Origin of the sequence: Kocuria coralli, assembly GCF_008831305.1 — a bacterium.
GTDB classification, from domain to species: domain Bacteria; phylum Actinomycetota; class Actinomycetes; order Actinomycetales; family Micrococcaceae; genus Kocuria; species Kocuria coralli.
On record NZ_ML708627.1, the window covers coordinates 1 to 57671 of the forward strand.

The following is a 57671-nucleotide window of genomic DNA, read 5'->3' on the forward strand; positions in this document are numbered from 1 at the left end:
TTCAGGAACTAACGACACGCGACACTAGGAATGATCTTTCCCAGGACCAAAGTCCATATTCGGCGGCATCTCCAGGCCCCATTCCGGTTGGCTCTCGCTACGGTTGATGCACTGGCCGGGCGCACGGGACCTGAACGGCGCGAAGGTCGTCGTCATCGGAGCGGGAACCATCGGCCTGCTGTCCGCGATCGCGGCACGAGGCACCTCAGGCAAAGTGGTCATCGACCCCAGAAGATGACGCGGGCGCCTCGCCCCGGGTGAGGCCACGGTCGTCCAGGCCGAGCCAGGTGCCGATGCCGAGGCGGGTCAGGAAGACGTCGTCGTGGCTGACCACGAGAAGACCTCCGCGGTAGTCGGACAGGGCGGCCACGAGTTCGTCCATGCTGTGCAGATCGAGGTTGTTGGTCGGCTCGTCCAGCACGATCAGCTGATGCGGTGGGTCGGCCAGCAGCACTGTGGCCAGGGCGACCCGGAACCGTTCGCCACCGGACAGGTCCCCGACCGGGCGGTGGATGAGATCGCCACGGAACAGGAATCGCGCGAGTCCTGCCCGCAGCTCCCCGTCCGGTGTCGAAGGCGCGGCCCGTCGCACGGTGTCGAGGATCGTGGCCTCGTCGTCCAGGTGGTCGAGGCGCTGCGGGAGATAGCCGATACGGTCCGTGTACGCCAGGGCCTCCACCCCGTGGTTCCGGGGTTCGGTGGAATCCGCAGGTGCTGGGGGAACGAGGGCCTCGAGCAGCCGGGTCTTGCCGATGCCGTTGCGACCGGTCAGAGCGATGCGTTCCGGCCCCTGGAACGTGAACGCCCGACCGCGGCCGTCACGCAGTTCCGCCAATCGGCGCCCTGCCGGAACCCGCGGATCCGGCAGGGCGATGGTGATGGTGGGGTCGCGGCGGAGGCGTTTCTCCCGCTCGGCGACGGCCTCCTGTGCGGCGTCGACCTTGTGATCGAGTTGCCCGCGCAGCTTTCCGGCAGAGACCTGGGCCTCCTGCTTGCGGTTGTTCATGATCATCTTCGGCTTGCGCTTGTTCTCGAAGTCCGTGCGGGCGTATCGCTGACGGCGGGCCAGCTTGGTCTGCGCCTCCACGCGCTGCCGCCGCTCGGTCCGCAGCTGCTGCTCGGCCGTGTGCAGCGCCTGCTCGGCCGCCGCCTGTTCGACGGCGAGATGCTCCTGGAACGCGCCGTAGTTGCCGCCGAAGACGGCGAGCGAACCGTACCGCAGCTCCGCGGTGTCGTCCATGAGATCGAGTAGCGCGACATCGTGGCTGACGACGACGAGCGCACCCCTCCAGGAGGTGATCGCCTCGTACAGGAGCTGGCGGGCATGGCGATCGAGGTTGTTCGTCGGCTCGTCCAGCAGGACGACCTCATCGCCCGACAGCTGCAATCCCGCGAGCGCAGCGAGGATCGTCTCTCCCCCGGACAGCGTTCCCGCCGGACGTTCCAGGCCGATGTCCGGCAACCCGATCCTGTCCAGGGCAGCCAGGGTACGGGCTTCCACGTCCCAGTCGTCGCCCAGGGTGTCGAAATGGCGTGGATCGGCGTCGCCGGCCTCTATGGCGTGCAGCGCAGCAACGGTCCTGTCCACCCCGAGCAGCTCGACGACCGTCGCGCCGGTTCGCAGGGTGAGGTGCTGAGGCAGGTAACCGACCCGGCCCGTGACCGTCACGGTTCCCGAGACCGGCGTGAGGTCGCCTGCGATCAGACGCAGCAATGTGCTCTTGCCCGATCCGTTCGAGCCGATCAGCCCGGTACGGCCTGCGTTGAAGGCGGCCGTGAGGTCACGGATCGCCGTGCTGCCGTCCGGCCAGGTGAAGGAGAGGTCCGCCAGCGTGACAGCCGGCTTCTGCGGGAAAGACATGAGGCTCCTGGGGTATCAGCGGTCGCGCTGACAACGGAGCCCGCGATGGGGCGATCGACGACGTCAGCGCGTGGGGAACGCGGCCATACGGTCGTGGATCAGCATGATGACGTGTCCTTACTCAGAGCATCAGGTCGATATCAGGGTACCAAGGGCGCCCAGCCGGCCTCCAGCGTCCCAGGAGCCGCCCGGAGTCACGCGGCCGGACGGCTCAGGATCCGCAGGCCGGTGACGAGACCCTCGGCCAGCCACCGCTCGTAGTCGGCAGGGGTCCAACCGCAGCGGCGGACGAGCCGGTCCGCGTTCTCCGGCGAAGTGAGCGTCCAGACGAGGTCGACGGCTCGTTCCACCGTGACACCGTCGCCGAGTCCGAACCGGTTCGCGATGTGCTCCACCACGCCGGTGTTGCCGATCCGTCGCTCGCGGTCGATCGTCTCCAGGAAAGCACGCAGTTCGGCGTCCTGCCCCGCTCCCTCGGCGAGGACCATCCAGATCAGAGGCCCGGTGCGTTCGATGAAGGTTCGCGCCGCCGCTGCGTACGCGCGCAGCGTGGCGGAACGGTCGGGCTGCGCCGTCACCCGGATGATCTCGGGCCTCTCTCGCATGGGGATCGGTTCGTCGTCACCGGCCAGAAGCACGTCGTACAGCGCCTTGAGCACCTCGGCCTTGCCGCCGAAGGCGTTGTAGATCGTCTGCGGGCTGACCTGCGCGGCGCGCGCGAGGGCAGCGACCGTCGTGCTGTGGTAGCCGGTGTCGAGGAACTGCTCGCGGGCCGCCTCCAGGATCTGTCCGCGGGTCCGGCGAGCGGCCTCGGCACGGCGGGTGTTGTCGTAGCGACGAGGGGTTGACATCGTCCTCCTTTGGATGGAATCTTATTCCACTGGAATTTCATTCCATCGAAATTCTATCAACTCGGGGAGTTGTCATGACCACGACCACCGCAACCACGAACCTCAGCCGCAGCGCGAACGCCGCCCTACCGGCCGCGCATGCCGTCTTCGAGGCGATCAACTCGAAGGATCTCAGCTGTCTGACGGAGGCCGTGACCTCCGATTTCGTCGACCACGGCTCTCCGTTCCCGCTGCCTCCCGGCCCTGAGGGCTACCGGCAGATCCTCACCTACGTGACGCAAGTGCTGTCGATCCGTTACGAGCTCAAGGACCAGATCGTGACCGGGGACAGGATCGTCTTCCGGGCCGTGGCGTATGGCACCTCGGTCGCGGCCGTCCAGGGCGAGGAGTTCGCCGGGCGCCCCTACTCGATGGACACGATCCACATCTACCGCACCGAGGGCGACCGGCTGGCAGAGCACTGGGGCGTCAGGAACGAGCTGGGCGTGCTCCAGCAGATCGGCGCGCTGCCGATGCCGGTACAGCCGGAGTGACACCGGCCCGCAATCGCCTTCATCGAAACCTGGCCGTTACCGGGACGGCAATCCCGTTGCACGCCCCGGCGCGCTCAGCACCAGCTCCGCCGTGGCCTCGTCGGTCACCAGGTGCGATACGAACCCGGCCTCCAGCGCGGTGTGGAGGGCCCTGACCTTGCTGCGCCCGGCGGCCACGCAGATCCGCCGTTCTTTGACCTGCAGTTCCTCGAGCGAGAGGGCGATGGTCCGTTCGGCCAGGCTGGGAAGGCACTCGCGACCCGCATCGTCGTAGAAGCGGGAGAAGATGTCCCCGGCCGCGTGCTTCAGCAGGAACTCGCGGTCCGAGGCCAGCAGATGCTCCGAGCCGAACAGGGTGGAATCGGGCGAGGTGCCGCCGACCGTGAAGATCGCGGTGCCGGCCTGCCGTCCCAGCTCCAGGACGGCCTGGACATGGGACTCCGCCTCGACGGCCCGGCGGGTCTCGGCGTGCTCGAAGAGCACGGGCACCACGAGAGCCCGTGGATAGGCGTCGAACGCCTCGCAGAAATAGGTCATCGTCTCGTACTCGAGCGTCCGTCGGGAGTGAAGGGGGATCCCGCCCTTGAGTTCCACGATCTGGACGCCCCTGCGCGCCGTCGGGACGAGCTGCTGCGCCACGGCATACAGCGTCCTGCCCCAGGAGAGGCCTATGAGATCGCCGTCGTGGACGTTCTCCTCGATGAGCCGCGCCGCCAGCCTTCCGATGGCCTCCGTCAGCAGGTCGCCCTGGGCGGGCCCGGTGGCCAGGCGCACCTCGTCGAGTCCGAACCGCTCCCGCAGGCGGTCCGCCAGCTCGGACGCGGACTCACGCGGATCCCGGATCCGGATCTCGACGTAGCCCCGATCCTTGGCCAGCTGGATCAGCTTCGACACGGTCGGGCGCGAGACTCCCAGCGCGCGGGAGACCTCGTCCTGGGAGCAGCCGAGCCCGTAGTACAGCTTCGCGGCATCCAGGGCCTGGGCCTCCCGGGGTTCCATGGCGATGATCCGCTTCCTGTCTGCTGTGGGAACTGACGCGGCAGCAACTCTACGGCAGCCGTGTTCCGGACCGGTGCGTTCAGCGGGAGGCAACCTCCGAGGACACCATTGACCGGCTCTTCACCCGGTCCTATGATTCACAAATGTTCTCGACTCCGGGAACAAGTGTCACCAGCGGCGGTGGCGGTCCTCGCTCCGCGGCTGTCCGCGAGGTTGCGAAAGGGATGCCATGAACCGGAACGAGGTCGCTGCTCTGATCGACCACACGCTGCTCAAGCCCACGTCGACCGCTGAGGACGTGAGAGCTCTGGTGGCGGAGGCCGCCGAACTCGGTGTCTACTCGGTCTGCGTCTCGCCGAGCCTCCTGCCCGTCGAGACCCCTGAGGGCCTCCACGTTGCCACCGTGTGCGGTTTCCCGTCCGGGGCGCATCACCCCGAGATCAAGGCGGCCGAAGCAGCGGATTCGGTCGGCAGGGGCGCCGACGAGGTCGACATGGTGATCAACCTGGCCAATGCCGTGACCGGGGACTTCGACGCCGTCCAGGCCGAGATCCGCGCGGTCCGCGAAGCATGCCCCTCCCCCGTCGTGCTCAAGGTGATCATCGAGTCCGCGGCGCTCACCGACGACCAGATCGTGGGCTGCTCCCGCGCCGCCGAAGCCGCAGGCGCGGACTTCGTGAAGACCTCCACGGGTTTCCATCCCGCCGGCGGGGCGAGCACCCACGCCGTCGAGCTGATGGCCCGCACCGTCGGCGGCCGGCTGGGGGTCAAGGCCTCCGGCGGCATCCGCGACGCCGAGACGGCACGTGCGATGCTGGAGGCCGGAGCCACCCGCCTCGGCCTGTCCTCCTCCGCGGCGATCCTCGCCGGGCTGGAAGCGTGAGCCCCATGACCGACGCGATCGAGAGAGCCCAGGCCTGGATCGAGCACGATCCGGATCCCGCGACCCGCTCCGAGCTGACCGCGCTGACCCGCGCCGCAGAACAGGGCGACCCCTCGGCGCTCACCGAACTGGAGTCGCGCTTCAGCGGTCCCCTGACCTTCGGCACCGCGGGCCTTCGCGGTGCGGTGGGTGCGGGCGAATCCCGGATGAACGTCGCCGTCGTGACGCGGGCGACCGCCGGCCTGGCCCGGTACCTGCTCGACACCCTGGGCCCGGGTGCCCGCGTGGTGCTGGGCTGCGACGCCCGGCACGGTTCGAGCCCGTTCATGGACGCCGCGGCGGGGGTCCTGGCCGCGAGCGGTGCCACCGTGCTGACCCTGCCGAAACAGCTCCCCACCCCCATGACCGCCTACGCCGTGCGGGCCCTCGACGCCGATGCGGGGATCATGATCACGGCCTCCCACAACCCGCCGGCCGACAACGGCTACAAGGTCTACCTCGGGGGCCGTGCCGCCGACGAGGACGGGCGGGGCGTGCAGATCGTGCCACCGGCCGATGCGGAGATCGCGGCGCGCATCGCCGCATCGCCGCCCGCCGACCAGGTGCCGCTCTCGGCCGAGGGGATCGAGCCGGCAGGCGATGAGGTCGTGCAGGGCTATATCGCCCGCGCGGCCTCGCGCCGCCCGTCCACCGAGCCGTCCGGCACCCGCGTCGTCCTCACCCCCATGCACGGCGTGGGCGGCGAGATCGCGCAGCAGGTCCTGCACCGGGCGGGCTTCGCCGACGTGCATGTCGTCGCTGCGCAGGCGCAGCCCGACCCGGACTTCCCCACGGTCTCGTTCCCGAATCCGGAGGAACCGGGCGCCATCGACCTCGCGCTGGACCTCGCCCGCGAGGTCTCGGCCGACGTGGTCATCGCCCTGGACCCCGACGCCGACCGCTGCTCGGTGGCGATTCCCCTGCACGACGGGTCGTGGCGCCAGCTGACCGGCGACGAGATCGGGGCGGTCCTCGGCGAGCAGGCGGCGACGGACGACACGCGCGAAGGGGACACCCTCGCGTGCTCGATCGTCTCCAGCAGGCTGCTCGGGCGCATCGCCGAAGCCCACGGCCTGAAGCACGCGGCCACCCTGACCGGTTTCAAGTGGATCGCCCGGACCCCGGGCATCCGCTTCGGCTACGAGGAGGCGATCGGCTACTGCACCGACCCGGCCGCGGTCCACGACAAGGACGGCATCGGGGCCATGGTCCGCGCGGCGACGCTCGTGGACGACCTCGCCCAGGAGGGTCGCACCGTCGAGGACCTCCTCGACGACCTGGCGCGTGCTCACGGCCTGCACGCCACCGGCCCGCTGAGCTTCCGGGTACCGGACCTCTCGATGATCTCCGACGGCATGGCACGCCTTCGTGCCCGGGGCATCGCTCAGCTGGCCGGATCGCCGGTCGTGGAGGCGAGGGACCTGGCCGAGGGAAGCGACGAGCTGCCGCCGACCGACGGTCTCCTCTACCTCACCGAGGCGGGCGACCGCGTGATCGTGCGCCCCTCGGGCACCGAGCCCAAGCTCAAGTGCTATCTCGAGGTCGTCCTCCCCTGCGAGGGCGACGAGGTACCGCGGGCCGCGGCCGCCGAGCGCCTCGAGTCCATCCGGGCCGACGTCACCGCCGCCCTCGGCTTCTGAGGCGCCTGCACTGAACCGCCGGCACTGATCCATCTGCGCTGAACCGCCTGCGCTGAACCACCCGGTCGTCCGGCCGGGTGCCTCCTCGATCCCGCTTTACCCGCTGTACCTATCTTCAAGCACCCACATCTTCGAACGACGGAGTCCTGAGATGACGACCACCAGCACACCCCATATCGACCCGCACGGCGTGGAGATCGCGGAGACCATCCTGCTTCCCGGCGATCCCCTGCGCGCGAAGTTCATCGCCGAGACCTACCTCGACGGCGTCCAGTGCTTCAACGAGGTCCGCAACATGCTCGGCTTCACCGGCACCTACCGGGGCAAGCAGGTCTCGGTCATGGGCACCGGCATGGGGATCCCCTCGATCTCGCTCTACACCTACGAGCTGATCCACTTCTTTGGCGTGAAGAACCTGGTTCGGGTCGGCAGCTGCGGGGCGATGCAGGAGGGCATGGACCTCTACGACGTCGTGATCGCCCAGGGCGCCTCGACCGACTCCAACTACCTCCACCAGTTCGGCGTCCCGGGAACGTTCGCGCCGCTGTCCTCCTACCGCCTCCTCGAGCAGGCCAAGCGGGCCGCCGACGAACGCGGGCAGCGCACCCATGTGGGCAACGTGCTCTCCTCCGACGTGTTCTACAACGCCGACCCCGATGCCATGGAGCCGTGGCGCAAGCTCGGCGTGCTCGCCGTCGAGATGGAGTCGGCGGGACTGTTCGTCAACGCGGCCGCCGCCGGCGTCGACGCCCTCGGGATCTTCACGGTCAGCGACAACCTGCTCACCCACGCCCAGACGACGCCGCAGGAACGGCAGACGGCGTTCAAGGACATGATCGAGATCGCATTGGAGCTGGCATGAGCAGCGGGAGCAAAAGCGGGAACAAGGTCGTCACGGAGGCGATGGCCAGGCGGGCGGTGCCCATCCTGCTCGCCGTGTTCGTCTTCTCCCTGGTGATCGACAACGGGTTCAAGTACGTCAGCCAGCCGATCTCGGAGTCGCTGGGGATCACGCTCAACGAGGCGGGGCTGCAGGCTACGATCCCCGGCATCCTGATCGGCATCGGCGCGGTCGTCTACTCGGCGATGGCCGACGCGATCAGCATCCGTAAGCTCATCATCTTCGCGATCCTGCTGATCTGCGCGGGCTCCGTGGTCGGATTCGCCTTCCAGGGGCATCTGGCCGCTGGTGCTCACCGGCCGTATCGTGCAGACAGCGGGGCTCGCGGCGGCCGAGACGCTGTACGTCATCTGGGTGACCAAGCACTTCAAGGGCGACGCGCAGAAGACCTACCTCGGCTTCAGCGCCGCGGCGTTCCAGCTGTCGCTCCTGCTCGGCGTGGTGGGCGGCGGCTTCATCGCCACGTACGTCGCCTGGCCGGTGCTGTTCCTCGTGGCGCTGCTGCCCCTGCTGGCGCTTCCGGTCGTGTTCAAGACCGTGCCCGACGAGGACACCCGGTCCTCGAACCTGGATGTCTTCGGCCTGTTCCTGATCGCCGTGGCGGCCGGCGGGATCATCATGTTCCTGCAGGCCTTCCAGTGGCTCTACCTCGTCGCGGCGATCGCCGCGGTCGTACTGTTCGCCTGGCACATCTCGCGCAATCCCAACGCGCTGATCACCCCGGCCTTCTTCGCCAACAAGCGGTACACGCTCGTCATCCTCATCGTGTTCGTCATGTACTCGGTGCAGCTGGGCTACGTGGTCACCTTCCCGGTGCTGATGAACGGCCTGCACGGCATGGCCGAGGCGCAGTCCTCCCTGCTGCTCGTGGCCGGTTACATCAGCGCGGTGCTCGTCGGCGTCTTCAGCGGGCAGATCGCGAAGGTGCTCAGCTCGCACCAGGCCCTGCTGCTCGCCCTGGCGCTGATCACGGGGGCGCTGCTGCTGCCCGCGTTCTTCGTGGACGCACCGAGCATCCTCTACGTCCTGTCCATGGTGATGTTCCCCTCCGGCTTCGCCCTCATGTACGCGCCGCTGGTCAGCACGGCCGTACGGGGCATCCCGGCGGAGAAGGCCGGCGTGGCGATCGGGTTCTACAACCTCACCATCAACATGGCCGTCCCGATCGGCATCGCCTACACGTTCAGGCTGCTCTCGCTCGACCTGGGCTTCATGGCGCCGTTCGCCTCCGAGGCCGGCACCCCGTTCGCCTCGGTCCTCATGATCCTCGCGCTCGTGGCCGTCCTGGCGGTGCTGATGTACCTGGCGTTCGCGAAGACCCTGCACCGGGAAGACGCCCCCGGGACCGACCTCACCACCCGCTGACGGCGGTTGCCGGGGCCGGGGGCGGCCCCGGCAACCCCATCGGCGTGGCGTCACATCGACGCAATACTCGTCGTCTAGCTTGACTTTCATGTCTCATACCTCTGATGCGACGGGGCGGGATCTCTCCCGCCCCGTCGAACCCTCGACGCTCTACGCGGATCATCTCCAGGCGGCCACGGAGTCCGCTCTCACGACCGCCCGGCATCCCGGTTCCGCCTTCGCCGGTGCCGGCGAGGACCTGCTCGCGCGGCTCGAGGCACATATCGACGGCGTCCGGGAGGAGCTCGTCGAGCTCATGCTCGACCTCGCCGAGCACCCCGAGACGGCCTTCGAGGAGTACCGCTCCAGCAAGGCCATCGTGGACGTCCTCGCCCGCCACGGCATCGAGGCGCAGCTCGGCGCCCACGGCGTGGAGACGGCGATCCGCGCAGAGCTCGCACCGCGCAGCGGCGCCGGTGCGGACGGCCCCACCCTCGCCGTGCTCTCGGAGTACGACGCGCTGCCGGGGATCGGGCACGGATGCGGGCACAACGTCATCGCCGTGATGGGGCTGGGCGCCTTCCTGGGGCTCGCGAAGCTCGCAGAGGAGGACTCCTCGGCAGTGCCCGGGCGCATCGTCTACCTCGGCACCCCGGCCGAGGAGGGGCACAGCGGCAAGGAGGTGATGGCCCGTCACCGAGCCTTCGACGGGCTCGACGCCGCCGTCATGGCCCACGGCTACGGCTACGACCTGGCCGACCAGCTGTGGCTGGGCCGCCGTACGCTGACCGTCGACTTCCACGGCCGGACGGCCCACGCCTCCGCGCAGCCGTTCATGGGCCGCAACGCCCTGGACGCGGCCTCCCTCATGTACCAGGGCATCGGGCTGCTGCGCCAGCAGATCCCACCCACGGACCGCATCCATGCAATCCTGACCTCCGGGGGCGACCGCGCCAGCATCATCCCCGATCTGGCACGGCTCGAGATGTACGTCCGTTCGCCAGCCCCGGCCACCCTCCGGGACCTCTCCAGCCGGATCGAGGACATCGCTCGCGGGGCGGCCCTCATGACCGGCTGCGGAGTGACCGTCAGCTGGGACAACCACCCGCCGTCGCTGCCGGTGCGGACTAACGAGGCCCTTACCGGCCGATGGGTGCAGGCCCAGCGCAGGCGGGGACGCGATCCCCTGCCGCGCGGCGTGGTCTCGGAGACCATCGCGGCCTCCACCGACTTCGGCAACGTGAGCTACCGCCTGCCCGGCCTGCACCCTCTCATCAAGGTCAGCGACGCCGAGGTGGCCCTGCACACCCGCGAGTTCGCACAGGCCGCGGTCTCCGACCGGGCGAAGTCCGCAGCGGCAGACGGCGCCTACGGACTGGCGGCCACGCTGCTCGACGTCCTGCACGACCCCGAACTGGCCGACGCGGTCTCGGCGGAGTTCGAGGCGGCCGGCGGTGCGATCGACGTGGAACGCTACTTCAGCTGACCGCCCTCGCCGCGCCTTCCCTCCTCCACCTCGATCACCCCCGATCAACCCCGCGCACCGTTTCCACCACGGTCGCCCGCACCAGGCCCATAGCCGGATGGAGCACCCATGAACACCCCGTCTCCGGAGAACACGCTTCAGCCGACCCGCATGGACAGGCTCCTGAGCGGCGTCGAACGCGTGGGCAACAAACTGCCCGAACCGTTCATGCTGTTCCTCCTGCTGTTCCTCGTCACGGGCATCGTCTCCACGGCGATGGAATGGGGCGGGGTCATCGTCGAGGTCCCCGGCTCCAGCGAGCCCACCGTCATCAAGGGGCTGTTCACGGCCGAAGGGCTCACCTGGCTGACCACCAGCCTGGGTGAGAACTACATCGGCTTCCCGCCCCTGATGACCGTCATGCCCATCCTGCTCGCGATCGGCATCGCCCAGCATTCGGGCATGCTCTCCGCCGCGGTGCGCAAGCTGTTCGGCTCCTCCCCCGCCCGGCTGCTCCCCTACGTGGTGGGCTTCGTGGGCGTGGTCGCCTCCGTCATGGCGGACTCCGCCTTCGTGGTGATCCCGCCGCTGGCCGCGCTCGTGTTCAAGGCCGCGGGCCGCCACCCCGTCGCGGGGCTCCTGGGAGGCTTCGCCGCCGCAGGCGCCGGCTATTCCACGAATATCTTCCCCACCAGCCTCGACGCGCTCTTCGCCGGGATCACCAACTCCGTCATGGAGTCCCTGCCCGGTATCGAGGCGACCCCGGTGAACCCCGTGTCCAACTGGTGGTTCAACATCGTGTCCTCCATCGTGCTGGGCTTCGTGGCCGGTTTCATCATCGACAAGGTCATCGAGCCGCGGATGGTGCGTCAGGGCGTTCCCGTGGACGAGGTCTTCGACGAGTCCGGCCAGGCGGGCGGCGACGGCACCGACGCAGAGCACATGCGCGCCAAGCTGACCCCCGCGGAGAACAAGGGTCTGCTGGTCGCCGTCGTCAGCGCGGCACTGCTGACCGCCGTCGTGCTGGTGGCGACCCTGGTGCCGACCTCCCCGTGGCGGAACGAGGAGGGTGGTTTCCTCCCCGCCTCACCGCTGCTCCAATCCATCGTCTTCCTGGTCTTCGCCTACTTCGTGGTCGTGGGCGTCGCCTACGGCTGGGTGGTGGGCACGCTGCGCTCGACCAAGGACATGGTGCGGATGATGAGCGACGCGCTCAAGGAGATGCTGCCCTTTATCGTGCTGGCGTTCATCCTCGGGCAGTTCATCGCCCTCTTCAACTGGTCCGGCATCGGCTCGTGGATCGCCGTGACCGGAGCGGGAGCTCTCCAGGGTCTCGGGCTGACCGGCTTCCCGGCGCTGGTCGGCTTCATCCTCCTGGCCAGCTTCCTGAACCTGTTCATCATCTCCGGCTCGGGGATGTGGACCATCATGGCCGCGGTCTTCGTGCCCATGTTCGCGATCCTGGGCTACGAGCCCGCAGCGACGCAGGCCGCCTTCCGGGTCGGCGACTCGGCCACCCAGGTCATCACCCCCATGAACCCGTACATGGTGGTCCTGCTCGGCCTGCTCAGGAAATACGAGCCGGAAGCGGGTCTGGGCTCCCTGATCGCGCGCATGCTGCCGTTCGTCATCCCGTTCTGGATCGTGTGGACGGTCATCCTGGCCGTGTTCTACTTCCTGGATCTGCCGCTGGGACCGGGCACCGACTTCTTCCTGGGCTGACGCGGGACGGCCGGGGCGATAGCCAGAACCTCCGGGCCCGGAAAGGGCCCGGAGGTTCTGCCCGGCCTCCCGGGCCCTGCGCCCTGGTGCCCGGGACACCCGGCGGAGAATCCTGATGGGCACCGGCTCGTCGCCTCCCGATGAGCCCGACCCAGGAGGCTCAGATGTCCACCCAGCACCTCGAATCAACGTTCCCCGCAGGCACCACGGACCCCTCGCGCGCCGCCCGCCGCAGACCACGGACCTGGGCCTGGAGCGGCGTCGCCGCCGGCGTGCTCGGCATGGCCACCATCCAGGCCAGCATGCTCTCGTCCGTGAACTGGGACCTGACCGCAGGCGACGCCGAGGCCATGCTCGCCGACGCGTCCGGCAAACAACCCGCCTACCTCGCCTTCCACCTGCTCGCGGTGCTGACCCTCCTGGCCCTGGTGGTCTTCGGCGCCGGGCTCAAACGGCGTCTCGACGACCGGGGGCCGGAAGGATCCCTGCACGGGCAGATCGCCCTGGGCGGGCTCGTCCTCACCGCCGTGGCCCTCATGCTCGGCAGCGGTCTCGACACCCAGTTCGGCCTCGGGCTCTCGGACCCCTCCGCCTACGTCCCGGAGTCCGCGGCGTTCTATACGGACTGGGTGGCCACGATCCCCTGGGTGTGGGTGGGTTCCGGGCTCTCGGCCATGGCCGTCGCCCACGCCGCCCTGAGGCACCGCGCGGTGCCCCGCTCGCTCGGGATGGTCTCGCTGGTCTTCGGGCTGCTGATCCTGCTCACGGGCGCATCGCCGCTGCAGTACCTGGCCGGCTTCATCGGCCCCGTGTGGGTCCTCATCGTCGCCCTCGGATTCGCGCTCGGCGACCGCCGGTGAGCACCCTCGCGCAGCTGCGCCGGTGTATCCCGCGGCCCCTCCCCCAGGAGGCGCCACGGGATATACCGCTGCCTCCTCCCGCGCTGTACGGTTTGTCCATGACGACCCCGTCTGCCCGGTATCCCGGTCGTCCGCGGACCGCGGTCGCCGTGCTGGTCGTGGCGGCCCTGCCGGCCCTGGGCGGAGCAGTCCTCCAGCTGGCCAGTCGTCTGCCGCTGACCCCCGATGTGCTGTTCCTGGTCGTCGATGTGCTCGTCGGGCTGATCTACGGCTGCGTCGCGTCGGTGATCCTGTGGCGCCGCAGCCATCCCGTGGCATGGCTGATCGCCCTGGCGGGGATCGGGGGCGGGCTGGCGGCGCTCGGCGGCGGCTGGGCCTCGTTCGCGATGACCCATCCGGTCCCGGCCGGTGCGATCGGGATCGGCCTCTTCGGCTCCGCCTGGGTCCCCGGGACCCTGTCGCTGTTCCTGGTGGTCCCCTGGCTCATCCGGGAGTCGCCCCTCACGCCTCTGGCCTGGGCGGGCCTCGCCGCGGGGGTCGTCGTCACCCTGGCGCTCACGGTCCAGCGGGTGGTCTTCCCGATGGCCGACAACGGGATGCTCCTGCTCGCCGTCGTCCTGGTGGGCCTGGTCACCGCGGCCGGCGTCGTGCGGCGTCGCCGCTACGGCCCCGTCGGGGAGCGGCCCGGCCTGGGACTGCTCGCGGCGGGCACCACCCTCATGGCCCTGTCGTTCCTGCCGCTCGTCCTGGTGCCCTACACCTCGGCCGGCCTCGTGCTCCTCGTGCCCGTCTCGCACCTGGCGTGCCAGGCGCTGTTCCCCGGGGCCCTGCTGGTCACGGTGCTGCGCAACCGCCTGTGGGGCATCGACCTCGCCGTGAGCCGCGCCGTCCTGGCCGGCCTGCTCACCCTCGGCATGGCCGCGGTCTACGCGGCCCTCGTCTGGGCGGCGTCGTGGATGGTCGGCAGCTCGGTGGTCGCGCAGGTGATCGCCGCCGTGGGAGTCGTGCTCGCCGTGCAGCCCATCAGGTCGTGGCTCGAGAAGCGCGTCCGCCGTCTCGTCTGGGGCGAGGCGTCCTCCCCCGGCCGCGCCGCGCTGCGCATCGGGGCCTCCCTCTCCACCGTGCACGACGCGCGGGCTCTGGACCAGCTCGCGGCGGCGGTGGGGGACGCCCTGCGGCTCGAGTCGGTCACCCTGTCCCTGATCGACGACCGCAACACGGCCGGCCGGTGGGGCACGGCCACGAGCCCGCCGCTCGAGCTGGCCGTCCACGAGCACGACGACGGCGCACAGACCGTGGCCGGGATGCTCGCCGTGACCCCCAGGCCCGGCGAGCTCCTGGACCGGCGTACCCGGGAGTCCCTGGACCGGCTGCAGCCGATCCTGGCCGCGGGCCTCGGCCTGGTCCGCGCGAGCCGGCAGGTGGCGCGGGCCCGCGACGCCGCGACCAGCGCGCGCCTGGCGGAGCGACGCCTCATCCGCAGGGAGCTGCACGACGGCATGGGCCCGTGGCTGTCCGGTCTGCAGCTCGGCCTGCAGGGAGCACGGAACGTCATGCACGCCGATCCCGACGCCGCGGACGCCGTACTGGTCGCCCTCCAGGAGGAGGCCGCCCAGCGGGTGCAGGACGTGCGTCTGCTCTCGCGCAGCCTGCTCCCCCCGACTCTGGAGGAACAGGGGCTGGGCGTGGCCGTGAGGGAGCTGGCGGCCCGTCATGCCGAAGCGGGTTTCGTCCTCGAGCTGGAAGGCCTTCTCCTGGAGGACCCGGAACTCCTGCGCGCCCTGGACCCCCGGGTGGCCGCCGTCGCCTACGCCGTGCTCTCGGAGTCGGCGCTCAACGCCGCCCGGCATTCGGGGGCCGATCGCTGCCTCCTGGAGGTCACCCACGACCAGGGGACCGGCCTGCTCGGCGACTCCGAGGCACTCGTCGTCACCTGCAGCGATTCGGGCACCGGCCGCGCCGTCGAGGCCCGGGACGGCGTCGGGACCGCCTCGATGAGGGAGCGCGTGCAGGAGCTGGGCGGGACGTTCGAGATCGCACCGGCGCTTGAAGGCTCCGGGGTGCTGGTGCGCGCCCGGCTCCCGCTCCAGCCGATGGCGGTGCTCCCATGAACGAGCGGGACGGCGCGGCGGGGATCCGGGTGACGCTGGTGGACGACCACCCCGTCTTCCGGATCGGCATGACGGCGCTGCTGAACTCCCTGAGCGGCATCGAGGTGGTCGGCCAGGCGGACAGCGCCTCGGCCGCACGCGAGCTCTTCGCGGGGGCCCACGGGACCGACGTCGTGCTCATGGACCTGGACCTCGGGGACGGTTCCGGCATCGATCTCACGCGCGAGGTGCTGCGGGCGCATCCGGAGGTGCGCATCCTGGTGGTCTCCATGCACGAGGACGACGATTCGGTGGCCGCCGCCGTACGCGCCGGCGCCCGAGGGTTCCTGGTGAAGTCGGCCCCTCCCGACGCCGTGGAGCGGGGCCTCCGCGCGGTGGCAGCCGGGGAGATGATCCTGTCCCCGGCGGTCGCCGAACGAGCCATGGCCTACGTCGTCGGTGGTGGGCAGGCCGCACGGGTGCCTTTCCCGCAGCTCACTCCACGCGAGCGCGAGGTGCTCGACCTCGTGGCCCGAGGCCTGGACAACGCCGCGATCGCCCGGCGCCTGTCGCTCAGTGTCAAGACGGTCCGCAACGCAGTCGCCACCGTCCTGGCCAAGCTGTCCCTGAGAGACCGCTCGGCGGCCATCGTCCGGGCCCGCTCCGAAGGGCTCGGCGGTACGGAGTGAGCTTCAGGAGCCCGCAACGACGCCGAGACGGCAGTCCGGTCGCCCATCGGCGGTGATGGGCGACCGGACTGCCGTCTCGGCGGATCTTCAGGTGAGGATCACGAGTTCCCGGGTGGCGCGGGTCATCGCCACGTAACGATCCACCGTGGCCTCGGTCCCGTCGCTGCTCCAGCCGGTGCAGGTCCGCCCGGCGGTGCCCCACTCGCTGCCGTCCCGGCCCGGCTCCACGAGTACCACCAGATCGAACTCGAGGCCCTTCGCCTCGGCCGCCTCCAGCGCTTGCACCCGGCCGGCGCTCTCGAGGCCCGGATCCCCGATCACGCACGCGGTTCCTTCGGCATGCGCGGCGAGCCACGCCGCGATGATCGCGTCCCGTTCGGCCACCCGCCCGCGACGTACCGGGACCCCGCTGCTGCGGATGGACCGGGGGACGTTCGCATCCGGCAGCACCGTGCGGATCACCGGGGCGGCCTCCGCCATGATCTCGGCCGGTGTCCGGTAGTTGATCGTGAGCGACGCCCGGCGCACGTACCGCATGCCGCTCTCGCCGAGCCGGTCCTCCCACGACTGCGCGAAGCCGTGCCGCGCCTGCGCCCGGTCCCCGACGATCGTGAAGCTGCCCGACGGGTTCCTGCGCAGCAGCATGTGCCACTGCGCATCGGTGAGCTCCTGGGCCTCGTCCACGACGATATGGACGAACGGACCGCCGAGCGATCCGGGTCGGTGCACCTCTGCCGCGGTCGAAGCCGCCAGCGCGCCCCGCAGGTCCTGCCCCCGCAGCATGGACATCACCCTCATCTCGGAGTCGTCCGTCCCGATGAGATCGGTGATGACCTCCCCCATGCGCACGCGGTCGGAGGCCTCCTCGGCCCGGTCGCGGCTGCGACGGGCCGCCGCCCCCGGGTCGCCCGCCCGCAGATGCGCCGCGTCCAGCAGCGGCAGGTCCTCCGGCGTCCAGGGGCTGTCACCGGGGCGCTGCAGCGCGTGGACCTCGTCCGCCGTGAGCCAGGGGGCGTGCTGCTGCAGCAGCTCCGGGGACGTCCATAGGCCTCGGACCAGCGCTGCGGGGTCCAGCAGGGGCCAGGCCCGGTCGAAGGCGGCCTGCAGCTCGCTGTTCTCGATCAGCCCCAGCCTCATCGCCTCGGACTCGTCCCCTTCTCGGTCGTCCTCGAGGTCATAGGCATCGAACTCCGCCTCGTCGTCGAATCCTCTCTGGGGGCTTGCTCCGGCGCCGCCCGCGTCGCCCCAGCCCTCCCCCGCCCACGGATCCTGGTCCCATCGGACCTCGCCCCAGGCAGCCGCATCGCCCTCTCGGTCGATGGTCCGCGCCCGAAGCCGGTCGGTCAGGACGGCCAGGAGCGCCTCCCCGATCTCCTCGCGGGCCTCGTTGTGCGTGGAGTCCGTGGCCGCCGCGCCGAACGCCTCCTCCCAGTGGGCCGGCGTGAGCAGGACATCGCCCCAGGCCGTCTCGATGGTCACGGGGCGGCGTGGGATGCGCTCCCGGGAGCGCACCACGGCCTCGACCACCCCCGGCATCCGCCCGTCGCCTTTGAGCCGGGCGACTCGCCGATCCGCTTCCACGGAGGTCTCCGCGCCTTCGGGCACCAGGTCGGCCAGCGTGCAGGTGCGGACGCCCTCCTCTCCCAGGCCCGGCAGGATGTCGGCCACATAGGCCGTATAGGCGCGGGACGGGCCCACGAACAGGATGCCGCCGTGCCCGCTCCGGAACCTGGGCTCGGCATACAGCAGGTAGGCGGCGCGGTGCAGGGCGACGACGGTCTTGCCCGTCCCCGGTCCGCCGTCCACCACCAGTGCTCCCCGGGGATCGGCGCGGATGATCGCGTCCTGGTCGGCCTGGATCGTGCCGAGCACGTCCCGCATGGTCGTCGAGCGGCTCGCGCCGAGGCTGGCGATGAACGCGGACTGCTCATCGAGCGCTGCCGTGCTCGTCATGGCCGCGTCCGTGAAGGCCTCGTCCCAGTAGTCGGTGATGCGCCGGTCCGTCCAGCGGTAGCGACGGCGTCCGCGCAGTCCCATCGGATGGGCGCGGGTGGCGGCGAAGAACGGCTCGGCCGCCGGGGCGCGCCAGTCCACCAGCAGCCGGGCGCCGTCGTCGTCGGTGAGGGAGAGACGCCCGATGTACAAGGTCCCCCGCTCCCCCTCCACGCGTCCGAGGCACAGGTCGAGGCCGTAGCGCAGCAGCAGTCTCTGCCGCTCGGTGAGCCGGTGGATCTCCAGGTCGCGGTCGAAGGCCGCCTGCCCGCCTCGGGTCGGGGTCCGGCGGAGCTCGCCGAGCCGCGCTCCGAGATCGGCGAGCTGCCGTTCGAGGCTGGCCTCGATCCTGGTGAAGTGGCGGATGTCGGCCGCGATCAGGATCGGATCGGCTTTCGCCGGGTGATCGTCGAGGGTGAACGGGTACAGGTCGAACTCAGGCATCGGAAGCCCCCCGGTCGTGGATGAAAGCGCCTCATGCTGCCTCACGACCCGGGGCTTGCGGCAAGAGGGGCCCGCCCGGATATCCTGAAGATGCAACGGGATACGGGGCGGGCTGAGGCGGGCGGAATGGGGTCCGCGCAGGCTCGGAGCGGCCCTCACGACGACGGGATTCGTCAGGGGCTTTCGGGGCGAAGGGGGCGTACTCTGAGGCCGATGCCCAAGAACGATCTCCCGCCGCGTCATGTGCGACGCGGGCCCAGTTCCGTGGACCCCGACCGGATCCACGCGCTCCCGCCCGAGAAGTCGGCCTACCGCACGTGGTTCTCGTCCCTGAACCCCTCGCTCCAGCTGGTTCTCCTCCAGCTGTGGATGCCGATGTTCATGGCGGTCATGTTCATCCTCTGCTACGTGGGCGCCTTCCAGAACACGGCACCGCGAGAGGTTCCCGTCGGGGTGGTGGGCGGGACGAGCGTCGTCGAGAGCTACCAGGCGACGGCGGACGAGGCCGCTCCCGGAGCCTGGTCGTTCGTCGCCCTCGCGGACGAGGGCTCCGCCCGCCAGCAGGTGCGCTCAGGCGATATCGCGGCCGCGTACGACGTCGAGAGCAACTCGCTGATCGTGGCCTCCGCGCACCAGGCACAGGCCGCCAACCTCCTGCCGCTCTATCTCAACCCGCTCCTCAGCCCGGACGAGCCGCCGCAGCGCGAGGACATCGCCCCGCTGCCCACGGGAGACGTCGGCATGACTCCCATGTACCTGATGCTGGCATGGTGCATCTCCGGGTATCTGGCGGCCATGTTCATCGGGCTCATGGGCGGTCACCTGGCGCGCCGGGTCCGGTTCGCCGTCATCCTCGCCGTGAGCTTCGTACTGTCCTTCATCACCTCGTTTCTCGTCTCGCCGGTGCTGGGCGCCATCGACGGTCACTTCTGGCAGCTGTGAGGCCTGGGGTGGGCATGGGCTGTCGCCATCGGCCTGGCCGTGAACGGGTTGAGCTACTTCTGCGGGCGGTTCATCGCGGCTCCCGCCATGACGGTCTTCATCTTCTTGTCCATCCCCGCCTCCGGTGCGGCGTTCCCCGAGTGGTTCATGCCGGAGCCCTTCCGCTGGCTCAACAACCTGGTGGTCGGTTCCGGCATCACGGAGATGCTCAAGCGCCTCGTGTACGACGTCGGCCCCGGCTACGCCCGAGGGTGGATGATGCTGGGGTGCTACGCGGTGATCGGGCTCCTGCTGACCCTGGTCGGCAAGCCGTACTGGGAACGGCAGCGGGTGCGGCGCATGCTCCGGGGCAAGACCACGATGATGCAGGACGCCCAGAGGGCGAGCGGCCGCCAGCACGAGAAGGACCGCGAGACCATCCTGGGCGATTTCGGCCTCGAGGCCACGACCAGCGGGATCATCATGCAGCGGAACCCGGCGGTGCCGGCCTCCGAGACCCCGCCCTCGGGCTCCCCCGCGAGGGGCCAGCTCGACACGACCAGCATGTGGGCCCTCGGAGGGCCGCTGGAACAGGATCTCGGCGAGACGCAGGAGCCCCCGGAGCGTCGCTGATCTCAGGCCCGCAGGATGGATTCCATCTTCTTGCCCCTGGCCAGCTCGTCCACGAGCTTGTCCAGGTAGCGGATCTTCTGCATGAGCGGGTCCTCGATCTCCTCGACCCGGTGACCGCAGATCACGCCCTTGATCAGGTGCGCATTCGGGTTCATGGCGGGTGCCTGCGCGAAGAACGTCCGCAGGTCCGTCTCCTCCGCGATGACGCGCCGCAGCCCGTCCTCGTCGTAACCGGTCAGCCAGGTGATGACCTTCTGCAGCTCCTCCTCGGTGCGCCCCTTCCGCTCGACCTTCGTCACGTAGAGCGGATAGATGCTGGCGAAACTCATGCCGAAGATGCGGTGCTCAGCCATGGGAACTCCCTCGTCGATGCGCGTCCGGGTCCGGCGGGCACGGGCCGTGTCCCTGCCCCGGGCGTTCGTGCCCGGCGGGTCGAGGGTACGTCATCCCCGCGGGTGCGGGTACCGGCCAGCGCGTAGGGTTGACCGCGTGAAAAAGACTCCCCCATCGGACGGCGGCTCCGCACGTCCGCACGGACGTTCAGGCCCCTCCTGGGAGGCCGTGATCCGCAACGGCACGCTGGCCGTGGTGCTGCTGTTCATGGTCTGGCTCGTCTTCAACGTGCACCTGCCCTCGCCGGCCGAACTCGAGAGGGAGATCGACGGCTTCGGATGGGGCGCCTGGCTGGTCTTCATCGGGATCTACGCGGTGGTCGCCCTGACCCCGATCCCCGTCACGGTCATGGCCGTCAGCGGGGGGCTTCTCTTCGGCGCCGCACTGGGCAGTCTCCTGTCCGTGATCGGCGTGCTGCTGGGCTGCTGGGGCGGCTATTGGCTGGCCCGGGCCCTGGGCACCGATCTGGTCAGGCGCGTCCTGGGCTCGCACGCGGACACGGTCGAGTCCTATCTCGCCGGTGCCGGATTCGAGGCGGTGGTGGTCCTGCGCCTCATGCCGGGAATCCCCTACTGGCCGGTGAACTACGGCAGCGGCGCCTTCGGCATCGATCACCGGGCCTACCTGGCCGCCAGCGTGCTCTCCGTGATCCCGGGGCAGATCTCGCTCGTGGCCCTGGGCGCCTTCGTGGCCAACGCCACCTGGTACAACGGCCTCACGGTCGGGCTGGCCTGGGCCACGGTCATCGTGCTCACCATCCTGGCCTCCCGCCGCTGGCGTACGGCGGCTCGCGAGAACAAGAACTCCCAGGACCCCGAGCCCACCTGACGCCCAGAGCCAGGACATCCGTAAGACCCGCGTAAGATTCCGGCAACCGGGATGCCGGGGCCGATCGGCAGAGGGCTTGCTACTACCGTTGGGACATGGACCCGCGCAGAAATCCACGCCGTTTGCCCATAGCCGTCCTGATGATGACCGGGCTGGTGCTCAGCGCCTGTTCCGGCGCCGACGACGAATCACCGGCCACTTCCACGCCCTCCCCCTCAGGATCGGCAACCGCCAGTGCGTCGGAGACACCGAGCGGGACGACCACCCCCTCGGCGACCGAAACCGAAACCGATGCTCCCCCGCCGGAGTTCGCGACCGTCGACGAAGCGGATCGTCCCTTCGCCGTCGAGGAGGTGGGCGCGTACGACTCGCCATGGGCGCTGGAGTTCCTGCCGGGCACGGAGCAGCTGCTGATCACCACGATCACCGGGGAGATGATCCTGCGAGATCTCGACGGCGGCCGTGAAGTCGACGTCGAGGGCCTCCCGGACCCCGTGGTGGCGGGGCAGGGAGGCCTGGGCGACATCGTCGTGGGCCCCGACTTCGAGGACGATCGGACCGTCTACCTCAGCTGGGTGGAGGCCGGTGAGGGCGGGACCGGTGCCGTGATCGGGCGCGCGACCCTGGAGGAGTCGGGTGATCAGGCCTCCCTGCAGAACCTCGAGGTGATCTGGGAGCAGCAGCCCAAGGCCTCCGGTGACGGCCACTTCTCCCATCGTCTGGCGTTCAGCCCCGACGGCGAGTATCTCTTCGTGAGCTCCGGGGACCGGCAGGAGATGACCCCGGCACAGGACCTCGGCAGCGGCCTGGGCAAGATCATGCGCCTGACCCCCGACGGGCAGCCCGCACCGGACAACCCGTTCGCCGACGAAGGCGGGGTGAGCGCCGAGATCTGGAGCTACGGGCACCGCAATCCGCTAGGCCTGGCCTTCGCCCCCGACGGCACCCTCTGGGCATCGGAGATGGGGCCTCAGGGCGGCGACGAGCTGAACCGGATCGAGGAGGGCGGCAACTACGGCTGGCCCGAGGCCTCCAACGGGTCGCACTACGAGGGCGAGGAGATCCCCGACCACACCGACGACGACGGCTTCAACAGCCCCGAGGCCTGGTGGACCCCCAGCGTCTCGCCGGCAGGCCTGATGATCTACGACGGCGAGATGTTCCCCGACTACTCCGGCGATGCCCTCATCGGCGCGCTCTCCGGCCAGGCCCTGGTGCACGTCGACCTGGACGGGGACCAGGCCGTTGCCGGAGAAATCTACCCCATGGGCAACCGCATCCGGGACGTGGCCCAGGCCCCTGACGGCAGCATCTGGGTCCTCGAGGACGCCGGCGGCGCCAACCTCCTGCGCCTGACACCGGCCTCCGACTGAACGTCCTGAACGCCGTACGACGGCGGCTGCCCTACAGCCCGTCGATGTCGTCCCGGGCGAAGCCGTCCTGCGAGCGCACCACGTTGGCCGCGAGCGGGATCTGGTGCGAGGCGCTCTCCAGGATGTGCATCAGGTACCCCGCGGTATTGGGCAACGCGATGCAGTCGCCGACGGCCACGCCCTGCGGGAACACGATGCGTCGGCGCAGGATCAGCTCGGCCTCGATGCAATAGGCGCCCACCAGGAAGGCACCTCGAGGGGCGTTCCAATGATCCCCCGTCCCTCGTCCGTGGCCGTGCGCCCCGGTCCGGACCAGGATCGGGTCCACGAGGAAGTCCGCGGAGGTGGAGCGGCACTGGGTGCGGTTCATCTCCAGGCCCACGATCGGGATGCCGTCACTGGTGTGCTTGCGAAAGGCCACGCGTGAGAGGGTCAGCCCGCATCCGTCGAGCATCGAACGCCCCGGTTCGCAGTGCAGCGCCAGATCGCGGTCGCGAAGGGCCCGGGCCGCCGTCGACCCTGGAGCCACCTCGCCCGCGAGCACCTGCTCCAGCCACGCGCCCCGGACGGGCTCCTGGTGGTAGGGGTAGAGATCGCGCGCTCCCGCCAGCCGGGCGCCGTCGCGTCCTTCCTCGCGTCTCAGCCCCAGCCCGTCGCCGCGCCAGGTGAGCGCCTCGCCGTCGCCCAGCACGGCGGCCTCGTGCCGGTCCCAGAACGTCTCCCACGCGCCGGCGTCGTCGATGTAGGACATGGGCATTCCCCCGCCCATGTCGATGAACGAGGGTTCATGACCGCGAAGGCGCACTTGGTCCACGAGCTCGATGGCCTGGCCCAGTGCCGCCGTCCGGTCCCCCGGCTCGTAGCCGTGAAGGTGGAAGTGCACGCCGTCGAGACGCTGGCCGGCGCCCTCGAACGGATGGGCGTCCAGGAAGTCGAGCCAGGTCCGCATGCCCTCTCCGAAGCGGGTGGGGGCGAGGCCGCGCCCCGCTTCGGGTGCCAGCCGCAGTGCCACGGATGACGGGTGCGGCAGCTGCGAACTGATGCTCTGCGCCGCCAGCGCCTCATCGAGGTTGTCCAGCACCACTGGCACCCCTCGCGCCATCGCCGTACGCAGCAGGCGGCCGGGTTTGACCGCGGCCGTCAGGACGATATCGGCGGGCGGCACGCCACGATCGAGGACTTGGAGGAGCTCTCGCTCGCTGCCGACGTCGATACCGTGCCCCAGGCGACGGGTCTCGTCGACCAGTCCCAACGTCTTGTTGGCCTTGCGTGCGACGAACACGCGCACCGCCACTCCCTGCCGCCTCCCGGCCTCGACCACCTCGGCGGCGTTGCCGCGCAAGGGGCCGAAATCGTGGACATTGACGGGGCTGCCGTGCTCGCGCAGGAGATCCGCGCACGCTGCCGGGTCGCCCAGGAGCCTCCGCATCCACGGTTCGAGCCTGGCGGGAAGAGCCGGATCCCCGTGGGCCGCCTGACGCAGGCCGTGCGGACTCACAGGAGACCGCCGTCGCGGTTCACGGCCACCGGAGGGACGTGCGCGGCCCGGGGCTCCGTGGCGTCGCCGGCAGCCGCGGCGGCCCGCTCGGTGCGGTCCGCACCGAGGATCTGCTGCGCCACCCGGTCAGCCCATCGCTGGGGGGTGTCGTGCAGGGCGCGGTTGAGGGTGTCATGACCGATCACGTAGTCCTCGGTGGGCCTGCCCAGCACCGACAGCCCGGGTACGTGAGCGCCGGTGCCGTCCACGGCCTGCCCGCAGGCCGTGATCCGGGCACCGCGTCGCCCGGGGGCGAGACTGAGCGTGCCCGTGCTCAGCAAGCGGTCGTAGATCGGCACACCGGCGGGCGCGATCCCGGCTGGTGCCATCACGGCGTCCACCACCACGTCCGGCTCCCGCGCGTCCCGGGGCACCCCGGTGAGGCCACCGGTGTCCACCTGGACACCGCCGTGAATCCAGTCGGCATCCACGATGCCGGCATCGATCAGGGCCAGCAGCTTGGCCGCGTTGACCGGTGGTGGGCCGAAGGCGAGCCGCTCCATGGCCACCGCCACCGTCCTGAAGTCGGCCCACTCCTGCGCGGTGAACTCCCGATGGCTCAATCTGTCGACGATGGCCGGGTAGAGCTGGGCCCAGGCCCGGCCGAGCGCCCAGGCAGCGCCGGGCGCCTCTCTCCCCTCCGCCACTGCGAGGCTGTACCGCAGCACCCGAACGGCCCGGTCCAGCCGTTCGGAGCCGGGGTCGGCGCCGTGGCGCAGGGTATAGGAGACCTCCCACTGCGGGTCCGACACCGTGGCGGCCTCGCAGCGTCCGAGCATCTCGGCTGCGGCGGCCTCCACCTCCCGGATCACCGCGCCGGCGTCCTCCGCCCGGCGGACCCGGGCGGCCGTGCTCTCCAGTAGCTCGTCCAGTCCGTCGACGACGACGCTCGCCCCCGTCTTCGCATCCAGGAACAGCCCATCGCGGGTGATCGGCGCGATGGCACGGGGCTCGTGGCCGCTGGCCAGATAGACCATCCGGCCGTCGTCGCCGGTGCTGAACATGCCGCCGCGCCCCTGGGTCAGGGCCAGGCACGCGTCGATGAAGGTCAGGGCCCCGCCGCGCACCGCCACCGTGGAACCGACCGGAACGTTGTCTTCGGTGAGCCACTGCCGCACGGGAAAGACCTGGGGGACCAGGGGCACGGGCGCGGACCATCCGTTGCGCAGGGCGTCAGGGTGCTCGCCGCGGTGACCGGTGCTCAGCAGCACCTCGTGGTACGGCCCGTATTCCGTACCGGCGTCGGTCTCGGCCATCCAGCCGCCTGATGTGGATGCCGTGGCCACGGACACCACCCGGGAGGGAACCCGGGTCACGCTGACGGTCCGCGGCGCCGCGCCCAGGACCCGTTCCCAGGCGTACTGCAGATACCGGCCGACCTCGGCCCGGGGAGGGAACGAGTCGTCTCCCAGGTGCGGGGCGTGCTGCGCGGTCCAGTCTCCGAAGCCGTCCACGTAACGGTCCGGGGCATGCGGTTCGTGGACGTCCACGATCCTGGAGGTCACGTTGAGTCGGAGGTACTCCGGCTGGTCCGGGGCATACGCCGCTCCGGCGCCGAAATGCGGATTGTCGTCGAAGAGGTCCACAGCGATCTCCGGCAGATCGTCCGCCCGCCGCCGCAGGCGGCGCACCAGGGATTCCAGGGCGAACAGGGCCTTGGGCCCGCATCCGACCACGGCGATGCGATAGCCGCCTCCCGACTCTCCCGCCTCTCCCGAAGAGTCCAAGGAGTCTTCCGAGGAGTCTGGAGAGTCCTGGGCGGTCGGCTCTAGCCGGTTCTCAGTCACGGGTGGCCTCCAGGAGCTCTCGCATGTCGTCTTCCAGGTGCCGGGGCTCCACGCCGAGGGTCGCCCGGACCCAGTCGTCGTCGTAGACCGTGTCGAGGTAGGGCGTCCCGCCGTCGTGGACCAGCATGGCCACCCTCCTCAGCTCCGGTCGTTCTCGCAGGAGCCCGGCCAGGGCATGGACCACTCCTCCGGTCGACGCGCCGGCCAGGATGCCCTCGGAACGCGCCAGCCAGCGGGCCCCCGCAACGCACTGGCGTTCGGTCACCCGCACCACGTCATCGGGTGTCACGTTACGGGACAATTCGGTCACCATGCCCGCCCCCATCCCCGGAAGACCCCTGGGGCCGGGCCTGCCTCCGAAGAGCGCGCTGCCCACCGCGTCGACGGCGATCACCCGGGTATCCATCGCGTGATCGGCGATATAGGCGGCGCAGCCGCCAATGGTCCCCGTCGTGCTGCAGGCCGCGACGACGGCATCGAGGCGATGACCGGCGGCCTCCGCGATCTCGCGCATGGTGCCGTCGCGGTGAGCGGCCGGGTTGGCCGGATTGCCGTACTGGTAGAGGTTCACGGCTCCGGGAAGCTCCTCGAGCAGCCGCTCCACCCGCAGCAACCGCGCCGTCAGGAGATCTCCGGTCTCCGGATCGGGCTCCGCGACCATCTCGATCCGGCCGCCCAGGGCCTTGATCGCGGCCACGGTCGCCTTGTTGGCGCGGACATCCACCACGCACACGAAGTCGAGACCCCGCACGGTGCAACCACGCGCCAGAGCCAGGCCCAGGTTGCCCGAGCTGGACTCCACCACGGTCCCGCCGGGCCTGAGCTCTCCGCTGGCCAACGCAGCATCGAGCATCGCGCCCGCCGGTCGGTCCTTCGTGCTCCCGCCGGGGTTCATGGACTCGATCTTCGCCAGCACCTCGGCCCGGGGGAAGAGTCGGGAGAGCCGCACCAGAGGAGTCGCCCCCACCGCAGCCGATACGTCATCCAGGATGATCCCGCCGCTATCGTTCATCGGTCCAGCTTAACCGCATTCATCAGCAGGCTGTTTAACGGACTTCCAGTAGGATTCTCCGCCGGGAGGCATGGCCGCCGCCCCGTGGCCGCTGGTGCCGTCGACCGACGTCCCCCGACCGCGTCGTCCGCCCCAGCCGAGGAGCATGCTCGTATGACCGTTCGCCCCGTCGTCATCACCGGTGACCCCGTCCTGCACAGGCCAGCGGCAAAGGTCACCGATTTCAACGACGACCTGCGCACGCTGATCGCCGACATGCACGAGACCATGGACGCCGCCAACGGCGTGGGCCTGGCCGCCCCCCAGATCGGGGTGGGGCTGCGCATCTTCACCTTCGTCTTCGGCAATGACGACGACGCCCCCGATCGCGGCGAGATCGTCAACCCGGTGCTGACCGTCGGCAAGATCACCGAGGAGAACCCCGATCCCGACGAGGAGGCCGAGGGCTGCCTCTCCGTGCCGGGACTCAGCTATCCGCTCAAGCGCGCCGAGTGGGTCAAGATCGCCGGCTTCGACCCCCACGGCGTGCCGATCGGGTGGGAGGCCACCGGCTGGTTCGCCCGGGTGATGCAGCACGAGTACGACCACCTCGACGGCAAGCTCTACGTGGACCGCCTCAACACCAAGTGGGCCAGGAAGGCCAAGAAGGCCATCCGCGCCGAGGGCTGGCCCAAGGCCGGCGGCACCTGGCAGCCCGGTGTGGACCAGGATCCCTTCGGCCACGGCGAAGAGGCCTAGAACCCTCCGGTTCTCCCCGTCAGCGCCAGGAGGGCTGCGCCGTACGGCGCAGCCCTCCTTTCGCTTCAGCGTTCCCGCGTCTCCGCGTTCAGAGCCTGTGCCCGGCTCCGCTCATCGCTTGAGCTCCTCGGCCAGCGCGTGGAAGGCCGGTGAGGCGTTGCCGAAGCGGTGCAGGGTGATCGAGACCGCCTGCTCCTTGAGCCAGTACCTCAGCTCCACCCGCCCCGATCCGGTCACGGCGTCGTCGAGCAGAGCGACCTCCGGCCGGGCGGCCAGCCGCTCCCGCAGTGCGGGAGCCACCGAGCCGAGCAGACGCACGCGCGCCCCCACCGAGACGTCATAGGCGCCCTCGGCGAGCCGGTCGGTGAAGGAGGACTCGTCCAGGACCGCCGGAGCGCCGAAGCCCAGCCGCGCGGCAGCGGTGGTCAGCACCGCCGAGACCTCGGGGGTCGCACCGGGATCGGCCACGATGGTCAGCCCCGCTCCGGCACGGCGAGCCGCGACGAGGGCACGGACCGTTTCCTCGGCCTGAGCGTCGGCACCGACCCGGAGGATCAGGTCGGCCGGGCGGTACCGGAAGATATTGGCCTCGCTGTGCAGCCCGGTCAGGTCGCGGGCGGCGCCGAACTCGGTGGCCCAGGCCGCGGCGTCGTCGGCGGCGGCCCCGGCCACCCAGTCGATGCCACGCGCGTCGAGCAGCCGCTCGTCCTCGATCTCCCGCAGCAGGGCGTCGATCGCGGCATCGCCCGAGGGGTGCCGCTCGGAGGCCGGCTGCGTGGTGTCGTGCCAGCTGCCCATCATCATGACGTAGTTCGGGCCGCCGGCCTTGGAACCCAGTCCCACCGAGGACTGCTTCCAGCCGCCGAAGGACTGCCGCTGCACGATCGCGCCGGTGATCCCGCGGTTCACGTAGGCGTTGCCCACCTGGACACGGTCGGCCCAGGTGCGGACCTCGGCCGGATCCAGGCTGTGGATGCCGCCGGTCAGGCCGAAATCGGTCGCGTTCTGCAGCTCGATGGCCTCGTCCAGGTCGCCTGCCCGCATCAGCCCCAGCACGGGCCCGAAGACCTCGGTGAGGTGGAAGAAGGAGCCCGGCTTGACGCCGTCCTTGATGCCCGGGGTCCACAGGCGGCCCGAGTCGTCGAGCTGCCTGGGCTTCAGCAGCCAGCTTTCGCCGTCCTCCAGCTGCGTCAGTGCGCGGTGCAGCTTGTCGCTGGGCAGCTCGGTGAGCGGGCCCATGGTCGCGGAGAGATTGGTGGGCCAGTCGACCACCATGGACGCGGCGGCGTCGACCAGCTGACGGCGGAACCGCTCCGAGCCGTAGACGCTGCCGACCAGGATGCCCAGGGAGGCCGCGGAGCACTTCTGCCCGGCGTGGCCGAAGGCGGAGTGGACCAGGTCGGAGACCGCCAGGTCGCGGTCAGCGGCAGGGGTGACCACCAGGGCGTTCTTCCCGGAGGTCTCGGCGCTGATCTGCAGCTCGGGACGCCAGGAGGCGAACATCGAGGCGGTCTCCGAGGCACCGGTCAGGATGACCCGGTCCACGCCGGGGTGGCTGACCAGGGCCTTTCCGGCGTCGCGGTTGGCCGGGTAGACCCCGCGCAGAACCTCGCGCGGCACGCCGGCCTCCCACAGGGCATCCAGGATCGCCATCGAGCAGTGCGGGCTCGGCTTGGAGGGCTTGTGGATGACGCCGGCACCTGCCGCCAGCGCGGCGAAGGTCGATCCGGCGGGGATGGCCAGGGGGAAGTTCCACGGCGGCGTCACCAGGACCACCCGGTCGGGGGTGAAGCCGGCGTTCTGCACGCCGTCGAGCTCCATCGCGGAGTGGGCGTAGTAGCGGGCGAAGTCGATCGCCTCGGAGACCTCGGGGTCGGACTGGGCCACGGACTTCCCCACCTCGGCCGCGGCGATCGAGACCAGGTGACCACGGCGGGTGGCGAGGATCTCGGCGGTCCGGTAGAGGATCCGCGCGCGCTCGGCGGCGGGGCGGGCGGCCCACTCGAGCGCAGCGTCGCGGGTGGAGGCCACGAGGTCCTCGACGGAGCCGGTGTCGACGGACTCCGGAGCGAGCTGTTCCTCGAGCCAGCCCTCCTGGGCGGAGATTCTGATGGCTTCCCGGGCCCAGTCCTGGTTGGCTCGCAGCGCCGGGTCGGTGTCGGGCTCGTTGACGAAACGCGAGAGGGGCTGATCCGCGGCCGCAGGTTCCGGCAGGGTCTCCCCCGAGCGGTCCTGACGGTGCTGCGGGGCCGGTGCGGCGTACCCGTCGGACTCCAGGATGGTGGCGAGGTCATCGAGGGAGGCGCGGAACCTGCGCTCCTCCCGGACGAAGATCTCGTTGCCCGGCTCCAGGTCGAAGATCCCGGACATGAAGTTCTCGCTCGCCGCGTTCTCCTCGAGCCGGCGCACCAGGTAGGAGATCGCGACGTCGAACTCCTGCGGCCGGACGGCGGGCACGTAGAGCAGCAGCTGCCCGACGTCGTCGCTCACGGCGGCTGCCTGCTCGGAGGCCATGCCCTGCAGCATCTCGAACTCCACCCGCCCGGACACGCCGCGCTCGACGGCCAGCAGGTGGGCGAAGGCGATGTCGAAGAGGTTGTGACCGGCGACGCCGATCCGCAGGCCCTCCATGCGCTCGGAGGTGAACAGCCAGTGCAGCACGAGCTTGTAGTTGGCGTCACTGGCCTGCTTGGAGTCGCAGGTGGCCACAGGCCAGCCCGCCACCTCGGCGTGCACCTTCTCCATGGCCAGGTTGGCGCCCTTGACCAGGCGGACCTTGATGCCGGCCCCTCCGTCGCGGACTCGCTGCGTGGCGAAACCGGAGAGCTCCTGCATGGCGCCCAGTGCGTCGGGGAGATAGGCCTGCAGGACGATCCCGGCCTCGAGCTCCTTGATCTCGGGCTGGGACAGGAGGCGCTTGAAGACCTCGACGGTCAGCCGCAGGTCCCGGTACTCCTCCATGTCCAGATTGATGAACTTGGTTCCGGCGGGTGCCTGGGCGGCTTCACGGTACAGCGGGGACAGGCGCTCGACCACGTAGTCGACGGTCTCGTCGAAGCCCCACATCGAGATCTGCGAGGCGATCGAGGAGACCTTGATGGAGACGTAATCGACGTCGTCGCGGGCCAGCAGCCGCCGGGTCTCCTCGAGATGACGGTCGGCCTCCCCCTCGCCCAGCACGGCCTCGCCGAGCAGGTTGATATTGAGGCGGTGACCGTCCCGGGTGAGCTCCGCGACGGCCTTGCCCAGCTGCTTGTCGCGGGCGTCGACGATCATGTGCCCGACCATCGAGCGGATCCGAGTCCGAGCGGCGGGGACCACGACGGAGGGGAGGTACTTGGCCAGGGCGGAGCCGGCCTTGATCTGCGCCCGGTCCAGGGCGGACAGCGTGGCGGGTGCGATCCCTCCGAGCTCGGCCAGCGCCTCCGCGGCGGCCTTCGAGTCCTCGGTCCGGATCACGCGGTCGACGAAGCCGACCGTGAAGTCCAGCCCGTTGGGGTCCGACAGCACGGCGGACAGCCGCTCCGCCGAGGGATTGGCGGTTCCCCGCCCCTTCCCGTTCTCGAGCCAGCGGCTCACCCTGGCGGCGGCGTCGTCGGCGATGCGGTTCAGCTCGCTGCTGGATTCGGAGTGGTTCCCGGTGATCTGGGTGACGCGGGGATGGGTCGAGGTGTCCATGTGATCCTCCTTCGGAAGACATCGGCTGGGGAAGACGTTCGGGGCCGGCCCCGTCGGTGGGCTCACCGTGGGTGATCCGGCGCTGCGGTGACGCCTGCCCAGAGAAGTGGCACGGCGCGCGTTGAGCCCAGTGTGTGGCCCCGCACATCGACGGGAAAAGGGCCGGGCTCCCGTTTGAATCAGCTTTGAGTCAAAATAGGACCATGAACTCGATTCCACCTCATCCTCCGCCTGCGGGACGGGCCGGTGGCCAGAGCGGCCAGCCCCGCGGGCGGCCGCGGGTCCAGGAGGCCGCCGACGACATCGTGGCGAGCGTGCTGGCCACCGCGGGGCCCCGTGTCGGCACCCGCGACTTCTCCACACGTCGCATCGCCCTGCTGACCGGTCTGAGCCAGTCCGTGGTGACCCGATCGGTGCACCGGATCCGGGGGTCCTCGCGCAGCCCCGAGGAGCGGCACTCGATGCACCTCACCGAGTTCCGCGTCGAGTTCCCCCGCATCGTCCTGGTCTTCGGGCCGGGCGAGACCGCGCCGCCTGGGCAGACGCAGGCCTTCACCCGCCGGGCGGCCGCGCTCATGGCGGCCCTGCACGTCTCGGGCGCACGCGAGTGGCCGAGCGAATCGGCCCTTCCCGCCGCCGAGCGGAGCCTGCCCGGGGGCATGCTGCGCCTGGTCTGGGAGCCGTGGGCCCAGCCGTGGCCCGACTTCCTCGCGCAGGTATCGGCCGCGCTCGACGCCTGCGCCCCGGGCGTGGACGCCATCCCGGGCGACCTTCTGAGCCAGCTCGCCGCGAAAGCCGGCAGGGGCCTCCTGGGAGTGCGCTGGCAACGCCGGGACTCAGCACCCCGTGGGGGCGCCTGGCAGGAAATTGAGGAGATTTCTGAATCAAACACCCTGAGCGTGCCGGAATACCCGCCCCCTGGCCGGGGCCGTTCGATGGGACCGCGTTGGCTGCCCCAGGATCAGCTGTCCATCACCGAGCAGATCGCGATCGCGCTGCGGAAGGAGGTCATGAACGCCGGTTTCCGCCCCGGCGACCACCTGGCCCCCGCTGTGCTGGCCTCCGGACTGGGCCTGACCATGCCGACGGTCCGCGCGGCCATGCGCCGGATGGTCGACGACGGCCTGCTCGCCTACTCGGGCGGCCACTTCACCGTGCCGGAGGTGACCGGCCAGGACGTCACCGACCTCTACGCCTCCCGCCTCCACGTCGGCTCGGTGCTGCTGCGAGGATGCTGCGCACAGCCCCGGCACCGGTTCCTGGCCCCGCGCCTGGCGCTGCGCGCACTCGAGGCAGCCGCCGCCGAGGGCAGCGGGACGGATGTCGACCAGGCGGACCTGCACTTCCAGCAGGAACTGGCCGATGCCAGCGGCCTGACCCAGTCGGCCCGGACCTTCCACGCCCTGACGCTGCGCGTGCGGATGTTCATCTCCGTCCTGCAGCTGGACTACAGCCCCGCCGCGGACCGGATCGTCAGCGACGACACCCGGATCCTCCGGGCGCTGCTCGACGGCAGGGCCGAGGAGGCCGTGGCCCTGTGGCGCTCCAAGCTGGACAACGCCGTGCGCCACATGTCCGCGCTGTCCCCCACGGCCTTCGACCGGGACCTGTGGCAGCGCCTGACGGCAGCCGACTGAGCCCCGTGGTCCCCGGAACGTCGGGACCGGGCCGAGCTGTCCGCGGCACGACGTGACCCTCCGTTCAGTACAATTACAATGCCAGTAGATGTGCAGGGCAGCTCGGCTCGTCCCCATCGCTACCCTGAATAGCCTGAACAGGACGGAAGAGGAGGAGGGGAACGTACCCGTGGAGACCTACCGGACAGCCGACTACCACACAGCCGGCGAACCGTTTCGCATCGTCACGGAGATCGGCACGCCGATCCCCGGGGAGACGGTGGCCGAACGCCGCGTCCATGCCATGAACTCAGCAGCGATCGAGCGGGTCCGCCGTATCCTCTGCTTCGAGCCCCGCGGGCACGCCGACATGTACGGCGGGTTCATCACCCCTCCCGACGACGACGGCGCGGACTTCGGCGTCCTGTTCTGGCACAAGGACGGCTTCTCGACGGCCTGCGGTCACGGGACCATCGCACTGGGCGTCTGGGCGGTCGAGTCGGGCCTCGCAGAAGCCCCGGCCACCGGCACCACCGACGTGGTCATCGACGTGCCCTCGGGGCGGGTCACGGCCAGGGTGCATACCGAGGAGGGCCGGGTGACCGCCGCGGACTTCGTGAACGTCCCCGGGTACGTGCTGGCCACGGGGGTCACGGTGCCGACCTCGCGCGGCGAGGTCACCGTCGACGTCACCTACGGCGGCGCCATCTACGCCCAGCTGGACGTGACCACCGTGGGCGAGAGCATCCACCCCTCGAGGACCGGCGATCTCATCGCCCTGGGGCGTGAGATCAAGTGGGCGCTCAACGACTCTCCCGTGGCGGAGCATCCCGTCGACGACCGGCTCAGCGGCATCTACGGCACGATCCTGTTCGAGGATCTTCCGCGGCAGCGTCCCGACGTCGTCTCCCAGCGCAACGCCACGATCTTCGCCGACGGCGAGCTGGACCGCTCCCCCTGCGGCTCCGGCACGTGCGCCCGGGTGGCGACGCTGACGGTCTCCGGGGTCCTCGCCGAAGATGCGGTGCTGGAGCACGGATCCATCGTGGGTTCCTCCTTCACGGCCCGCGTGCTGGAGCGCACCGAGGTGGCCGGCTACGAGGCGGTGGTCACCCAGGTCTCGGGCATGGCCTACCCGACCGGGGAGAGCATCTTCACTGTCGATCCGCACGACCCCCTCGTCCCCGGGTTCGTGCTGCGATGAGCGTCGAGCAGGTGGGCCCCGCCCAGATCGCAGAAGCGCTCCCGCCCGCCGCGGCGGTCGACGCCCTGCGGCAGGCCCTCGTCGACGGCTACGATCCCGCCACCGATGCGGCGCGCCAGAGCATGCGGATGCCGCACGGCGAGATGCTCATCATGCCCTCGGCGGTGGGCGATGCCGCCGGGATCAAGGTGCTCACCGTGGCGCCTGCCGACCCCGGGCGGACGCTGCCCCGGATCCAGGGCCAGTACCTGCTCTTCGACGGGACGACCCTCTCCCCCAGGATGATCCTCGACGGCGAGGCCCTGACCTCGCTGCGCACGCCCGCGGTCTCCTTCGCAGGCGTCAAGGACCTGCTGGTCGGCTCGGCCGAGCCCCTCGAGGCCGTGGTCTTCGGCACCGGTCCGCAGGGCGTCGCCCACGCGGAGACGCTGAAGGATCTGCTGCGCGGCGTGCGGGAGGTCTCGATCGCGTTCGTCAGCCGCACGCGGCCCGAGCACCTCGCCCCCTGGCTCGCCGCCGGCAGCCCGCAGGCGCGGGCCGCGGTGGCGCGTGCGGGGCTGGTGGTCTGCGCCACCACCAGCACGGAGCCGCTGCTGGGTCTGTCCGACGTCCGCTCGGACGCCGTCGTGGTGGCCGTGGGCTCCCACTCCCCCGACGCCCGCGAGCTGGCCTCCGACCTCATGGGCGCCGCCCAGGTGATCGTCGAAGACCTGAGCACCGCGCTGGCCGAGTGCGGCGACGTCGTCCTGGCCGTCGAGGACGGTTCCCTCGACCCGGCCGGGCTCATCACCATGCGCGGGCTGGTCCGCGGCGAGCAGACCGTGGACGACCACGCACCGGTCGTCTTCAAGACCTCCGGGATGTCATGGGAGGATTTGATCCTGTCCCGTGCGATCGCCGAGGTGATCGCGCCGCTCTAGGGCTACAGGAAGGCCGCACATGACCGACCCCCAGCTGATCTCGAGTCCCCTGGGAACCCGGGTGTCGGTCCGCCGGCATGTGGTCGACAACCTGCGAGCCGCGCTCATCTCCGGGGAACTGCGCCCCGGGGAGACCTACTCCGCGCCCTCCCTGGCCAAGAAGCTGGGCGTATCGGCGACGCCGGTGAGAGAGGCCATGCTCGACTTCTCCCGCGACGGCATGGTCGAGGTGGTGCCCAACACCGGGTTCAAGGTCACCGCCGTCGACGAGCGGCAGCTCGACGAGATCGCCGAGACACGGCTCCTGCTCGAGGTCCCCGTCATGGGCGCGGTCGCAGAGGCCTGTACCGGCGAGGTCGCCGCCGCCGTCGAGGCGCTCCGTCCGCTCGCCGCGCGGCTGAGCGAGGCGGCCGCGGCCGGCGACCTCGTGGACTACATGGAGGCGGACACCGAGTTCCACACGCGTTTCCTCGCCTTGCACGGCAATCGCGAGGTCGTCGACTACGTCCGGCGCCTGCGGTCGCGCAGCCGGCTCTACGGCCTGCAGGCCCTGGCCGATGCGGGAGTGCTCGAGGAGACGACCTCCGAGCACGGCAAGATGATCGAGATCGCCCTGGAGCGCGACCGGACTGCGATGGAGGATCTGGTCCGTCAGCACATCGGCCACGTCCGCGGGGTCTGGGCGCAGTAGCGCCTCAGTGGCCTCTCAGCCCCGGGCCGCCTCCTGCTCGGGCAGGACGACGGTGAGCTCTCCCGCTCTGCCGGCGGCGGGTTCGGTGAGTTCGACCTGCCACCGCTCTCCCGCCACCCGGGCGAGATCCCGGGCGGTCTCCACGGACTCTCCGGCGGCCACCCGCTCGATCACGTGGCGTGACAGCAGCCCTCGTGTCTGCTTGGCGTTGTGGGAGACCACTTTCCGCGCGCCGTCGACCAGCTGGACGACCTTGACGGTCACCGTACGGTCCTTGGGCGCCTGGAAGGCGGCGGCGTAGGCCGAGGAACGGCAGTCGATGATCAGCTGATCGTGGGCGGCAGGACCCAGGTGACGGGCCAGGTGAGGTTTCCAGAACGCCGACATCTTCACCGTCCCGGCCGTGCCGAGCCCCCGCAACGCCGTCCCTCCCGACAGCCGGTAGGCCGGGATCCGGTCGGCGGGCCGCAGAGCGCCCCACAGGGCCGAGATCACGACGACGGATTCCTGCGCCACCGCAGCCTGCTCCGGTGTGAAACCGGCCGGATCCAGGGCGTCGTAGAGCACCCCCGTGTAGACCTCGAGGGCCGGGGCGGCAGGAGCGGTCTCCAGGTCCAGGTTCCTGGCGACCTCGTCCTGCAGCGAGGCCCCCACTCCCAGGACGGTGAGCGCGTTCTTCTGCCCGCTGACCCTCACCAGGGCCTTCAGGGCACGATCACGGGCGGATTTCAGGCCCGGCCAGGACAGGGACTCGGCTTCGACGGGGCCCCCGGTCGCCGGGGCGGCTTTGGTCTCGGAGGGAGGGAGCAGAATCAGCACCAGAAGATCCTACCGGCCGCACGGGCCCTGACCGGGACCTCCGCCGGAGCGGATAGACTTCCATCGGACAGGACGGCCGGGTGACCGCGCGGTGCCGCTGAGGCGGCATCTCGAGGAAAGTCCGGGCTCCGCAGAGCAGGACGGTGGGTAACGCCCACTCGGGGTGACCCGCAGGACAGTGCCACAGAGAACAGACCGCCCACGGCCTTCGCCGTCGTGGGTCAGGGTGAAAAGGTGGTGTAAGAGACCACCAGCGCACCGGGTGACCGGTGCGGCTCGGTAAACCCCGTCCGGAGCAAGGTCAGACAGGATGCGCATGAGGGCTGCTCGCCCGAGTATCCGGGTAGGCCGCTCGAGCCCATCGGCAACGCTGGGCCTAGATGGATGGTCACCGCCGCGTCCGGATGACCGGGCGCGTGCACAGAACCCGGCTCATAGGCCGTCCTGTCCCTCTCTCCCCGCCGGCCCTGATCGCGCGGCGCCTCTCCCCTCGGGCCCTCTTCCCCTGGTGGACCATTGCCACCCCGCGGGGCCTGACCTACTCTGCATACAACATACATCTGCATACAACACTGCGATGAGGGAGTGATTGCCGATGGCCAATGTTCGTCGTGAAGTGCGGTCGACCGGAGACGGCTGGACCGAGACCCTGCGGTGGTACGCAGTGGCCGTCCGCGAGATGCAGTCCCGCCCCATCACCGACCCCACGAGCTGGTGGTTCCTGGCCGCCGTCCACGGCACGCACCCTCAGGTGTGGGACGAGTTCGGCCTCGTCGACGCGGGGGCGCCGAGACCTCCGCAACCGGTGCAGCAGCGCCTGTGGAACCAGTGCCAGCACCAGAGCTGGTACTTCCTCCCCTGGCACCGCGGCTACGTCGTCGCGTTCGAACGGGTCGCCCGCGCCGCGATCGTCGCCGCCGGAGGCCCCGAGGACTGGGCACTCCCCTACTGGGACTACAGCGATTCCTCACGGCCGGACGCCCGCATGCTGCCGGAGGCTTTCTCGGCTGCCGAGCTGCCCGACGGGTCCCCCAACCCGCTGCGCACCGATCGCCGCTACGGGAGCGGAGCGGAACCGATCGTCGTCGACGAACGGTTCGTGTCGCTGCAGGCCCTGGAGGATACCGAGTTCGCGGGCGGTGCCGGCGACATTCCCCCGGGCTTCGGCGGACCGCGCACCGCCTTCCACCACGGCACCGAGGGCCCTTCGACCAACGGAAGCCTCGAATCGCTGCCGCACAACGTGCTGCACACCGCGCTCGGCGGCAGCGCACCGGGCCTCGATCCGAACGACTGGCGCAACCTCGGCCTCATGACGATGCCCATCACCGCAGCGCTCGACCCCATCTTCTGGCTGCACCATTCGAATATCGACCGGCTCTGGGAGGTGTGGAGGCGCGCGAACGCCGATCCCGACGACTCGGGCTGGCTCGAGGGGCCTGCGGATCGCCCCTTCGCGCTCCCGACCCCGGAGGGAGACGAATGGGCGTTCACCGCCCAGGACATGCTCGACACCACCGCGCTCGACTACGTCTACGACTCCCTGCCCGCTCAGGAGGATGCCGGCGCCCGTGAGGTCTCGCGAGCAGAAGAAGCGCGGTTCAGGAGAGGAGCGGCGATCATGGCAGAGCAGAACCCGGAGCAGAACCCGGAGCTGATCGGGGCGAGCGAGGTCGATGTGGTCGTGCACGGTGAGACCGATGCCCCGGTACGACTCGACGGGTCCCGGCTGCGATCGCTCCAGCGCAGCGCATTGCGCCGCTCGGCGGCCGAAGCCACCGCCGGCCCGCGGGTGTTCCTGAAGCTGGAGGGGATCCGGAGCCCGAGCGACGCCGCGATCTACCACGTCTACGTGGACCTCCCCCAGGGCGAGGATCCCGCCGCACGGCCCGACCGGCTCGCCGGCACGGTGTCGCTGTTCGGGGTCTCGGAAGCGAGCGATCCCGAGGGAGCTCACGCGGGCAACGGCATCAGTCAGGTGCTCGAGATCAGCGGCATCGTCGACGCCGCCGCGCTGAGCTCCGACCCGTCGGCGCTCGCCGTACGCTTCGTCCCGGCGAACGACGCCGTCGCGGAGGCGGAGTTCGCCGTCGGCCGGGTCGGCGTCTACATTCTCGATTGATCGTGCCGCGGGCGCGCCTCCGGTTCCGAGCCGTGCTCGACGGTGCCCGGCGGTCGCCCGTTCCGGTCCTGCTCATCCTCGCCGCCGCCGGCTGGATGCTCTTCGCCTGGTCGGCCTCCGCCGTCCACAGCCCCTCCGCGGGAGGGGCGGCCGGACCTCATCTGGCGGGCGCAGGATCGCCGCACGCCGGCCACGGGCCCGGCGTCTCGCTCGCCCCGCTGGTGCCGGGCCTCGGCATGTGGCTCGCGATGGTCCTCGCGATGTCGCCGCCCCTGCTGATCCGGGAGATCGGCACCCTGTGGCGCACGAGCCTGCGCCGGAATCGCGTGCTGAAGTCGGTGCTGTTCCTCTACGGGTACCTGTTGAACTGGGCGCTCGCCGGCCTGGCCGCCGTGCCCCTGGCCGCGGCCATCACCGGGAGCCCCGCCCTGGTCTGGATCGCCGTGCTCGCGGTGATCGGCTGGCAGCTCTGCCCGCCGCGGCGGCGGCTGCTGAACCGGTGCCATCGGGTTCCCGTGACCGCGGCCTTCGGCGCGGAGGCGTACCGGCACGCGCTGCGGTCCGGGCTGGGCTCCGGGGTGCTCTGCGTCGCGATCTGCGGCCCGGCCATGGTGCTCGTGCTCCTGGCGGAGCAGTTCCACCTCGTCGCGATGGTGGTCGCAGCGCTCCTGCTCACGGGTGAGCGTCTCGTGCCGGCGAAGCGCCGGGCCGCTCCCGGTTTCGATGTCGAAGCGAATCCCGTACCGCTGCTGCGCGGCCGGTCACCGAGCTGGCGACCGGCCCAGGACCTCGCCCGGGAGCCCGGACCCAGGACGTGAATCCGGTCGTGCCGGTCACCCCGCGAAGATGGCACCGCACGACGGGCACGTGGAGACCTCCGACGGGTCCGCCTCCACCTCGTTGACCTCCGCCGGGCTCATAGCCGAGCCGCAGGAGTTGCACAGCGGACCGGACCGCGTGGCGGCGGCCGTCCGGATCGCGTGCCCGCCCGTGCGGATCCTCTCGTAGCGGGCCACCAGCGGCCCGTTGTCCACCGCGGCGGTGGCGGCATCGCGTTCGCTCACGAGCTGCTGGTGCTCGGCCTGCATGGCGGCGCCCTTCTCCTGGGTGGCCGCCACGAGCCGCTTGGCCTCGGCATCGGCCGCCTGCAGCTTCGGAAGCACAGCTGCGCGCTCCGTGGTAAAGGCATCGAGCTCCCGCTGGGCGGCGGCCTGCTGGGTGCGGGCCTTCTCCACCTGGGTCACCAGGGAGTCGATCTGGCGCTGCAGCGCCGAGACCTCCTTGGCGGACCCGCCCGCATCCCGGCGGGCGCGGTTGGACTCCAGGCGGGCCAGCAGGTCGCTGACCTTCTGCGCGGTCTCGGAGGCCGACTTCTCCAGCTCGGCCTTGCGGCCGTCCATCTGCCTTGCCGTGTTGATCGCGGCCTGGCGGCGTTTCAGGGCAGCCACCAGCTCGGGCTCCTGCTGCAGCGTCTTCAGGGAACCGGCGAGCGAGGTCATCCTGGTATCGCGCCGCTGCAGGTCCAGTAGTGCGGTGAAGTTCTCCGGCGTCGCCTTGGTCATTGCTTCTCCTGCCGACATGTCACGCTGTTGCTGTCTGCCGCGGGCCCGTGACGTCCGGCCTGCAGCGCTGTCTCGGTTCGACCCGCTGTCTGGTCCGGGCCTATTCCCAGCGGTCCTGGGGTTCGGGCTGCGGACTCGGCACGTGGAAGTCCCAGGGATCGGTCCGGCGGGTGGAGACCAGGACCTCGGTCCCGAAGCCGGCCTCCCGCAGCTCTTCCGCGAGCGCGGCCGCTCCCACGGGCACCCACAGCCATTCGCTCGCGGCGTGGGAGAGATCGATCAGGCACAGCCCGCCGCCGGCGTGCATCGCGGCCTCCCTGGCCTCGGACACCGGGTGGTGCCGGAGATCGGCGGTCACGTATACATCGGCCTCCGTGGCGGCGACGGTCTCGAGCAGCGAGCCGCCCGCACCACCGCATACCGCGACGGTGCGGATCTCGCGATCCCGGGGTCCCGCTACGCGGACTCCCTGCGCGGTCGGCGGCACGACCGCGGCCAGACGGGCGGCCAGGGTCTCCAGCGTCACGGGCGCGTCCAGCGGGCCGATGCGGCCGAGACCCGTGGCGGGATCGTCCTCCAGGGGCTGGATGGGCCGGGAGGCGCCGACGCCGCAGGCCCGGATCAGGACCTCCGAGACCCCGGCGGCGGCGCTGTCCGCGTTGGTATGGCAGGCCAGCAAGCCGATGCGGTTCTCGATCAGATCGTGGATCAGCCGCCCCTTGTACCGGTCCGCGGCAATGGAACTCTCGCCGCCCAGCATCAAGGGGTGGTGCACCAGCAGCAGATCGGCGCCCACGGCAATGGCCTCCTCCACCACGGAGCTCACCGGGTCGACCGCGACCAGGATGCGGCGCACCGGTGCGCCGGGCCTGCCGGCCACCAGCTCGGAGGCGTCCCAGGACTCCTGGGTGCCGAACGGCCACAGCCGGTCGGCGGCTTCGACCACGTCGGCGAGGGTGGGGGCGTCGTCGTTCTCGCGGGCGGCCACCGGGGAGGTGGCCGAGGGCGTCCGATGCTCAGCCGTCATGAGGCCAGTCTAGGAGCTGTGCAGGCCCCGGGGACTACCGGGAAAGCGAGGGGCGGAAGAACGCCGGGACCGATTCCGCCACAGAGCCGCCCGTGGCCAGGTCCGCGGCCATGCTGCCGATCAGCGGCGCGAACTTGGCGCCGTGGCCCGAGCACGGCGAGGCGATCGTCACCGCTCCGGCCCGGTCCAGGACGAAATGCTCGTCGGGCGTGTTCGTGAACAGGCACGTGGTCTCCGCGTAGGGCTCGGGCACGAGTCCCGGCAGGTTCTCCCGGACGTAGGCGACGACGCGGCTCCTGTTGGCCGCGTCGATGAGCCCGGTCTGCTCCGAGGCCGAGCGCATCGGCAGACCGCCGTTGAACTCGGCGATCTTCTGACCGGTGAAGCCGGCGTCGCGACCGCCCGGCAGTGCGTAGATCTGCATCCGGTCCATGTGGATGACGGCCGGCCACGGCTGCTGCCCGTCCCGGTAGGGGAAGTGGTAGGCGTTCTCCTGCATCACCGTGAACCGCGGCAGCTTCCGCACGAAGTCCCCCGGCAGGTCCAGGTCGCCCAGCAGCTCGGGCAGCCAGCCGCCCGCGGTGACGATGACATGCTCCGCCTCGATCGTCTCCGGTTCGGTCGTCTCCGGTTCGGCCGTCCCGGCGGAGGTCGCGCCGTCAGGCCCGTAGAGGATCACGCCCGCGCCTTTGCGCCGGAGCGAGGCCACGGGCCAGTTCTCCAGCACCCGGGCCCCCGCGGCCACGGCGAGGTCGAGGGCCGCCTCGATCGTGGATCGGGGGTCCAGCACCCCGGCTCCCGGCTGGTGCAGCACGGAGGTCGTGAAATCGAACTGGGGCCACAGCTCCCGGGCCCGCTGCGCCGGATAGAGGCTGTGCTCGACTCTCACCCGGTCGAGAACCCGGGCCAGGGTCGCGGGGTCACGCGCCGGTCCGTGGTCGAGACAGCCCACGCGCTGGAGCAGCCGCCGTCCGGAGGACCGTCCCAGCTGCTCCCAGAGGGCTTCCGCGTGCACCACCATCCGAACGTAGGCGGGATCGGGGTAGGCGTACCGGAAGATCCGCGCCGAGCCGTGCGAGGAGCCCCGTGCGCTGCCGGGGACGTCGCGCTCCACCACCGTGACCTCCTCACCGCGCGAGGCCAGCTGCCAGGCCGTGGCAGCACCCATGAGACCGGCGCCGAGCACTACATAACGGCTGCTCTTCATCACATGGCTCCCGGGGGTCGACGACGGAGCGGCCCCGTCCGGCCGCGTATCGGCTGACATCACATCACATCCGGCCGACCCCGCTCCGAGAGACCGCGCGCCCACGGGTCAGTGCCGGGAATAGGGCACCGCGCGGCTCTGTTGGAGCCTCACGTGAGAGCAACGACTTTCGTATTGGCAGGCGGGTGCTTCTGGTGCCTGGACGCGGTGTACCGGATCACGCGCGGCGTGACGAGCGTCGAGTCCGTCTACACGGGCGGGCGCACGGAGAATCCGGACTACTACAGCGTGTGCAGCGGGACCACGGGACATGCCGAGGCCGTCGTGGTCGCCTTCGACGCCGACGTCGTCCCGGAGGAGACCATCCTGGACATCTTCTTCACCGGTCACGACCCCACCACGCTGAACCGCCAGGGCCACGACGTCGGTACGCAGTACCGGTCGGCGATGTTCCCGGCGGAACAGCACCAGGAGCTGCTGTTCCGGGAGGCGATCGAGCGGGCGCAGCCCCTGTTCGACGACCCGATCGTGACCACGATCGAGCCCCTGGGAATCATGTATCCGGCGGAGTCCTATCATCAGGACTTCTACGCCAAGCAGCCCTTCAACGGGTATTGCCAGGTGATCATCAACCCGAAACTCGCAAAAGTCCGTCAACGTTACGCCGAGTTTCTGACTATCGGGTAGCCGAAAAAACCTCGGTAGCCTGGCAGAGACTGCGCCAGCGCAATGATCCAGCGCATTCGCATCCACTCGGAAGGAAGCACTATGGGCAAGATTTACGACAACGTGACCGAACTCGTGGGCGGTACCCCCCTGGTCCGCCTCCACGAACTCGACAAGGACCTCCCCGGCAACGTGGCCGTCAAGCTGGAGTTCTACAACCCCGCCAACTCCGTGAAGGACCGCATCGGCAAGGCCATCATCGATGCGGCCGAGGCCTCCGGAGAGCTCACCCCCGGCGGGACCATCGTGGAGGGCACCTCGGGCAACACCGGTATCGCCCTGGCCATGGTCGGCGCAGCCCGCGGCTACAAGGTCATCCTGACCATGCCCGAGACCATGTCCACCGAGCGTCGCGCCATGCTGCGCGCCTACGGTGCGCAGATCGTGCTGACCCCGGGTGCCGAGGGCATGCGCGGGGCGGTCGAGCGCGCCCGCGAGATCGTGGAGAACACGGAGAACGCCGTCCTGGCCCGCCAGTTCGAGAACGAGGCCAACCCCAAGGTGCACTACGAGACCACGGGCCCCGAGATCTGGGAGGACACCGACGGCAAGGTCGACACCTTCGTCTCCGGCATCGGCACCGGCGGCACCATCACCGGCGCCGGCCGTTACCTCAAGGAGCAGAACTCCGGCGTGCGACTGGTCGCCGTCGAGCCCGCCGACTCCCCCCTCCTGACCCAGGGCACCGCCGGTCCGCACAAGATCCAGGGCCTGGGCGCCAACTTCGTGCCCGACGTGCTGGATCGCGAGATCTACGACGACGTCTACGACGTCACCGTCGACGACTCCATCCGGGTCGCCCGTGACCTCGGCACCCAGGAAGGCATCCTGGGCGGCATCTCCTCGGGCGCCATCGTCTGGGCCGCCCTGGAGGAGGCCAAGAAGGAGGAGAACCGGGACAAGCTGATCGTCGCCGTGGTGTGCGACTTCGGCGAGCGCTACATCTCCACCATCCTGTACGACGACATCCGCGGCTGATCTTCTCCTCGCCCGGCTCCGGCGACAGCCGGGCGCCGGGCGAGCAGGTGGGCCGGGACCCGCCATGTCGCCGACCGCTCGCAGGTAGGGTCGGAGACATGGCGGGTCCGTCCATCACGAACCGCCGAGCCAATATCCGCAGACCCTGACCCTCGCGGGCCACCGGCTGCAATCCCCGAAGGAGTGACGTGAGCTTCCTCAGCAGACTGCGCGAGGACCTGGACACCGCGCGCAACCACGACCCCGCCGCCCGGACGGACCTGGAGGTCGCCCTGAACTACTCGGGGCTGCACGCGATCTGGCTGCATCGGCTGAGCCACCGGCTGTGGGACCACGACAGGACCCGCGGAGCCGCACGTACCGTGTCTCAGGTGGGCAGGTTCCTGACGGGTGTGGAGATCCATCCGGGGGCCCAGATCGGGAAGCGCTTCTTCATCGACCACGGCATGGGCGTGGTGATCGGGGAGACCGCCGAGATCGGCGACGACGTCATGCTGTACCAGGGCGTGACCCTGGGGGGCACCTCGCTGGCCAAGGTCAAGCGGCACCCGACCGTGGGCAATGGCGTGACCGTCGGCGCCGGCGCCAAGGTGCTCGGCGACATCGAGATCGGTGCGGGCTCCGCCGTGGGGGCCAACGCCGTCGTAGTGAAGGACGTCCCCGACGACTCCGTGGTCACCGGCATCCCGGGCAAGGTCCGTCCGCGCACCCCCGACAAGCAGGAACCGCTGGTGGACCCGGCCTCCTACATCGATCCCGCCATGTGGATCTGAGCTTCAGTCCCGGGCGACACCGCCCCGGCAGGCGAAGGCCCCGATGACCTCCCGGGAGGTCATCGGGGCCTTTCGTCAGCTACGACCCGGGCTGTCAGGCCTCGACCTCGGACCGGTCGCCGCTCCACAGGGTGTGGTACGCCCCTTCGGCATCGATACGGCCGTAGGTGTGCGCACCGAAGTAGTCGCGCAGGCCCTGCGTGAGCGCCGCGTTGAGGCGCGGACGGCGCAGGCCGTCGTAGTAGGCCAGCGACGAGGAGAACACCGGTGCCGGGATGCCCCGCTCGGTGGCCTCGACGACGACGCGGCGCCAGGACGGCAGGTACTCCTCGATCGCCTTCTGGAAGGCGGGCGCGAACAGCAGGTTGCGCGGCTCGGCCCCGCCCTTGTAGGCGGCCATGATGTCCTGCAGCAGCTCGGCGCGGATGATGCAGCCGGCGCGCCACAGCGAGGCGATGGTGTCCAGCTGCAGGTCCCAGTTGTTCTCCGCGGAGGCCGTGGCCAGCATCTCCATGCCCTGGGCGTAGGCCACGAGCTTGGAGCAGTACAGAGCGCGGCGGACGTCCTCCACGAACGCCTCGTCCCCCACGGTGTCGGTCTCCCGGACGCCCGCGGCCAGCGTCTCCTGCGCCTCCAGGCGGGTGTCGCGCTCGGTCGAGGACAGGGCGCGGGCGAACACGGACTCCGCGATGCCGGTGACCGGTGAGCCGAGCTCCAGGGCGGACATGACCGTCCAGGTGCCGGTTCCCTTCATGCCCGCGGCGTCCACGATGACGTCGACCAGAGGTTTGCCGGTCTTGGCGTCGACCTGCTTGAGCACCTCCGCGGTGATCTCGATGAGGTAGGAGGCCAGCTCGGTCTCGTTCCACTGGGCGAAGGTCGCCGCCTGGTCCCCGGGCTCGAGGCCCGCCACGTCGCGCAGCAGCTCGTAGGCCTCGCCGATGACCTGCATGTCGGCGTACTCGATGCCGTTGTGCACCATCTTCACGAAGTGGCCGGCGCCGTCGGTGCCGATCCACGCACAGCAGGGAGTGCCGTCCTCGGCCTTGGCGGAGATGTCCTCCAGCAGCGGGCCCAGGGATTCGTAGGACTTCTTGGAGCCGCCGGGCATGATCGAAGGGCCGTTCAGAGCGCCCTCCTCACCGCCCGAGACGCCGACGCCCACGAAGTGCAGGTTCTTCTCCGCCAAGTCCTTCTCGCGGCGGATGGTGTCCGGGTAGTGGGAGTTGCCGCCGTCGATGATGATGTCGTCGGGATCCAGCAACGGCACGAGCTGGTCGATCACCGCGTCCACGGGAGCCCCCGCCTTGACCATGATCAGGATCCGGCGCGGCTTCTCCAGGGAGTCCACGAGTTCCTGCAGGGTCTCGGTGCGGATGAAATCCCCGTCCTGGCCGTGCTCGGCCAGCAGGGCGTCGGTCTTGGCGACCGAGCGGTTGTGCAGGGCCACGGTGTAGCCGTGACGAGCGAGGTTACGAGCCAGGTTGGCACCCATCACCGCAAGCCCGGTGACGCCGATTTGCGCTTTCTTCTCTTCAGCCATGGGCCAACCCTATCCCTGGTTCCGCGGCAAAACGTGGAAAGGACGGGGCTCGTTCACGCGGCGCCCGTCATGCGCCTCAACGATCGGCGTACCGCATGCCGGGGAACTTGTCGTACATCAGCTCGCCCTCGATGCCGTGCTCCAGCCAGAGCTTCAGGGAGGAGAGCACGAGTGTGAATCCCGACATCGATTCGATCGCCGTCGGCGCATGCGAGAAGCCGGTGACCTCTACTCCCACGATCGTGTCCCCTTCATACGGGGTGAACGTGATGCGCAGCGGCTGCCCGTCGTCCCAGAGCAGGTCCAGCAGCGTCCCGGGCCTAGCCTCGGTCACCGTCACGTCCGTCTCGGCTCCCGCGATCTTGAACTGCCAGTGGACCACGGCGCCGGTCTCCAGCGGGCCGGACGAGGAGGCCAGCCAGAAACGCCGGATGTTCTCCGGGACGGAGAACGCCTCGTAGACGGTCTCCGGCGGGCGGCGGATGAGCATGTCCACCTTGACGTCGAGTTCGGCATTCGCATCGGTCATGGCCCGACCCTACTACCAGGCCCGCGAGCAGACCGCCCATCGTTCAGAGGGCCATCACGCGCTGTTCACCGAACAGCTGACCATAGGTCAGGCATCAGGGCCAGGATCCACTGAGCACGCAAGAACCTGGTGAAAGGACATCCTCAGTGACACAGACCATCCACGACGAGGCGGAAGTCGAGCTTCCGCCCCAGAGGAGGTTCCTCGGACCCGACCGCAACTGGCACCTCGCGTTCGGCGGGCTACTGGCGATCGCCCTGGTGACCTTCACGCTATGGTCCTTCGGCTACGTGTCGAGTGGAGCCAACCACGTCGTCTTGTTCACCGCGATCGTCTTCGGCGTCTTCATGGCGTTCAACATCGGCGGCAACGATGTTGCGAACTCTTTCGGCACGAGTGTCGGTGCGGGCACGCTCACGATGAAGCAGGCCCTCGTGGTGGCTGCGATCTTCGAGGTGAGCGGTGCGGTCATCGCGGGCGGTGAGGTTACCGACACCGTGCGGAGCGGAATCGTGGACCTCGGCGGGGTGGAGCTCGCCCCGATGGACTTCGTCTACATCATGATGTCGGCGCTCCTCGGCGCCGCCATCTGGCTATTGGTCGCGACCCGGCTGGGCTGGCCGGTTTCGACGACGCACTCGATTGTCGGCGGCATCGTGGGCGCGGCGGTCACCCTCGGAACGGTCCAGGGCACCGGTGGCTGGGAGATGGTGCAGTGGGGCGAGATCGGCAAGATCGCGGTCTCCTGGGTACTCTCCCCCTTGCTCGGCGGCATCGCCGCATGGCTTATGTTCGGGCTGATCAAACGCCATATTCTCGTCTACAACGAGAAGGCCGATCACCAGTTGCGTTCCATCAAGATCGAACGGGCCGAGCATCGCACCCGGCACAAGCAGGCCTTCGAACGCCTGAACGAGCTGCAGCAGATCTCCTACACCAACGCGATGGCCCGCGACGCCGTCACCTCGCGCCGTGAGGACTTCGACCCGGACGAGCTCGAATCGGACTACTACCGCGAGCTCTACGACATCGAGGAGAAGGCCTCGAAGGTCGGGGCCCATCGGGCGCTCGAGACCTGGGTTCCCCTCCTGGCAGCAGGCGGCTCTCTCATCATCTCCGGCATGATGCTCACCAAGGGGCTCAAGAACCTGCATCTCAATATCGACTTCGTCGGGAACCTGCTGATCATGGGCATGATCGCCGCCGTGGTGTGGATGGCGGTCTTCATCTTCGCGAAGTCCCTCAAGAGCCAGAACATCTCTCGATCGACCTTCCTGCTGTTCAGCTGGCTGCAAGTTTTCACCGCCTCGGCCTTCGCGTTCAGCCACGGCAGCAATGACATCGCGAACGCCATCGGACCGTTCGCCGCTGTTCTGGATGTCATGCGCACCGGTCAGATCTCCGACGAGGCCTCGGTCCCACCGGCGGCGATGCTGGCCTTCGGCGTGGCGCTCATCGGGGGCCTGTGGTTCGTCGGCCGACGGGTCATCCAGACCGTCGGATCAGGCCTGACCAAGATGCATCCCGCCTCCGGTTTCGCGGCCGAGCTCTCCGCCGCCGCGGTGGTCATGGGTGCTTCCCTGCTGGGCCTGCCCGTGTCGAGCACGCACATCCTCATCGGAGCGGTGCTCGGCGTCGGCATCATCAACAGGGCGGCCAACTGGAACCTCATGAAGCCCATTGCCCTGGCGTGGGTCATCACGCTCCCGGCCTCCGCAGCTGTCGGGGCGGGTTGCGTACTCGTGCTGCGAAGTGTCTTCTAGGAGCACGTTCGGGACTCGGGTGCCTGGAGAGACAACGTCCTGCGTTCTTCCGCGCCCTCCCGGCAGCAGCTCGCCTCACTGATCACTGCCCATGAGGCGGCAGAAAACAAGGGGGAACACGCGACACCCATGGGTGCCGCGTGTTCCCCCTTGCCAGTTCGTTCTTGTCGATGGGTGGACGCAGCCGGACTCAAAATAGACTGGTCGCATGCCCGGCACATCGCGCCTCGTCATGATCCTGCGCCGCGCCCGGTGGCTCGTGCCAGTGCTGGCGCTGGGGCTTGCCGCGCTCTCCGCCGGTCTCGGCCAGCTCGCCTACGCGCGCGTCCTCGCCAACCGGAGCATCAGATCTCCTTCATCGTGGAGAGCGATCTTCCTCATGGCATCACGCAGGAGACGGTCGAGGCCGCGGCCGAGGGCCGGGCGCTTAGCTATGAGCCGTTCACCATGCTGGTCGTCGAACGGGAGCTGACCTGGGACGAGTACGAACACGGGGAGATCCCGCAGGACGCGGACGTGATGCTCTCGGTGGGGTACGACCCGGCGGATCCGGATCTCACGCTCCCCGACTCACGGCGTGTCGCCGTGGCCGAACTGGGAGCACTCGACGACTGGCGTCCCCAGTACCAGGTGTCCACCGACGTGCGCGAGACCTTCCTCAACAACGTCACGCAGGGCCACGGCCCGAGCGCTGTCGTGGGTGCAGCGCTGACGGCCGCCTCGGATGTCTACGACGGCGGGACCCGCTCCCCCGCGTACTGGGGCGCGATCGCGGTGCTGCCTCTGCTGGTCGCGCTGCTGGTGACGCTGTTGTGGTTACGTTTCGTCGCCCGAGAGCGGGCGCGCATGCGTGCCTTCTCTCGCGCCCGGCTGCAGTTGGCCCGCGTCGTGCTGGAGCTGGATCTCCTAGAGGCGCACTTCCGGATCGCGGATGCGGAGCTCGGTCGCGTCACCGGCCGGGCCGCGCGGAACGTCGCGAAGGACGTCAGGGGCGCGCTCAAGGCCGACTGGTCAGCGATCCGGCGCGATAGCCTCCGGCTCGCCCAGGTGGAGCAGATGCTGACCCGCGAGCTGCTGGATCCGCGTGCACCGGTGCACACGCGGGGAAAGCCCGGCGAATCGATGCCGCTCGCTGAGTTCGCCGCCTCCGCCGACGCACTCCGACGACGCGCCGATGCGCTGGCCGCCTCCTCGTCACTCCGCGTCGGGCACACCGCAGGAGGCACGGTCCTCGGCTGGGTCGCCCTCCCCTCCGCACTGGCAGTGGAGGAGATCCTTCGTCACCGCGATGGGCTTCCCCGCCGCGACGCCGAGAACCTGGCGAGGCAGCGACGGGCCCTGCTTGCGCTCGTTCAGGAAGGCGAGTCCTCCTTCGGTACGGAGAGCGGACCCGATGTCATCGTCCGTCACGCGGATCTCATGGAGCGCTGGCGACGCACGGAGAAGCGGCTGACCGACGCGCTGGTGAAGGTCGACCGCGCCCTGCAGAAACGCCTCAATAACGGCAACGGCTCGCAGATCGCCGCCGACGATGTGACCGCGCGCGAACGCGAACGCGTGCGTGTCGCCACCGGTGGGCGGATGGACACGCTGGACGATCTGCGCACGTCCCTCGGCATCTCCCCTCGCGGCTCTCGCGCGCCGTCCTGGCGCGCCGAGCGCGTCCTGCTGCGGATCGAGTCCCTCGACGCGTCCCGCGGCGCAGTGCCGTCCCGCCGGAGCCGTCCTGCAGACGTGGCGAGCACGCTCGCTCCGAGCATCCCCGGGGCCGCTCTGGTCGCTCTGCCTGTGATCGTGGCGCTGATCAGCGGCTGGATCGCGGTGGGCACGATGGACGGAGGCAACACGAGCTACGGCCGCATCCTGGTCGGTGACCAGTCCCTCGCCGCTCTGCACATCGCCGGCGACACCTCGCTGATCCCCGACTACGCAGCTCCTCGGCGCGATGAGGACGAGCCGTCGAACGCCGAGACCCTGACGCTGGAGAGCATTCGAGAGCAGATGGAGCGGAACGCGCGCTACGGCGATCTCGCGCTGCTCCCTGAGCGCGTGGAGCTCATCGTCGCTCTCCTCCCCCTCGAGGACTACGTCTCGGCCAGGCCCATCGAAGGTGCGGGCGACCGGGTCGAGATCGACTACCTCGACCTGCTGGATGCCTACCCTCGCATCAAGGAGGAGGCGGCGGCCGTGCAGCCGGCGGCGATCGACGCGACCACCGGCGACGTGCGCGCCGGTTACGCGATCCTCCCGCTCTGGCTGGGTGCGGACGGCTCCTACGGTGCGGGCCTGCCGCTGACCGGGGAGCTCAGCACGGGCGTGGACAGCAGGCTGGGCGCCTACGACTTCGTCGCAACGGAGCCGTCGATGCGCAATGCCCCGGGCGATGAGTGGAGCCTGCCCATTGGAGCGGAGGTGGCGTCGGCGATGTCGGACCTGGGACGTCAGATGGAGTACAACAACCAGCGTGCGGCCGGCATCGCGCCGGCCACGCTGTTCTGGACCGTGGCCATCGCGGCCTGGACCGGCGTGCAGACCCTCGTGCTGGCCGGCCTCACCCTCGCGCAGGCCCTGCGACGCACCGCGGGTACGCGCCAGGCACGCCGTCAGCTCCGCGAGATGCGCGAGAAGCTGAACCGGCTGGCGCTGGGGCTGGACCTATCCCGCCTGGACGCGGTCGCTGTCCTCGGAGCTGTCGACGGCCATGACGGCAAGGCCGCCGAGACGGACCAGCATCTCTACGAGACGGTGCTGCTGACCGCGTGGCGCGAGGTGCAGGAGCTGGAGGAGCTGCCCCGTCGCATGCAGCGCGGCCCGGAATGGCGCACGCGCGTGACCCGGATGCAGAGGGTCATCGACTCCCTCGCAGAGCGCGACACCGACGTCGCCGAGCACGCCCTCGCGCTCATCCGCTCCGACGGCGAGAACCCGTGATGATCGGCAGGAGTTGGGGCTGACTCGCGCGAAAGCTACTCGTCAGGCTGGTCAAATTCTGAACCTGTGACGCCTCGAGCCAAGCTCGAAGCGGAAAGCGACAAACTGCTCGCGGCGCACTTCGCCTACGCGAGCCATGACGGAGGCGAGGAACCCCTACGGGAACACTCCACATCTACACATGTCGTGTGTTCCCGCAAGACACTTGCGGTGGAGTGTCATGCCGATCCGCGCTTGCCGTGGCGATTGTAAATGAGGATCGCAACGATCACTCCGAGCACTCCGCATACGGGCATGAGGAAACCAAGTACTATCCCCAGCGCGATAGGGATGGTGCCTTCTCGAAGAAACGCGGTCGCCAGAATGTCCTGCAAGATCAGAGCCAGCAGCACCCCGCCTACGAATCCAAGGACGCCGACCCCGGCCGACCGCCACACGCTTCTCCGCTGCGGCGGAGGCTGTATTGGCGATACGGGGTTGTATCGGGGCGTCGGACTCGACGTTGGCCACGACTGCTCCGGGTGCTGCCCACGGCCTTGCCCTGGCAGCGCGCGCTCCGCTGGCGACGCCGAGTTTGAAACTTGCGGCCCCTGGACGCGGCCCTGCAGATCTCGGATAGCCGCATCGGTGAGCGCTTCGTCGGCGTCGGTGCGGGATTCCTCATCGTTTCCGTTTTCATTGGAGCGCGGTGGGTAGGTCATGGGAGTCCTCCTGTGGATCAAGGTGGGCCTCAACGGGTCTCAACGGCGTCGCGTGCACGAATACCGCGAAGACGTTGAACCAGGAGAGCGAGACCGCCAGTGGCAAGCCCCCAAACAGCGTTCGTGATCAGTACCGGGATGATGGCGATGGGCATGGCGAGTGGCCCCTGGAGTTCCCCGGTGAGGATCGGAGAGAGGATGCCGCTGAGAAGAATGGAGAGAACGCCGTAAGCGAGTCCGGTGAACAACAGCGTCAGCACTGGGTGGGGCGTCTTGCTCAATCCGACCACCGCGATCCAAATCGCGGAAAGGATCAGAGTGATGACAATCGGCACTGCTGGAGGGTCGGTGACGTCCAGTAGATATTCGACGATGCTGACGAGCGGCCTCACCAGAGCGAGGGCCCCGAGACCGAGGATGAGGGGCCATTTCAAGGATTTGATCTTGTTCATACCCTCAACGCTAGGAACCTGCACGCGTCCGCACATCGGCCTGGACTCTCGACCGCTGTCGCTTCGCATCTCGTCCGCGATACGCCTGTAGGTGACACTGAATGTCGCTTCCAGGCCCATGAACTAGGAAGGGGCGGCACGTACTCTGGTAGACATGGGCGAGCGGAAATTTTCAAGGTGTTTGAGGCCAGCGGGTGTCAGGCGGCTGCGGGTTCTGCGGCCGGGGGTCGGTTGATCCAGGCGTCGGCGGGCAGAGCGAGGATCTTCGGGTCTCCGGTGGTGGAGAAGCGCTCGGGGTGAGTAGTACGAGCCGCGGCCAGGGTTGCTGATCGTTGCTCTGCGACGGTTCCGGCGTGGCCGTAGTGGACGTCGGCGGGGGTGTGCAGCCCGATCCCGGCGTGGTGGTGTTCGTGGTTGTAGGCCTCCACGAACCGGTCCATGAACGCCCGGGCATCGGACAGGGACCCGAAGCGCTCCGGGAAGACCGGGGCGTACTTCAAGGTCTTGAACCATGCCTCGGAATACGGATTGTCGTTCGAGACGCTGGGCCTGGAGTGGGACCGGGTGACGCCGAGGTCGGCCAGCAGCGCGGCCACCGGCTTGGAAGTCATCGAGGTACCCCGGTCGGCGTGCACCACGGCCGGGATGCCGTGCACGCCGAAGATCCGGCGCATCATGTCCTCGGCCAGCGGGGCGGACTCTCGGGCGTGGACGTGGGCGCCGACGATGTAGCGGGAGTAGATGTCGATCATCACGTAGGCGTCGTAGTAGAGACCCTTGGCCGGGCCGGGCAGCTTGGTGATGTCCCAGGTGTAGACCTGCCCGGGCTTCTCCGCCACCAGCTCGGGGACCGCCCGGGCGGGGTGGCGCGCCTGGCGCCGGCGCTCCTTCACCTGCGCGGCGGCCGCGAGCACGCGGTACATGGTGGAGATCGAGCACAGGTACACCCCGCGCGCCAGCAGCGTGGCGTAGACCTGCGCCGGGGGTTGGTCGACGAACTCGTCGCTGTGAAGGACGTCCAGCACCCGGTCCCGCTCGGGCTCGGTGAGCCTGTTCGCCGGGGTCGTCTCCTGCCGCATGAGTTCCCGCTGCCCAAGACCAGCGCGGCGGGTGGCGGTGGCCCGAGGCACCCCGGTCAGTCCCGCGGCCGCCCGGGTGGTCGTCCCCGCGGTGGTCAGTGCGGTGTAGGCGCCCATCAGCGCTTCTTGCGCGGCTGCTCGGTGTCCGCGCTCTCGGAGATCTGCTCCAAGAGCGCGTGTGCTTTTCCCATGATGTCCAGGGCGGTCTCGGTCGTGGCCAGCTTCTGCTGGGAAGCGGCCAGCTGGCGGCGCAACCGGGCGATCTCCGCTTGCTCCGCACTGGGGCGACCGATCGCCTCCCCGGCCGTCTTGCCCTCGAGCACCCCGGCGTCACGCAGCCGGCGCCACTCCGACATCAGCGAGGAGTACAAGCCCTCCCGGCGCAGGTACGCCCCGCCCTGCTGCCCCTCACAGGCGGCCTCGTAGGCGGCCAGATGGGCCAGCTTCTGCTCCGGGGTGAACGATCGGCGCCGGGACGGGCCGTCGGCGCGAGGGCGGGGATTGCTCATCCCTCCATCATCGGTGACCGCGGACAACGGCGACGAGGCAGTAGTGCTGCTCATGGTGGTCGATCCTGATCTCGCCCTGCGTGAGGCGGACTTGCTGTGAACCACTGGACTCAACTCACCCTGACACGCAGGGGAGCGAGCAACGGCCCCGTCGTGGGCACAGGTCGACGCTGGTCGCGGTGCCCACTACACACCACCGTGGGCGATGGATGCCCTGCTCGGAGCCGCCGTCACGCTCGCGCTTGCGCTCATCATCGCAACGAGCGGGAGCAGACCAGCTGATGCTCTCGCCTACCTGTTCGCAGTCGGGTTCGGTCTGCTCATACTGTTGCGCCGAAGGATGCCGCGGACAGTGTTGGTGCTCAGCGTGCTCGGCATGTTCGCGTATTACACACTTGACTACCCGCCGATCGGCGTCGCCGTTCCTGTAGTCGCCGCACTATTCTCGGCGTCTGAGGCTGGCCTGATGATGTGGTCGGTGGGTGCCGCGCTGGTGGTGTTCGCCGTTTCCATGTTCTTCCGCGTCCTCGATGGTGGGGAAGCGATCGGCTTCCTTGTCGGCTACGAATCGGTATCCAATATCGCGTTGTTCGCAGCAGCGATTGCTCTGGGGTACGGCATCCGTGCCCGTCGATTGCGAACTGCGCAGCAGGCGGAGATAGTTCGACTCACTGAAGCGCAACTTGCTCGTGAAGCCGAGTTGCGCGTTCAGGCCGAACGCGAACGAATTTCCCGCGAGCTACACGACACGGTGGGCCACACGATGTCGGTCATCTCCTTGCAGGCTGGTGTTGCTGCGGAGGCGATCGGCCCTGGTGACGGTACCGCGAATGAAGCGCTCGACCGAATTCGTACCGCCAGTAAACAGTCGCTGAGCGATCTTCGTTCAATGGTGCGCATCCTGCGTTCTGATTCCGATCAAGATAAAACTCGGCGCATCCAGTCGCTCTCTGCTCTTCCTCAGCTTGTTGATGCGGCGCGGGGCGCCGGCATCGAAGTATCCACCGACATCACTGTGATGCCCTCCGACCTATCGGCACCTGTCGACACTGCTGCGTACCGAGTAATACAGGAGTCGATCACCAATGTCATTCGTCATTCACGTTCCACACGCGCGCACGTACGAGCAGACCTGCACGATGGCCACCTCTGGCTCAGCATCTCAGACAACGGTCGAGGTCGCGGACAGGACGATCAGCGAACCGGCTATGGGATCGCTGGCATGACTGAAAGAGTCCGGCTGCTCGGCGGGTCACTGACTACTCACTCGCTTCCTGATGGGTTCACCGTCGAAGCCACGATCCCCGCGAGGCTGCCATGATTCGAATCGTTCTTGTCGACGATCAGGAACTCGTTCGAACGGGCTTGCGCACGCTGGCCGAACACAACGGCGACATCCAGGTCGTCGCTGAAGCTGACAACGGCAGCACCGGACTCGACATTGTTCGTGAGCACAGGCCGGATGTCGTACTGATGGATATCCGCATGCCGCAGATGGACGGCATAGCTGCGACCCGGGCAATCGTTTCCGACTCTTCTCTCGCGGGCGTTCGGGTGGTGGTGCTGACCACTTTCGATGAGGACGAGAATGTTCTGGCAGCGATCAGGGCGGGATCGGCTGGATACCTCTTGAAGGACATCGCTCCGAATGATCTGCGTGCCGCCATCCGAGTTGTTGCCGCAGGAGACGCGCTGCTCTCGCCTGCGATCACGCGGACGGTCATGAGTACGCTGGCGGGAGGAACGAGCACTTTGACGCGCCCGGCGATCCTCGACTCTCTCACTGATCGAGAACGCGAAGTTCTCACCCGAGTGGGCATGGGCGAGTCAAATGAAGAGATAGGCGCGAGCCTGTACATCAGCCCCGCAACCGCGCGCACGTACGTCAGTCGTCTCTTGACGAAGCTTGCAGCACGAGACCGCTCGCAGCTTGTGATCCTTAGCTACGAGTCCGGCCTCATCAGCCCTGGAGACGCACCCGCGCACTTCGCCGACCGCTGATCGGCTTGAGCTTCCCCCACACGGTTGGCACGAAGAGTGCGATCCACCGATGTCGGGTGTTCTAAGTACGTCTTCAATGGTGGGCCCTACCGGGATCGAACCGATGACACCTGCGGTGTAAACGCAGTGCTCTACCAGCTGAGCTAAAGGCCCTGGGAGGCGTCCGTCGCCACAGCGACAGCCGGGGCGAACGCCTGGAAGACTCTACCCAATCATGGGCTGAGATGCTTGGGCGCATCGGGTGGACGACTTCTCCAGACGCCAGCACCCGATGCTGACCGTTACAGTACAGCCCGCACAGCGATGGGGGACGTGTCAAGCACCGGGAAATAAGCCGAAACCGGCATGATTTTCATCACACCTCGTCGAGAGAGTCATCCTGCCCGGGGCGGCTCCTCCCGGATCGCCGTCAACGAGCGGGCAGTTCCCTCTCGAAGGCCATGAGGAAGTCGGCCACCCCGGCGTCGATCTTCACGCACGCGTCGGCGTCGGATCGCGTCCGGCCGTGGTTCACGATCACCACGGGCTTGCCGTCGCGCACGGCCCGCCGCACGAAACGCCGCCCCGAGTGCACGGTCAGCGAGGAACCGAGCACCAGCACGGCCTGGGCCGTGTCGACCATCGCGGTGGCGCGCGCCACGTCCCCCGCCCCGGCCTTCTCCCCGAAGAACACGACGTCGGGCTTGACGACTCCCCCGCACACGGGGCAGTCCGGCACCCGGTAGTCGCCGTCGTAGTGGATCTCCGCGTCGGCATCGGGAGCGAAGTCGATGTCGTGGGGATGCGGCGAGCGCCGCGCGAACTCCGGGTTGAGGTCGTCGAGCAACCGCCCCCAGACGGCACGCGGGATCAGCGTGCCGCACCGGGTGCACAGCACCCGGTCGTAGCGTCCGTGCAGGTCGACGACGGCGTAGGACCCGGCCCGCTCATGCAGCCGGTCGATGTTCTGCGTAATCACCCCGTGAACCGCACCGGTGGCCTCCAGCCGGGCCAGGGCGAAGTGGGCGGCGTTGGGGTCGGCGAGCGCGAGGTGATGCCAGCCGACCTGGTTGCGGGTCCAGTAGCGAGCCCTGTTGGCGGCCGAGGCCATGAACTCCTGGTAGGTCATGGGCTCGCGGGGCGCGGCGTCGGGGCCTCGGTAGTCCGGTATCCCGGAGTCCGTGGAGATCCCGGCCCCGGTCAGCACCGCCGTGGTCCGGCCGGCCAGCACGCCGAAGGCCCGCTCGAGGCCGGTGGAAAGGGTCAGCGCATCCGGGTCCGGGAAGACATCGCCCTGCCCCCGGGCGCCGTAGCCCGCACCGAGGG

The 57671-nt window shown here is 69.5% G+C and carries 47 protein-coding genes, 1 tRNA gene and 1 other RNA gene (1 of these 49 running past the window's edge); 29 read left to right on the forward strand and 20 right to left on the reverse strand.

Annotation, left to right across the window (positions count from 1 at the left end; all coding sequences use genetic code 11):
* Positions 1-205 precede the first annotated feature (205 nt).
* Positions 206-1861, reverse strand: coding sequence for an ABC-F family ATP-binding cassette domain-containing protein (locus FCK90_RS13100; RefSeq protein ID WP_158034758.1), 1656 nt, complete (start codon positions 1859-1861; stop codon positions 206-208).
* Between the two features lie 194 nt (positions 1862-2055).
* Positions 2056-2712, reverse strand: a complete 657-nt coding sequence (locus FCK90_RS13105; protein ID WP_158034759.1) for a TetR/AcrR family transcriptional regulator — start codon at positions 2710-2712, stop codon at positions 2056-2058.
* 74 nt (positions 2713-2786) lie between these two features.
* Between FCK90_RS13105 and FCK90_RS13110 the strand changes: the two genes are divergently transcribed.
* Positions 2787-3245, forward strand: a complete 459-nt coding sequence (locus tag FCK90_RS13110) for an ester cyclase (protein WP_158034760.1) — start codon at positions 2787-2789, stop codon at positions 3243-3245.
* Positions 3246-3281: 36 nt separating this feature from the next.
* Here FCK90_RS13110 and FCK90_RS13115 read toward each other — a convergent pair whose 3' ends face one another.
* Positions 3282-4244, reverse strand: coding sequence for a sugar-binding transcriptional regulator (locus tag FCK90_RS13115; RefSeq protein ID WP_158034761.1), 963 nt, complete (start codon positions 4242-4244; stop codon positions 3282-3284).
* A gap of 229 nt (positions 4245-4473) precedes the next feature.
* On the opposite strand from FCK90_RS13115, the gene deoC reads away from it, so the two are divergent.
* The 9 genes from deoC (at position 4474) to FCK90_RS13160 (ending at position 15877) form a co-directional block, all read left to right on the forward strand.
* Positions 4474-5127 carry a deoxyribose-phosphate aldolase gene (deoC, locus tag FCK90_RS13120; protein ID WP_158034762.1) on the forward strand — a complete coding sequence of 218 codons (654 nt, stop codon included), beginning with the start codon at positions 4474-4476 and terminating at the stop codon, positions 5125-5127.
* Positions 5128-5132: 5 nt separating this feature from the next.
* Positions 5133-6806, forward strand: a complete 1674-nt coding sequence (locus tag FCK90_RS13125) for a phospho-sugar mutase (protein WP_158034763.1) — start codon at positions 5133-5135, stop codon at positions 6804-6806.
* 151 nt (positions 6807-6957) lie between these two features.
* Positions 6958-7668: a purine-nucleoside phosphorylase gene (deoD, locus tag FCK90_RS13130; RefSeq protein ID WP_158034764.1), complete on the forward strand. Its 711-nt coding sequence runs from the start codon at positions 6958-6960 to the stop codon at positions 7666-7668.
* A gap of 327 nt (positions 7669-7995) precedes the next feature.
* The gene (locus tag FCK90_RS13135) at positions 7996-9072 is read left to right on the forward strand and encodes an MFS transporter (RefSeq protein ID WP_220433341.1); all 1077 of its coding nucleotides are present in this window, start codon (positions 7996-7998) and stop codon (positions 9070-9072) included.
* Between the two features lie 88 nt (positions 9073-9160).
* Positions 9161-10537 (forward strand): M20 family metallopeptidase, encoded by a 1377-nt coding sequence (locus FCK90_RS13140; protein WP_158034765.1) that lies wholly within the window; start codon positions 9161-9163, stop codon positions 10535-10537.
* A 108-nt stretch (positions 10538-10645) separates the two neighbouring features.
* Complete coding sequence (locus tag FCK90_RS13145; protein WP_158034766.1) at positions 10646-12238, forward strand: AbgT family transporter; 1593 nt, start codon at positions 10646-10648, stop codon at positions 12236-12238.
* Positions 12239-12402: 164 nt separating this feature from the next.
* Complete coding sequence (locus tag FCK90_RS13150; RefSeq protein ID WP_158034767.1) at positions 12403-13098, forward strand: hypothetical protein; 696 nt, start codon at positions 12403-12405, stop codon at positions 13096-13098.
* 98 nt (positions 13099-13196) lie between these two features.
* Positions 13197-15209: a sensor histidine kinase gene (locus FCK90_RS13155; protein ID WP_158034768.1), complete on the forward strand. Its 2013-nt coding sequence runs from the start codon at positions 13197-13199 to the stop codon at positions 15207-15209.
* Positions 15206-15877 (forward strand): response regulator, encoded by a 672-nt coding sequence (locus FCK90_RS13160; RefSeq protein ID WP_158034769.1) that lies wholly within the window; start codon positions 15206-15208, stop codon positions 15875-15877. The genes FCK90_RS13155 and FCK90_RS13160 overlap by 4 nt, the downstream gene beginning before the upstream one ends.
* A gap of 87 nt (positions 15878-15964) precedes the next feature.
* Here FCK90_RS13160 and FCK90_RS13165 read toward each other — a convergent pair whose 3' ends face one another.
* Entirely contained in the window at positions 15965-18313 is a 2349-nt protein-coding gene (locus FCK90_RS13165; RefSeq protein WP_158034770.1) for a HelD family protein, read from the reverse strand.
* Positions 18314-18526: 213 nt separating this feature from the next.
* On the opposite strand from FCK90_RS13165, the gene FCK90_RS13170 reads away from it, so the two are divergent.
* Complete coding sequence (locus FCK90_RS13170; protein ID WP_158034771.1) at positions 18527-19255, forward strand: hypothetical protein; 729 nt, start codon at positions 18527-18529, stop codon at positions 19253-19255.
* Between the two features lie 39 nt (positions 19256-19294).
* Positions 19295-19867: an ABC transporter permease gene (locus FCK90_RS13175; RefSeq protein WP_158034772.1), complete on the forward strand. Its 573-nt coding sequence runs from the start codon at positions 19295-19297 to the stop codon at positions 19865-19867.
* A gap of 2 nt (positions 19868-19869) precedes the next feature.
* On the opposite strand, the gene FCK90_RS13180 is transcribed toward FCK90_RS13175, so the two are convergent.
* Positions 19870-20220 (reverse strand): DUF2200 domain-containing protein, encoded by a 351-nt coding sequence (locus FCK90_RS13180; protein WP_158034773.1) that lies wholly within the window; start codon positions 20218-20220, stop codon positions 19870-19872.
* Positions 20221-20356: 136 nt separating this feature from the next.
* Here FCK90_RS13180 and FCK90_RS13185 point away from each other — a divergent pair, with 136 nt between their 5' ends.
* Both FCK90_RS13185 and FCK90_RS13190 read left to right on the forward strand, forming a co-directional pair.
* Complete coding sequence (locus tag FCK90_RS13185; protein ID WP_246180364.1) at positions 20357-21088, forward strand: TVP38/TMEM64 family protein; 732 nt, start codon at positions 20357-20359, stop codon at positions 21086-21088.
* Positions 21089-21183: 95 nt separating this feature from the next.
* Positions 21184-22461, forward strand: a complete 1278-nt coding sequence (locus FCK90_RS13190; protein WP_246180366.1) for a PQQ-dependent sugar dehydrogenase — start codon at positions 21184-21186, stop codon at positions 22459-22461.
* Positions 22462-22492: 31 nt separating this feature from the next.
* Here FCK90_RS13190 and FCK90_RS13195 read toward each other — a convergent pair whose 3' ends face one another.
* Genes FCK90_RS13195 through FCK90_RS13205 form a run of 3 tightly spaced genes read right to left on the reverse strand, consistent with a single transcriptional unit; the run spans position 22493 to position 26797 of the window.
* On the reverse strand, positions 22493-23959 hold the full coding sequence (locus FCK90_RS13195; protein ID WP_246180367.1) for a type III PLP-dependent enzyme domain-containing protein: 1467 nt from the start codon (positions 23957-23959) through the stop codon (positions 22493-22495).
* Positions 23956-25785 (reverse strand): FAD/NAD(P)-binding protein, encoded by a 1830-nt coding sequence (locus FCK90_RS13200; RefSeq protein WP_158034774.1) that lies wholly within the window; start codon positions 25783-25785, stop codon positions 23956-23958. The genes FCK90_RS13195 and FCK90_RS13200 overlap by 4 nt, the downstream gene beginning before the upstream one ends.
* Positions 25778-26797, reverse strand: a complete 1020-nt coding sequence (locus tag FCK90_RS13205) for a pyridoxal-phosphate dependent enzyme (protein ID WP_158034775.1) — start codon at positions 26795-26797, stop codon at positions 25778-25780. The genes FCK90_RS13200 and FCK90_RS13205 overlap by 8 nt, the downstream gene beginning before the upstream one ends.
* Before the next feature lie 153 nt (positions 26798-26950).
* Here FCK90_RS13205 and def point away from each other — a divergent pair, with 153 nt between their 5' ends.
* Complete coding sequence (gene def / locus FCK90_RS13210; protein WP_158034776.1) at positions 26951-27535, forward strand: peptide deformylase; 585 nt, start codon at positions 26951-26953, stop codon at positions 27533-27535.
* 111 nt (positions 27536-27646) lie between these two features.
* On the opposite strand, the gene FCK90_RS13215 is transcribed toward def, so the two are convergent.
* Positions 27647-31213, reverse strand: a complete 3567-nt coding sequence (locus FCK90_RS13215) for a bifunctional proline dehydrogenase/L-glutamate gamma-semialdehyde dehydrogenase (protein ID WP_158034777.1) — start codon at positions 31211-31213, stop codon at positions 27647-27649.
* Between the two features lie 203 nt (positions 31214-31416).
* On the opposite strand from FCK90_RS13215, the gene FCK90_RS13220 reads away from it, so the two are divergent.
* The 4 genes from FCK90_RS13220 to FCK90_RS13235 all read left to right on the forward strand — a co-directional run bounded on the left by FCK90_RS13220 (position 31417) and on the right by FCK90_RS13235 (position 35644).
* Positions 31417-32850: a GntR family transcriptional regulator gene (locus FCK90_RS13220; protein ID WP_158034778.1), complete on the forward strand. Its 1434-nt coding sequence runs from the start codon at positions 31417-31419 to the stop codon at positions 32848-32850.
* A gap of 169 nt (positions 32851-33019) precedes the next feature.
* A complete protein-coding gene (locus FCK90_RS13225) occupies positions 33020-34033 on the forward strand; it encodes a proline racemase family protein (RefSeq protein WP_246180369.1) in 1014 nt (337 codons plus the stop codon).
* Positions 34030-34953 (forward strand): ornithine cyclodeaminase family protein, encoded by a 924-nt coding sequence (locus FCK90_RS13230; RefSeq protein WP_158034780.1) that lies wholly within the window; start codon positions 34030-34032, stop codon positions 34951-34953. The genes FCK90_RS13225 and FCK90_RS13230 overlap by 4 nt, the downstream gene beginning before the upstream one ends.
* 19 nt (positions 34954-34972) lie before the next feature.
* Positions 34973-35644 (forward strand): GntR family transcriptional regulator, encoded by a 672-nt coding sequence (locus FCK90_RS13235; protein ID WP_158034781.1) that lies wholly within the window; start codon positions 34973-34975, stop codon positions 35642-35644.
* A gap of 15 nt (positions 35645-35659) precedes the next feature.
* Here FCK90_RS13235 and FCK90_RS13240 read toward each other — a convergent pair whose 3' ends face one another.
* Positions 35660-36463, reverse strand: coding sequence for a YaaA family protein (locus FCK90_RS13240; RefSeq protein ID WP_158034782.1), 804 nt, complete (start codon positions 36461-36463; stop codon positions 35660-35662).
* Between the two features lie 68 nt (positions 36464-36531).
* Between FCK90_RS13240 and rnpB the strand changes: the two genes are divergently transcribed.
* From rnpB to FCK90_RS13255, 3 genes are all read left to right on the forward strand, one after another.
* Positions 36532-36914: RNase P RNA component class A (gene rnpB, locus FCK90_RS13245), an RNA gene on the forward strand.
* Positions 36915-37058: 144 nt separating this feature from the next.
* Entirely contained in the window at positions 37059-38585 is a 1527-nt protein-coding gene (locus FCK90_RS13250) for a tyrosinase family protein (protein ID WP_158034783.1), read from the forward strand.
* A gap of 32 nt (positions 38586-38617) precedes the next feature.
* Positions 38618-39403 (forward strand): copper chaperone, encoded by a 786-nt coding sequence (locus FCK90_RS13255; RefSeq protein ID WP_158034784.1) that lies wholly within the window; start codon positions 38618-38620, stop codon positions 39401-39403.
* A 15-nt stretch (positions 39404-39418) separates the two neighbouring features.
* On the opposite strand, the gene FCK90_RS13260 is transcribed toward FCK90_RS13255, so the two are convergent.
* The 3 genes from FCK90_RS13260 to FCK90_RS13270 all read right to left on the reverse strand — a co-directional run bounded on the left by FCK90_RS13260 (position 39419) and on the right by FCK90_RS13270 (position 42381).
* Positions 39419-40147, reverse strand: a complete 729-nt coding sequence (locus tag FCK90_RS13260) for a zinc ribbon domain-containing protein (protein ID WP_158034785.1) — start codon at positions 40145-40147, stop codon at positions 39419-39421.
* Between the two features lie 100 nt (positions 40148-40247).
* Complete coding sequence (locus FCK90_RS13265) at positions 40248-41174, reverse strand: Nif3-like dinuclear metal center hexameric protein (protein WP_158034786.1); 927 nt, start codon at positions 41172-41174, stop codon at positions 40248-40250.
* A 34-nt stretch (positions 41175-41208) separates the two neighbouring features.
* Complete coding sequence (locus tag FCK90_RS13270) at positions 41209-42381, reverse strand: FAD-dependent oxidoreductase (protein WP_158034787.1); 1173 nt, start codon at positions 42379-42381, stop codon at positions 41209-41211.
* Between the two features lie 153 nt (positions 42382-42534).
* Between FCK90_RS13270 and msrA the strand changes: the two genes are divergently transcribed.
* The 3 genes from msrA (at position 42535) to epsC (ending at position 44858) form a co-directional block, all read left to right on the forward strand.
* Positions 42535-43068 carry a peptide-methionine (S)-S-oxide reductase MsrA gene (gene msrA / locus FCK90_RS13275; RefSeq protein WP_158034788.1) on the forward strand — a complete coding sequence of 178 codons (534 nt, stop codon included), beginning with the start codon at positions 42535-42537 and terminating at the stop codon, positions 43066-43068.
* A gap of 81 nt (positions 43069-43149) precedes the next feature.
* On the forward strand, positions 43150-44085 hold the full coding sequence (cysK, locus tag FCK90_RS13280) for a cysteine synthase A (RefSeq protein ID WP_158034789.1): 936 nt from the start codon (positions 43150-43152) through the stop codon (positions 44083-44085).
* Positions 44086-44273: 188 nt separating this feature from the next.
* The gene (epsC, locus tag FCK90_RS13285) at positions 44274-44858 is read left to right on the forward strand and encodes a serine O-acetyltransferase EpsC (RefSeq protein ID WP_158034790.1); all 585 of its coding nucleotides are present in this window, start codon (positions 44274-44276) and stop codon (positions 44856-44858) included.
* 94 nt (positions 44859-44952) lie between these two features.
* On the opposite strand, the gene gndA is transcribed toward epsC, so the two are convergent.
* Together gndA and FCK90_RS13295 are read right to left on the reverse strand one after the other, a co-directional pair.
* On the reverse strand, positions 44953-46401 hold the full coding sequence (gene gndA / locus FCK90_RS13290; RefSeq protein WP_158034791.1) for an NADP-dependent phosphogluconate dehydrogenase: 1449 nt from the start codon (positions 46399-46401) through the stop codon (positions 44953-44955).
* Positions 46402-46477: 76 nt separating this feature from the next.
* On the reverse strand, positions 46478-46930 hold the full coding sequence (locus tag FCK90_RS13295) for an SRPBCC domain-containing protein (RefSeq protein ID WP_158034792.1): 453 nt from the start codon (positions 46928-46930) through the stop codon (positions 46478-46480).
* A 146-nt stretch (positions 46931-47076) separates the two neighbouring features.
* Here FCK90_RS13295 and FCK90_RS13300 point away from each other — a divergent pair, with 146 nt between their 5' ends.
* The gene (locus FCK90_RS13300; RefSeq protein ID WP_246180371.1) at positions 47077-48693 is read left to right on the forward strand and encodes an inorganic phosphate transporter; all 1617 of its coding nucleotides are present in this window, start codon (positions 47077-47079) and stop codon (positions 48691-48693) included.
* 360 nt (positions 48694-49053) lie between these two features.
* Complete coding sequence (locus tag FCK90_RS13305) at positions 49054-51624, forward strand: hypothetical protein (RefSeq protein ID WP_158034793.1); 2571 nt, start codon at positions 49054-49056, stop codon at positions 51622-51624.
* A 218-nt stretch (positions 51625-51842) separates the two neighbouring features.
* Here FCK90_RS13305 and FCK90_RS15440 read toward each other — a convergent pair whose 3' ends face one another.
* The 3 genes from FCK90_RS15440 to FCK90_RS13320 all read right to left on the reverse strand — a co-directional run bounded on the left by FCK90_RS15440 (position 51843) and on the right by FCK90_RS13320 (position 54365).
* Positions 51843-52325 carry a hypothetical protein gene (locus FCK90_RS15440; protein ID WP_181954322.1) on the reverse strand — a complete coding sequence of 161 codons (483 nt, stop codon included), beginning with the start codon at positions 52323-52325 and terminating at the stop codon, positions 51843-51845.
* 29 nt (positions 52326-52354) lie between these two features.
* Positions 52355-52777, reverse strand: a complete 423-nt coding sequence (locus tag FCK90_RS13315; protein ID WP_158034795.1) for a hypothetical protein — start codon at positions 52775-52777, stop codon at positions 52355-52357.
* A gap of 197 nt (positions 52778-52974) precedes the next feature.
* A protein-coding gene (locus FCK90_RS13320; protein WP_425481712.1) for an IS3 family transposase occupies positions 52975-54365 on the reverse strand; the annotation gives its coding sequence in 2 pieces (ribosomal slippage) (positions 52975-54005 and positions 54005-54365; 1392 coding nt in all).
* Positions 54366-54570: 205 nt separating this feature from the next.
* Here FCK90_RS13320 and FCK90_RS13325 point away from each other — a divergent pair.
* On the forward strand, positions 54571-55686 hold the full coding sequence (locus FCK90_RS13325) for a sensor histidine kinase (RefSeq protein ID WP_158034796.1): 1116 nt from the start codon (positions 54571-54573) through the stop codon (positions 55684-55686).
* Positions 55683-56366: a response regulator gene (locus tag FCK90_RS13330; RefSeq protein ID WP_158034797.1), complete on the forward strand. Its 684-nt coding sequence runs from the start codon at positions 55683-55685 to the stop codon at positions 56364-56366. Before FCK90_RS13325 ends, FCK90_RS13330 begins: the two co-directional genes overlap by 4 nt.
* A gap of 77 nt (positions 56367-56443) precedes the next feature.
* On the opposite strand, the gene FCK90_RS13335 is transcribed toward FCK90_RS13330, so the two are convergent.
* Positions 56444-56519 (reverse strand) — tRNA-Val (locus FCK90_RS13335).
* Positions 56520-56775: 256 nt separating this feature from the next.
* A protein-coding gene (locus tag FCK90_RS13340; protein WP_158034798.1) for a Sir2 family NAD-dependent protein deacetylase crosses the window boundary here: on the reverse strand, positions 56776-57671 show its 3' portion. It continues 16 nt past the right edge of the window; only the last 896 of its 912 coding nucleotides appear in the window; its start codon lies off the right edge, out of view — the gene reads right to left on this strand; its stop codon occupies positions 56776-56778.

Coding starts and splice junctions, on each gene's coding strand:
- FCK90_RS13140 (WP_158034765.1), top strand. CDS start 9,161: ATGTCTCATACCTCTGATGCGACGGGGCGGGATCTCTCCCGCCCCGTC.
- FCK90_RS13170 (WP_158034771.1), top strand. CDS start 18,527: ATGCCCAAGAACGATCTCCCGCCGCGTCATGTGCGACGCGGGCCCAGT.
- FCK90_RS13295 (WP_158034792.1), bottom strand. CDS start 46,930: ATGACCGATGCGAATGCCGAACTCGACGTCAAGGTGGACATGCTCATC.
- FCK90_RS13270 (WP_158034787.1), bottom strand. CDS start 42,381: ATGAAGAGCAGCCGTTATGTAGTGCTCGGCGCCGGTCTCATGGGTGCT.
- FCK90_RS13165 (WP_158034770.1), bottom strand. CDS start 18,313: ATGCCTGAGTTCGACCTGTACCCGTTCACCCTCGACGATCACCCGGCG.
- FCK90_RS13160 (WP_158034769.1), top strand. CDS start 15,206: ATGAACGAGCGGGACGGCGCGGCGGGGATCCGGGTGACGCTGGTGGAC.
- FCK90_RS13315 (WP_158034795.1), bottom strand. CDS start 52,777: ATGAACAAGATCAAATCCTTGAAATGGCCCCTCATCCTCGGTCTCGGG.
- deoC (WP_158034762.1), top strand. CDS start 4,474: ATGAACCGGAACGAGGTCGCTGCTCTGATCGACCACACGCTGCTCAAG.
- FCK90_RS13250 (WP_158034783.1), top strand. CDS start 37,059: ATGGCCAATGTTCGTCGTGAAGTGCGGTCGACCGGAGACGGCTGGACC.
- def (WP_158034776.1), top strand. CDS start 26,951: ATGACCGTTCGCCCCGTCGTCATCACCGGTGACCCCGTCCTGCACAGG.
- FCK90_RS13235 (WP_158034781.1), top strand. CDS start 34,973: ATGACCGACCCCCAGCTGATCTCGAGTCCCCTGGGAACCCGGGTGTCG.
- FCK90_RS13150 (WP_158034767.1), top strand. CDS start 12,403: ATGTCCACCCAGCACCTCGAATCAACGTTCCCCGCAGGCACCACGGAC.
- FCK90_RS13100 (WP_158034758.1), bottom strand. CDS start 1,861: ATGTCTTTCCCGCAGAAGCCGGCTGTCACGCTGGCGGACCTCTCCTTC.
- FCK90_RS13260 (WP_158034785.1), bottom strand. CDS start 40,147: ATGACCAAGGCGACGCCGGAGAACTTCACCGCACTACTGGACCTGCAG.
- FCK90_RS13145 (WP_158034766.1), top strand. CDS start 10,646: ATGAACACCCCGTCTCCGGAGAACACGCTTCAGCCGACCCGCATGGAC.
- FCK90_RS13330 (WP_158034797.1), top strand. CDS start 55,683: ATGATTCGAATCGTTCTTGTCGACGATCAGGAACTCGTTCGAACGGGC.
- FCK90_RS13230 (WP_158034780.1), top strand. CDS start 34,030: ATGAGCGTCGAGCAGGTGGGCCCCGCCCAGATCGCAGAAGCGCTCCCG.
- FCK90_RS13325 (WP_158034796.1), top strand. CDS start 54,571: ATGGATGCCCTGCTCGGAGCCGCCGTCACGCTCGCGCTTGCGCTCATC.
- FCK90_RS13105 (WP_158034759.1), bottom strand. CDS start 2,712: ATGTCAACCCCTCGTCGCTACGACAACACCCGCCGTGCCGAGGCCGCT.
- FCK90_RS13220 (WP_158034778.1), top strand. CDS start 31,417: ATGAACTCGATTCCACCTCATCCTCCGCCTGCGGGACGGGCCGGTGGC.
- FCK90_RS13110 (WP_158034760.1), top strand. CDS start 2,787: ATGACCACGACCACCGCAACCACGAACCTCAGCCGCAGCGCGAACGCC.
- cysK (WP_158034789.1), top strand. CDS start 43,150: ATGGGCAAGATTTACGACAACGTGACCGAACTCGTGGGCGGTACCCCC.
- FCK90_RS13115 (WP_158034761.1), bottom strand. CDS start 4,244: ATGGAACCCCGGGAGGCCCAGGCCCTGGATGCCGCGAAGCTGTACTAC.
- gndA (WP_158034791.1), bottom strand. CDS start 46,401: ATGGCTGAAGAGAAGAAAGCGCAAATCGGCGTCACCGGGCTTGCGGTG.
- FCK90_RS13265 (WP_158034786.1), bottom strand. CDS start 41,174: ATGACGGCTGAGCATCGGACGCCCTCGGCCACCTCCCCGGTGGCCGCC.
- FCK90_RS13180 (WP_158034773.1), bottom strand. CDS start 20,220: ATGGCTGAGCACCGCATCTTCGGCATGAGTTTCGCCAGCATCTATCCG.
- FCK90_RS13215 (WP_158034777.1), bottom strand. CDS start 31,213: ATGGACACCTCGACCCATCCCCGCGTCACCCAGATCACCGGGAACCAC.
- FCK90_RS13190 (WP_246180366.1), top strand. CDS start 21,184: ATGGACCCGCGCAGAAATCCACGCCGTTTGCCCATAGCCGTCCTGATG.
- FCK90_RS13125 (WP_158034763.1), top strand. CDS start 5,133: ATGACCGACGCGATCGAGAGAGCCCAGGCCTGGATCGAGCACGATCCG.
- FCK90_RS15440 (WP_181954322.1), bottom strand. CDS start 52,325: ATGACCTACCCACCGCGCTCCAATGAAAACGGAAACGATGAGGAATCC.
- FCK90_RS13205 (WP_158034775.1), bottom strand. CDS start 26,797: ATGAACGATAGCGGCGGGATCATCCTGGATGACGTATCGGCTGCGGTG.
- FCK90_RS13155 (WP_158034768.1), top strand. CDS start 13,197: ATGACGACCCCGTCTGCCCGGTATCCCGGTCGTCCGCGGACCGCGGTC.
- deoD (WP_158034764.1), top strand. CDS start 6,958: ATGACGACCACCAGCACACCCCATATCGACCCGCACGGCGTGGAGATC.